Source organism: Arcicella aurantiaca (assembly GCF_003148625.1).
Classification (GTDB): Bacteria; Bacteroidota; Bacteroidia; order Cytophagales; family Spirosomataceae; genus Arcicella; species Arcicella aurantiaca.
The window spans coordinates 1-57,671 of sequence record NZ_QGGO01000033.1 but is presented as its reverse complement, the minus strand read 5'-3'; the positions used below and the strand labels follow the sequence as shown (position 1 = coordinate 57,671).

Genomic DNA, 57,671 nt, shown 5'->3' with positions numbered 1-57,671 from the left:
AGCGTAATTTTTTGAACATGGTGTTTTTTTGTTTTTTTGATGGTTGTCGAACAGTTTTAAATTAATTTTGTGGCATTAAATTAGTGTTTTTTAATTATTTATGTGTCTGTGGATTACAAAATTCTGACATGAATTATCCACAAAATTTCTTTTTGAACCAAAAAATTACAACATGATACTTTACAGCACCAATCATCAAAGTCCCGATGTGCAATTGGAAGAGGCAGTTTTCAGAGGATTACCACCTGACAATGGTTTATATATGCCTCATGTAATTCCGACCTTACCAACTTCATTTTTTGATAACATTGAAAAAATGTCGATAACTGATATTGCTTTTGAGGTTTCAAAAGCATTATTGGGTGACGAAATTTCGGAAGAGGATTTGAAAATGATTGTAAATCGTGCGATTGATTTTGATGCTCCCGTTGTAGAAATTGAAAAAGACACTTACGTTTTAGAGTTATTTCACGGACCTTCAATGGCATTTAAGGATTTCGGAGCGAGATTCATGGCTTCGTTAATGTCCTATTTTTTACAGAAATCTCAAAAAGATATTCATATTTTGGTGGCTACTTCTGGCGATACAGGTGGTGCGGTTGCCCAAGGATTTTATAAAACTCCAGGAATTAAGGTTACAATTTTATACCCAACAGGTAAAGTTTCGGACATTCAAGAGAAACAATTAACCACTTTGGGAGAAAATGTAACGGCTTTAGAAGTTGACGGAACATTTGATGATTGTCAGGCTTTGGTAAAAGCAGCGTTTTTGGATTCAGAATTATCTTCAAAATTCAATTTAGCCTCTGCCAATTCGATTAATATTAGTCGTTTGATTCCTCAATCTTTCTATTATTTCAATGCTTTTGCAGAATTGAAAAGAGCTGGAAATACCAAACCTGTTGTTTTCTGTGTGCCAAGTGGCAATTTTGGAAACCTTTCAGCTGGACTAATTGCTCAAAGAATGGGATTACCAGTGAAAATGTTTGTGGCAGCAACAAACGTAAATAATGTCGTTCCAGAATATTTGAAAACAGGTATTTATCAGCCAAAACCATCGCAAGAAACCATTTCAAATGCCATGGATGTGGGAAATCCTTCAAACTTTATCCGTATGCGTTTGTTGGCGGGTGATGCACACCAAGAGGTAGTAACACACATTACAGGAGATTTTAGTGATGATACAGATACTCGTAAGGCAATGAAAGACGTTTTTGACCGTACAGGATATGTGATGTGTCCTCACACTGCGGTTGCTTATTTAGGTTTGAAATCTTATACTGATACGTTAAACGAAGAAGTTGCAGGCGTTTTATTATCAACGGCACATTATGCTAAATTTTTAGATGTGGTTGAAGATACTTTAGGAACTTCGGTTGAAGTCCCTGAGCGTTTATCAGCTTTATTGTCGAAAGAAAAGGTATCTATTTTGATGACGAAGGACTTTGCGGATTTTAAAGCTTATTTGTTGAAATAGTAAGTGTTTAAAATCTTAAAAAAAAGCCGAGAGATTAAATCTTTCGGCTTTTTTTTATACGTTTTTCTCAAGAATGTTTATTCATACATTCCTTCAATTAAATTTTTATACTTGCTGTGAATAACTTTTCGTTTCAATTTTAGCGTTGGTGTTAATTCTCCGTTATCAATTGTGAATAAACATGGCAGTAATTCTACTTTCTTTACCTGTTCATATTGAGCAATGTTTTTCATTAATCCTTTTACCTCTTCGTCAAATTTTTCTTTGACTTTCGGATTTTTAATCATTTGAGCATCGTCCGAATATTCGATTCCACTTCTTGAACACCAATCTTTCAAGGCATTAAATTCTGGTACTAATAATGCTGATGGGAATTTTTGCCCTTCTCCTACCACAATTGCCTGTTCAATAAGCACTGATTCTTTCAATTTATTTTCTACCAATTGAGGTGCCACGTATTTTCCACCTGACGTTTTAAAGATTTCTTTTTTACGGTCGGTGATTTTCAAATATTTTCCTTCAGAAAGTTCTCCTATATCTCCTGTATGAAACCAACCATCTGCATCAATTGCCTCCGCAGTGGCTTGTGGCTTTTTATAGTAACCTTTCATAATTGAAGGTCCTTTTACACAAATTTCACCGTCTTCAGCAATTTTAAGCTCAACATTGGGCAGAATTGTTCCTACACAACCAATTCTAAAATCTGTCAGAATACTTGCTGAAATAACTGGCGATGTTTCTGTAAGTCCATACCCTTCAGCGATTGGAATACCCGCCGCCCAAAAAATGCGTGAAAGTCGTGGTTGAAGAGCTGCTGAACCCGAAGCAACCAATTTAATATTTCCGCCCAAAGCTTCCTGCCATTTGCTAAAAATGAGTTTTCTGGCAATTTTCAATTGAGTATCATACCACCAACCCATTGGTTTCATTGGGTCGTATTTCAGACCTAAATTTAATGCCCAAAAGAATAATTGCTTTTTGATTCCCGACAATTCGTACCCTTTGGCTACAATTTTATCATAAACTTTCTCTAAAAGTCTTGGAACGGTAGCAAAAACATGAGGTTTTACTTCTTTCAAATTATCCGCAATGGTTTCCATACTTTCAGCATAGTAAATAGAAACGCCATTGTACATGTACACATAAATATCTGTACGCTCGTAGATGTGACATAAAGGTAGAAAACTTAAAGCTTTATCCTCAGGAAGTAAATCCAAAGCCTTTGCTTCAACCAATCCATCAATATTTGAAACAATATTGTCATGGGTCAACATTACACCTTTAGGTTGTCCTGTTGTTCCAGAAGTATAAATTAACGTTAATAAATCTTCTGGCTTTACTGCATCCTTATATGGTTGGAGTTGAGCATTATCCTCACCATTAGCTAAGTCCGTAACTTCTGACCAATTATTTGCTCCTTTAATTTTATCAAATGTGTAAATTCCTTGGATACCTTCCAATGATTCTGTTGCCTGTTTTACCTTATTCAATAAATTTGAATCCGCAACAAATATGAATTTTACCTCCGCATCACTGAAAATGTAACGATAGTCTTCAATGGTAATAGTTGGATACATCGGAACAGACACTGCTCCCAATTGTTGTACACCTAATTCTATAAAATTCCATTCGGGTCTGTTTGGTGAAATAATGGCAATTTTATCATCTTTCTGAACTCCTAATTTTAATAACCCAATGCTTACTTTATCAACAATCTCAATTACTTCGGTAGCACTATACTTTTTCCATTCGCCGTTTACTTTATTGGCAAATGCGTCATTTTTATTTACTGGCAAAACACAATGTTCCAGCAAATCAAAAACTCTTGTGATGTTTGGGTTACTTTTCATAAAATGATTTATACAATGTTGACAATTTCTTCTTTAAATACAAATTTTAGTTTTTTTAGTTCTAAAATATATTTGGCAAATATATACTTTTACTTGAAATGAAATAGTATGCAAGCATAATTATTTATCACTTTTTTTATTTTTCATCTTTATTATAATCTCTTTACAGTCTGACTATCAAACACTTACAACCATTAAGATTTTTAACATTAAGAATTATTCTTTTTGAAATTTCAACAAAAAAGCCCAGTCTTTCGACTGAGCCTTTCATTAATCTTCCTCCTCATCCTCACTTATTATTTTTATTATTTCCTTTTTTCCATCTGAAAAAATATAGGAGAGCTGTATTTCTGCCCTATCGTCATCATCTCTTAAAATGAATTCTCCGTTTTTAGTGGTTTTGTCATTGATAAATTGTCCTTCGTATCGTTCTCCATTTGGGAAATAATATGTTCCGCTACCTTGTCGCTTTCCAAGTACATATTCTCCCACATACATTTTCTGACCGTTTGCGTAATAATGTGTTCCGAAGCCGTCTCGTTTTCCATTTCTCCAACCTCCTTTATAACTTCCTTGCGTTGGGTGAACATAGTAACCGTCTCCATTTGAACAATCTCCAGCAATACATCCTGTTTTAGTTATGGTTGATATATTCTCGATTTCAATATTATTCTCGATAATTTCAGGTTTACGTTGATAAACTTTCGTTTCTGGTTGAATAACTACTTTACTTTCTGTTCGTGGCGGAGCGTTTGTTGGTAATTTTTGTGGAATTGTGGATAACTTCGGATGAAGACTTTCTGCTTCTTTCCAGCCTTTTTCAATGGCATCTAATCTCTGAGAGCGTGGAGGGTGAGTTGTTGTAACAAACTCTCCTTGAAAATGTTTCATTGCTTCTTGTGACTGTGCAAGGTTCGCTCCCATTTCGTGTAACCAAAATCCTGAGAAATAATCTGCTTCCAATTCTTTATCTGGACGACTTCCTGTTCCATCAATCGTATGAAAGTTGGCGTGATGTCCAATTTCGTGTGCTAAAATCGAAACTGCTGCCCAGTCGGTACGAGTTGTCTCTTCTACTCTATTCAAAAAAGCGTTATCATAAATAATATATGGTTGTCCTTCAATGACCGTAGCAAAACAGTTATCGGTATTTGAGCATTGCATAACTCTGAACTTGCTTTGTACCTGCCCCATTTTCTTGGCGAACTGTCCAATCACTTGTTCGGCATGGCTATCAGAAACAAATCCTTGCATTTGTGGACAAATCTCTTGTGGCGAGATATTTCTTCCAAAATAATTACAGGCAAAAATCTTCTTAGCGTTTTTTTGTTGACTATATGAGTGGTTTATCAACGAAAAAATAATCAGGAATGATAATAATGGGCTTTTCATGTGGATAAATTTACTTGAATGTGGATAATTCCTAAAATTCAATCAATGTTTTACAAGTAAATTTTTATCATGCAGTTTTAGGATTGGGTTATCAACAAAAAACCGCAAGTTTGAAAACCTGCGGTTTGAATTTATTACGAAAATGTTAATTAGTTTATTGTATCCCCTCTTAAATTTCTAAATCTTTTTCTTGCTTCAGCTCCATAAATACTTCCTGGATATTTTGTCAACAATTCCTGATACAATTTCATTGCTTTTGCATGCTGATTGAGTTTTTCTTGGTAAGTCTTTGCCAAATGGTAAGTTGCGTCATCGCCTTTCAACTCAATCGGGAATTTTTGGATAATTGTTTCCAAATCTTTTACCCCTTTTTCCACATCACCTTGTTTTAAGTACGTCATGGCTCTTAGATAAATAATTTCATCTTCGAGTGGGTCGCCTTTAAAAGTTTTCTCCATTGCGTTCAAATTTGAGATTGCTTCTTCATTTCGATGTTGAAATAGTAAGAGTTCAGCATTTGAATAAGCTTTCATGGCTTGTTCTGTACTATCTGTTCCTGTATTTTCTTGAATCAACAAACTTAACTCCATAGCATCGTTGGCAATTTCTCTGGTTGTGGCTTGTTTCAAAATATCCAACACTTCTTTCGACAATTCAAAGTCTCCTCGAAAATACGCTAATTTGGCATTTCTCAATTTGGCATCATAACCAAGTGGGCTATCCTTCTCTGATTTTTCAACTTGTGAGTAAATCAGTGTTGCTTCCCAAGGCTCAGATTTTAGCAAGTAAATATCTCCTAAATCTAATTTGCATCGATCGATAAACTGTTGGTCGCCATTTGCCATTTTTATTGCCGACTCCAACACCGTTATTGCCGTATCTTTTTCATTTAGGTAAAACGCATAAAGTAAACCTTTACTTCTTACCGCTTCAAGTGTTTTTTGGTTTGTTCCCAACTCTTGTAACATTTTAGAATATTCGGTAATCAAGAGGCGAATGTCGTCCAAATTGATGGGATATACACTCTTGATAACCTCTTCTTTCGCATTTATCAACATTCGTCGCCAAAGTGAATAATTTTGATGACGTGGATATTCTTTTATCAAATATTCAAAAATCTTTCCTGAGTTAACGTAATCTTTATTTTGATGAGCTAAAAAGCCTAAATCTGTTACTTGAATTCCTTCTTTTCTGTATCTTCTATCCAAGGCTCTTGCTTGAACAAATGCTTTATAAATTTCTTTCTTTTGTATTAAGTGCCAAATCAATACCTCATTATAATAGACTTCGTCGGGGTACTTTTGAACTTTAGTATAAAGCACTTTTTCTAATTGTTCTATTTCCTTCTCATCTTTAAGTTCATCTTGAAGAATGGACTGAACCATTTCTTTATTTTCAGATACTAACCCAAACTTGAGGTACTCTTCAATCATTTGCGGAATTTTGCCTTCAATACGATACAACTTTGCCAATTGGACTGCGAACTTATCTTCTGATTTAAAAAATTCTCTTGTTTTTTCAATCGTCTGAATTGCCAATTCAAATTGTTGATTTTGGGAAAATTCAGTCACCAACTCCATTAAAGCATTATCATCAGATTTTACTTTTTCAATTGCTAAGTTGTACTGTTTTTGGGCTTCTTCTTTTTTTTCAGTCAACTCCAATAACCTCGCATAGTCTGTAATATATTTTGCATTTCCATCAGAAGACTTGATTTCCTTCTTTGCAAATTTTTCAGCTTCTTCCCATTCTTTCAATTTTATCAATGTTTGTAAATATGGCTTGTGAATAACTTTTGCGGTTTCTTTATTCTTTGCCAATTTTTGAAAAATAGTTTTTGCCTTTTCATATTCACCTGCCTTCAAATATTCCATACCCAATTCGGCATCTTGAGCAAAAGCTCCAAAAGACAAAATCAGCAAAAGAGCGAATCCAAAATTTTTCAAAAAAGTTTTCAACAACATTATATTATAATAAATCATTTTTTTTTATTTAAAATTTAAAAAGAAGAAAACTACTATATCTATTATACTGTGAATATGTGGATTAAGTTTGTGAAACTTATTTTTCACGGAATATATACTAAAACTTATTTTTTATCCACAGTTAAAATTGAGTTATCAACACATAACTATTTGATTTTAAATACTTTTAATATTGAATCACATATTTGTGTATAAGTATTATGATTTTATCAACGTTGTCCACAGCTACTTCATTGTGTGGTGAAATTGTATTTTGAGTCGTGATAAATCGAATACTTTTCCACGTTCCATTTCGAGCTATTTTAAAATCCACAATGCCTTCAAAAATATCCACACTTTTTTTGTTCAAAAACCATACCTTATCCACTTTCCCGCCTCTTGGTTTTCTTCATTTTTCCATGCTTATCCACAAAAGAAATTTCGGGATTCTATTTTTTATTTGAAATCATATACCTATTATATTATTCAATGGTGAAATCGTAGCCTGTCAGCTCAAAATTTTGCTTCAGTTTTATTTTGTCCTTCGTGATTTGTGTTTCTTCGGGAAGAATATTTTTTTCTACATCTCCACTATCCCAACGAGCGTTTCGATTTTCATCCACAATTAATCTCACATAATAAATACCCGCTTTTACAAAGGTGAATTCGTACTTTGAAATGTTGTCCAGTTTTTGAACCACCTCATATTTTTCATCAAGTAATTGAACGATAAAATTTTTCTTTTTCGGGTTTTTGATTTCCCCAGCAATTGTACCATAATTTTCCACATCTCGTATCGGGTGAATTGAAAGTGCATTATTAGTTGTATCATTTTCCACTGAAATAAATGTTCCTTTTTGCATTTTTACCCTCACCAATTCTTTTGGCTTTTTGGCATCAACCAAAATTTTCATTTCGGTTCTTTCCTTATTCCAACTAATATTTTTTTCGGTAATTGGCACTTTTACAATGGTATCATTTTCAAAAACTAATTTATTGAGGTCGAAACTTTTTATCGGTTTTGTAAATGTAAATGCGTAGCCTACTTCTTTCAAATCTATATCTTCATTATTGGAAGGTTTTATTTTCATTGAAAATTCATCTTTAACGCCATCATCTTTTTTACTTTTCACCTTAAATTTTACTTTTTGGTCATGCGTAAAAACTCTCTCTAATGAATCTGTCACCGAGATTTTTACCTTAATTGTATCCGTAGAATTATTGATTGTATTGAAAATTCTAATATTTCTATTATCCACTTGTTGATAAACCAAGCTATCTTTTTGATTATTGAAGTCTATTTTCACATTTTTTATTCCTCTATTATATTCAATTAGATAATAATTAGCTGTATTTCGGCTTTTTAGAACTTTAGTAAGCGTTTTATCCATTTTAGCCATTTTTATTTCCAAGTTATCCACATTGTTTTTCAAGTCGATTGTATCTTTTACAAATCCCATCAATTCTTTCGCTTCATCATAAAGTAGATTGCTATTATTATCTGTTATGGCATAAATACGATATTTTCCTGCTGCGATATTTTCAATATTAAATTTTCCCGAACTATCCGTTTTCATAAAATAGTAGGGTTTTATTTTTTTAGGATTTAAGGTATCTGTATAAACATAAAGACCAACGCTTACATCCATCATCGGTTTTTTATCAAGCGGGTTAATTACTTTTCCACTCACTTTCAAAGAATCGATTATATTTCCTGTACTAAAAACCAATCTAATATTTTTCGCAGGATTTCTCTCATTCATATCTTTAAAAGTATTTCTGAAATTAAAACTGTAAGTTGTATTTGCTTTGAAAGGTTTATCGAAAGTTAGTCTTGCTCCTTTTGGTAAGATTTTAGTTTCATAAGTTCCTTCCAAGTTTGGGGTAATTGATAATTGTTGTTGGATATTATCGACACTCACATATTCGTCAAATTGTAATTCGATTTGTTTCCCATTAAAATTCTTTGATTGATTTTGTGGAAAAACTTTTACTAAAACTGGTGCGAGCGTATCTTTTTTCCCTCCTGTTGGTGCTACAATTTGGGCACAACTCAAAAGCATTTCTGAAATTACTAATCCTAAAAAACTTATTAATACTATGTGTTTTAATCTCATGTTGATATGTTGAAAACTTTGTGGAAAATCAATGTTACTTTCCGTGAAACAATTTTGGAATTACTCTTTTATTCAAATTTGATAAAAAATCTCGGTTTATAGAAATCTTCGGGTATATACAAAAATAAACCCTCAATAGTTAATAACCATTGAGGGTTGTGGAAAAGTATGTTATTAAAGTTAATCTTTCTTAAAAATATAGATTAGGCTTGAGTAATTTCCGTGATTACCTCCTGCATTGAGATTAGACTTTAATCCATCAATAAAAGCCTTGATATAATTTATACTTCCAGATTGATATTTTGTACTAAGCATTGAAACATAAAAGGAATCGAACTTCATCGGTAAAGTTTCTTTCAACGAGAATCCTTTTTGTTCAAATAACTGCTTTATACTTTTCTGTGAGAAATGATATAAATGTCTTGGTACATCATAAGCTGCCCAATGCTCTTGATAAATTTCTGCATCTTTGGATTCATGATTTGGGACAGCAATAATTAAATATCCTTTGTCGCTTAATCTTTCTTTTAACCAATCAACCGTTTCATTTAATAGGTGTACGTGTTCGAGTACGTGCCACATGGTTATTATATCAAAAGTTTCATTTTGGAATGAACTTAATATTTCTGTTTTTATGGTTGCTTTATTTATTTCTTCCGCAATTTGTCTTGCTCCGTTATCAGGTTCAATGCCATTTACTTTCCAACCGTCTTCTCTACATACATTCAAAAACATTCCAGTCCCGCATCCTACATCTAATAATTTACCTTTTTGAGGAATTAGCGAATTAATTAAATTTAGTTTACCCTTTAAAGTGTATTTTCTAACTGAATGATACAATTTAGAAATTAACCCTTTTGAAGTATTTGTATGTGAGATATAAGATTCAGCTTTGTAGTAGTCTCCTATTTTAGCTATTTCTGGTCTTGGATTTGTAAACTTGAAGCCACAACTTTTACATTCTTGTATCGAAAATTTTTCTTGACTTACCGTAAAATCTTGAACTTTTAAAAATTCTACAAACGTGTTATTTTGACAAACAGGGCAATTCTTTAATTCTTCCATTTTTGTAAATTATAAGCTTCTTTTAATTTTTAACAAAGATACAAAAAAAGACCTGCAAGGTTTTATTTCTTGCAGGTCTTCCAATTTACTTCAATTTTATCTTCCCATGTACAACATTAAAACTGAAACATCTGAAACCGACACACCACTGATTCTTGACGCCTGTCCTATCGTTTGTGGTCTTATCTTGGTTAATTTTTGACGACCTTCAATCGAGATTGTTTTTAATTGCATATAATCAAAATCTTCAGGAATATTGAGATGTTCTAACCTTTGAAGTTTATTTACCATCAATTGTTCCTTTTCAATATAGCTTTCATATTTCACATTAATTTCTGCTTGTTCTAAAACTTCTTCTTTATATTCTGCGAAAAGATTTTCCACATCATCTGTCAGAGTTCTCAAATCTTTGATTTCGATATTGGGTCTTCTTAACAGACTCCACAACGATACCTTTTCTCTTAATTCTGCCGTTCCCAAAGCTTGAAGTTTTTCATTTACTTCTTTTGGCGAAACTTTCACAACTTTCAACTTTTCTATCAGTTCAGCAGATTTTTCGATTTTAGTTCTAACATTATTTAATCTTTCTTCTGATGCCAGACCAATCTTATATCCTTTCTCCGTTAGTCTAATATCTGCGTTATCTTGTCTTAATAATGTTCTATACTCAGCTCTTGAGGTAAACATACGGTATGGTTCATCAGTACCTTTATTAATTAAGTCATCTATCAACACTCCTATGTATGCTTCCGAACGATTTAAAACAAACTCTTCTAATCCTTGTGCTTTTTGGTGAGCATTTATCCCAGCCATTAATCCTTGACACGCTGCTTCTTCATAACCTGTTGTTCCATTGATTTGTCCAGCGAAAAATAAGTTTTCAACCAATTTAGTTTCTAATGTAGATTTCAATTGCGTTGGCGGAAAGAAATCGTATTCTATTGCATAACCCGGTCTGAACATTCTTACATTTTCAAAACCTGGAATTTTCTTTAATGCTTCATATTGTACATCTTCTGGTAATGATGTTGAAAAACCGTTGATATACATTTCCACAGTATTCCATCCTTCTGGTTCAACGAATATTTGGTGACGGTCTTTATCAGCAAAACGATTTATTTTATCTTCTACTGATGGACAGTATCTCGGACCAAGTCCTTTTATTCTACCCGCAAACATCGGAGATTTATCAAATCCTGTTTTTAAAACATCATGTACTTCTTGATTTGTGTAAGTTATCCAACAGCTTCTTTGGCTTTTTAAATTCTCAGTTTCTAAATAAGAAAACTTACTTGGATTTTCATCTCCTTTCTGCTCTTCCATTTTTGAGTAATCTAAGCTTCTTCCATCAACTCTTGGAGGTGTTCCTGTTTTCATTCTACCTGCTTCAAAACCGATGCTTACTAATTGTTCAGTAATCCCTGTTGAACGTGCCTCCGAAGTTCTACCTCCCCCAAAGTTTTTTTCACCAATATGAATTAAGCCATTTAAAAATGTTCCGTTTGTCAATACTACGGATTTAGCTTTAAACTCAATATTCATCTGTGTCTTCACTCCTACTACTTTATTGTCTTCAATGAGTAGTCCTGATACCATTTCTTGCCAAAAATCCACATTTTGATTTTGCTCCAATGCCATTCTCCATTCTTCTGCAAATCTCATTCTATCCGATTGACATCTTGGAGACCACATCGCAGGTCCTTTTGAGCGATTTAACATTCTAAATTGAATCATGGTTTTATCTGAAATAATTCCAGACATTCCACCAAGTGCATCAACCTCTCTTACAATCTGTCCTTTTGCCACTCCACCCATTGCAGGATTACAAGACATTTGTGCGATGGTATTCATATTCATTGTAACCAACAATACTTTTGAACCCATTTGTGCTGCTGAATGTGCTGCTTCACAACCAGCGTGTCCTGCTCCTACTACTATTACATCATATTCTTTGTACATATTTTTAGTGATATTTTATGCTATTGTAAAATTTTAGAAATTCTAAATCATAATTGTATTTTGCATGAATCTCCTCATTGTTCGTTTTTTCTTTTAATGCTTTTAATATTGGATTACTCGGTAACACATTTAATCTCTTTTCAAGTTCTATTTTTGCAAAGTATAAAGAGTGTGCTTTAATTTCATTATCTTTTCTAAATAATGGCATTAAATTTAAGTAGTGCCAACAAAGTTTTAAGTCGTCTTCGTTTGCCATATCAAATTCTCCAACAGGAATAATATGGTCTATTTCCCAAACGGAACAATAATTATCCCATGTCATTCCTTCTAAAAACTGATGTTCTATATATTCTCTGAAATCAGTTCTACTTAAAACAATGTATCTTAATATCTCATTATCATAGTTATCAAGTCTCATTTTCTTTCCTCTCACAAATCTTCTTAAATTCAGGGATAGACGTTTTTTTATATTGTAATTCGAGTTATTTCTTCTATTTATTTGCGATGTCATTTCTTATCAATCGTTTCACGTGAAACTAATTTTCTATTTTGTCGAATGTGTCGTTTCACGTGAAACGTTTGTGTGAAATTTGATTATAATAAAACAATATACTCACTCTCTAAACGTCTCATTTCAGCCTTGTCTTCTGGAGAATGGTCATCGTATCCGCATAAATGAAGAAGACCATGAACGATAACTCGCTTTAACTCATCTTCAAAAACAGTATTGAGCGTTTGAGAGTTCTCTTTTACTCTATCAATACTAATGAAAATATCACCCTCGATGGTAGTCTCATCTTCAGAGTTGTCGAAAGTTATAATATCAGTGTAAGTGTCGTGGTCGAGATACTCTACATTAATCTTATGGAGATACTCGTCAGAGCAAAAGATATAGTTTAGGTTTTTGACCTTAAAGCCCTCTTTTTCAGCTACTTTTTTCAGCCAAGCTTTGAATAGATTCTTGCCTTGAAATTTAAAAGTAATATCTTCGTTAAAAAAAATAATCATTTGGTATTGTTATTGGTAAATAATCTAAAACAATACAAAGATACGACACAAAAGATTACTAAGTGAAAATCAAGAGTTTAGTAGATTAAAAATAACCAAAAGAGAAATGAAAATTATAAGACCGCCCAAGTATTTATTCTATTTAGGGGTATCATTTTTAATATTAGAATGTTTACCTATAATTGCTCAGCAACGAGATGGTTTGAGGCAAAAGGGAGATAGATATGAAAATACGGGTATTCCCAACAATTGTGATGACAAAATTTATGGTCTTACTTACAGCGGAAATATAATTGAAGTAGAAAGTATTGAAAAAAGCGAAAGGAAAATAAAACAGTTAATAAATGTTTTTCCTTTTAAAAGCAATGCTTTAGCAAAAGGTGTCAATAATAAAATTTATGCCGTGAAGGCGGATGAACAAGGAAAAACCCCATTGTATGAGTATAATCCTAAATCTAATCAAGGGAATATAACTAAATGGAGTTTACCTTCGCATAGTGATGGAGGTTGGATTTCGGGTGCTGTGGATTCGAAAGGAAAATTATATTTTATTACAACAACTATGGAAAACTTAGTTAGAATAGATATTAGAAAAGGCGAACCAGACATAATGTGGTCAGATAATATAAGTGTGAATGGATGGAGAAAAGAAAACTGTTCGGCGGGATGCAACTTTTTTATTAATCAAAAAGATGAATTAGTCGTAAAAGAAAACAAAGGAAATCATTTGTGGTATATTCCATTAGGAGAAAGATTTACGGTATCTAAAACTGAAACGATAAATTCACTTACTGAAATTAACCCTTCAAATGATATTTTAGAATACACAAATACAAATGGAGCGTTAATGACTTTGATATTAAGAAGAGACGGTATCTCCTACTATTCAAGTAAAAAAGAAGATACTTTTAGCGTAATGAAAATTGATACGGTCAAATTGGGTATATTGACAGATTTGGCAGGTTGTAATAATTTTATCAAAAAAGAAGAAAAGGTAGTGGAAGATGATAAAGATGAATTGATTACGGCGAGTACAAATATTAATGAGAGTATTAGACTTAAAAATATTCTCTTTCAATTGGGAGAATCAGAATTAATGCCTGAGTCATTTGATGAATTGAATAAGTTAGTAAGACAGTTAAGGAAATATCCACAAGTAGAAATTCTATTGGAAGGGCATACAGACATTACAGGTGATGCTGTTGAGAATATAAAGCTTTCTTTGGAACGAGTTAATTCATGCAAGAAATACCTCGTAAATAAGGGCATAGACGGACGAAGAATACAAACGAAGGGATTGGGAAGCTCAAAGCCGTTGAAACGCTCAGGAAGCGAAAAAGAACGTGAAATAAATCGACGTGTTGAGTTTAAAATTATAAAAGGAATTGGATAGTAAGGATATCAAATAAAAAGCCTCAGAATCAAATTCTGAGGCTTTTTATTTGTCTAATTAATCTGTTTGAAGTAGTTATCAACTTGACGTTTGTAATAAGGGTTTAAATTTGGCGGAACGGTTCTTAAAAGTTCCGTCTGCTTTTGTTTATCCTTTACATATTGTTGGAATTGTGGTGGGGCTTTTCTTTCAAAATTCTGACGAGCAGTTTCTGCTTTACGTTTTTGGTCTTCTTCTTGTTCTTTCATTGCCTTTTCCGATTCTAAAAGTCGAGTTAAAAGCTCTTGTTGACGTTTAATAAGATTTTGGTCGAGACGTTTATTGACTAAATCTGTTTCGGTTTCTTCCATTTTCTTCATCATATCTTTTATTTCATCGCCGAGTTTTCTTCCTTTTTCAGTTCCTTTGCTACTATCTAAGAATTGTTGAAGCATTTTTCTGAGTTGAGATTGTTCACGAGCCATCTTTGCCAACTGCTCAGAAACGCCCCCCTGCCCTTTTGAGCCCTTTTGCATAGATTGTTGCATTTGTTGATTCAACTCTTTTTGCGTTTCTCCCATGCTTTTTTGTTTCCCTTTGCTTTTTCCTTTTCCACTTCCAGAACCTTGCATCATCATTTGCTGGTTTTGTTGCATTTGTTTCAAAACATCTGATAATAAAAGAGCTAAATTATTCATTGAAGTCATGGCAAATTGTTGTTTGGCAGTAGTCATTGATAATTTACGTTCTTTTATTAATCTTACGGCATCACCCATGTAGCCTTTCATATTATTCATTTCACGGGTTACAAATGTTTCAATCTGAAGAACACGTTTAGAAAGTGTGTAAAGACTATCTTCAATTACTTTGGCATCATCTTGAAGTTTTAGCTGGTCTTGAGACAATTTAACAAATCGAGGGTCTGATGGATTAATACCTCTGAAATCCTTCATAAGTTTCTCTTGGTCAAACGATAACGTTACTAAATTGTCAAGAATATCTCTCAAATCATCCATATTCTCCTCATTTTGCTTCATTTCTTGCTGTTGTTTGGCTTGAGCTAACTTTTGGGCAAGATTTCGCATTTTTTTGGCAGCACGTTTCTGTTTTTCAGCAGCACTTTTATTGTCGCCTTTATCCATTTGCTTTTCTGAATCCTTTTGGTCATCAGAAATATCCTCTTGCTGTTCTTTATCCATATCCATCTTGTCCGAATTCTTCATTTCCTCATTCATTTTTTCAGCTTCCTTCAAATCTTTCTTGATGTCCTCAAATTCTTTACTTAGCTTTTCTTGTTCTTTTTTGGCAGCATCAGTTTCTTTTTGTTTTTCTGGTGAATTATCAGCTTTCTTTTCGAGTTCTTCGTTCTTTTCGGCTAATTTTTCCTCTTTTTCTGCCTGATTTTCAAGGTCTTTCACAGCTTTGTCCATTTTTTGGTCAAGTTGTAATTTCTTGAAAAGGTCTTTCATTCGCTCTAATTCTTTCTCTGCATTCCGTTCTTTATTTTTCAAACGTTCCATTTGCTCCAACATCTTATTGTCTTCTGGATTTTGTTCGAGCATCTTTTTCAATTCTTCGTACATTTTCTGAGTTTCTGGGTCCATCAACTCATTCATCATTTTTTGCAAAGCTTCCATTTTCTGTTGATTTTCAGGCTTTTGCTCATTAAAGCGTTGCTGTTTTTCGTTCAGATTTTGGTTTTGTTCTTGCAAGTTTTTGATTTCATTCATTAACTCTTCTTTCTTCTTGATAAGTTCTTCCGCTAATTTTTTATCTTGAAAATCAAGTTCTTTCTTATTTTTCAAACGATTTTCTAAAGCAGCGATTTCCTTTCTAAGCTTTTGAGCTTTATCAAGTGTTTTTTCTAATTGAGCTTCAGTCTTATCAATTGAGTTATCAATTTCTTTATCAATCGACCTTTTGTCTGGCACTGCATAATTCATTACTTGCGAACGAGTTGATTTTGCACCATTTACGCCGTCATTATCCCAAACTTGGATAAAATACTCAAGTTTATCGGCAGGACTCAATTTTAAACTATCCAAATTCCATTGTTTATAAAAACTCTGAATCGTTTGATTTGCGTTAATTGGTAAATTAAGGCTGGCATAATTTTGAGTTGAAGGTTTTCCATCACGAAGCACTTTGTAGAAAATAGCTAATTTACTAATGCCATAATCATCAGCAATATTTCCACCCAAAACCATAAAGTTGTAAAGAGTAGAATCTTTATATTGTTCCAAACTCAATTGTGGATATTTATCTGGGACAACATTTAAGAAGAAACTTACGCCTTCAGCATTTGAAGCATATTGATTTTTCAAATACACTTTATATGTTCCCGAAACTTTAACACGTTTCGATAAATCAAAACCGCCGCCTAAAAGCTTTTTCTCAGCATAATAACGTTTTCCGTCACCTTCAAAAACCATCAAAATAGAATCTGTATCAGTAACATTGAAATCCCACTCGATGTGAGTACCTTCTGGAACAGTCAAATTACCAACGTTTTTCATAGATTCGTTGGGTTTGTTTAAATAAGAAGGATAGGTTAAGTTAACATCAAAGAATGCTAAACTTGGACGATTAACAATTTCAACATCGTATTCGCCTGATTTAAAGCCTGCTGCCTCAAACTTGAAGTCAAAACTTTGTTGAACTTTTGAAAAAGTATAAGTATAATGACGTTTATCGGAAGACTCCATTTTGAGTTTTCTATCGTTATGAATTAGATAAACAGATTCTGGAATTGTATTACCTTGAAGTGAAAGATTGACCGTAAAGTCTTCATTCTTAAAGGCTTGCATTTTTTTGTTTTCTAAAACAAACGAAAAAGGAGCTTCTTCTTGATACTCATTTTTGAAATTTACAATGCGTTCTGTACTTTTTGAGAAGAATGCTGGATATAACATCAAAATCAAAGCAATTGCTCCCGCAGGAAGAGCTGCAAATTTGAGATACTTACGGTTTTCATTGATTTTGATAGCATCGGCAAATTTCAAATATCCCAATTGTTCCGACTTCTGTTTGATGGAAGCCAAAAGCAATTCATTTTGATTTTTGTCGAGCGTCTTAGTAAGCTGGAGCGTATTCACCAATTTGTCTCCCACTTCAGGAAAAAACTTGCCAATTTGGTCAGCAGCCAATTCATTTGATAAAGGTTTTTGTTCACCATACAAAAACATTAATGGTTTAACAACCCAAAAAATGATGGAAGTCAGGAACGCACCTAAGAACGAAAAGAAGAGAATCGTTCGGAAAGTAGTGCCAAAATGCCCAAAGTATTCGAGGGTATTAAAAACCAAAAAAGCGGACAGGATAACCGCCGCTGAAAAAATAGAACCTTTAATGAGCCTATTGAGATAATACTTCCGTTTGTATTCCTCAATACGCATCAAGAGCGTAGCAATGGGTGAGTTTGTCATAGTTATCTAAAATTTAAACTTCCAATTTAGACAGGATTAAATTGAAAAAATGTCTTCCATTATTATTTCTAAATCAGGGAAAATGTTGACTTTAATAGTTGGTGTTTCTGCATTTGGTTCAAAACTTCCAATCAAATCGTATATACCGTTATCATTCAAAAGGTGTACCATAATGAATCTTTCTTTCGGAAAAACTATCCAATATTCTCGAACTCCTGAACTTTCGTATAAATCTAACTTTTCATTGAGGTCTTTTTTAGCGGTAGAAGGTGAAATAATCTCGACAACCATATCTGGAGCTCCAATACAACCTCTATCATCTAACTTTTTGGGGTCGCAAATAACGCAAATATCTGGTTGAACAACGGTATAAATGGCATCTTCTCCTTCTTCGCCATTCATCGGTAGTCTTACATCAAAAGGAGCAGAATATACTTTGCATGATTTTCTTCTGAGGTAATGGTCAATATCTGAGGTAATTCTGACAGATATTTGCTGATGATAACGTAGCGGAGCAGGAGACATTTTATAGATTTTCCCCTTAATTATTTCCACAAAATCTTGAAACTTCCACGTTAAATAATCAGCGTAAGAATATTTCTTGTTTAAGTCTAATTGATTAATATTTGTTATCATATTATTAGTTGATTTCCAATAAAACAGGACAATGGTCAGAGTGTTTGGCTTCTGAAAGTATTGCCGAACGAACCAAACGTTCACGCATAGGTTCTGTTGCACAATGATAGTCGATACGCCAACCTAAGTTTTTTGTTCTCGCTCCTGCTCGATAACTCCACCATGTATAATGATGAGGTTCTTGATTGAAGTGACGAAAAGTATCAATAAATCCGTTTTCCAAAAAACTACCAACCCAAGCTCTTTCTTCTGGAAGGAAACCCGAACTATTAGCATTTGATTTTGGATTGTGAATATCAATCGGGTGGTGACAAATATTATAATCGCCCGAAATAATAAGATTCGGAACAGTCTTCTTTAGTTCATGAATATACTCATAAAAATCAGTAAGCCATTGCATCTTGAAACCCTGACGTTCATCCCCGCTCGACCCCGAAGGCATATATACTGACATTAACGAAAAATCTTCAAAATCTGTACGTAACACTCTACCCTCTCGGTCGTAAATTTCAATACCACAACCATGAACTATATTTTTAGGTGTGATTTTTGTAAGAATTGCTACGCCCGAATATCCTTTCTTTTCAGCATGATGCCAATAGACTTGGTAGCCCATTTCTTCAAAAATTGCCTTATCAATTTGATGTTCCTCCGCCTTTACTTCTTGAAGACAAATCATATCAGCATTGGTAGCTTTCAACCAATCTGCAAAACCTTTGGTCAATGCCGAACGAATCCCGTTGACATTATAAGTTAAAATTTTCATGAATGAGAACAGGATTTACCTGTTAGATTATTTGACAGTTTAGAAAACTGTTCTACCAATTAAACAAACACTTCTTTTTCAAAATACTCAATAACATGAGTCTTAATTAGTTTCTCTTGTTCGATAACATTAACAAATGGTAATTGTTGAACCAATTTCCAATGTGGCCAACCATCTTGGTCAACTCCTTCGAGTTCATAAATACCCGAATAACTTAATGCTTTACAAATAGCAATGTGCATCAAGTCTTGTTTTTGTTCTTTGGTGAAAAATTGATGCCCTTTTCCCAATTCTTGCACACCCATAAGAAACAAAACTGCATTCAAATCAGCAGGGCGTTTTCCGAGAGCTTGTTCTAATTTATCTAATAATAATTCCCATTCTTGGGCTAAATTTTCCATGTAAGTTTTAATTATAAATGACAGATTGAAAGAATCATGAAAATGAATTTTATTCCAAAATCACTCAATCTGTCATTCGCTCAATTACTCATTTATTAACTCTTCCCAATACTCGGTAGCACGACGTAAATGTGGGATTACAATTGTTCCACCAATCAAAGTTGCTACTGAAAAAATCTCTTGAATTTCTTCTGATTTTACACCTAATTCATGACATTTTCCTAAATGATATTTTACACAGTCATCGCATCGCAAAACCATCGAACAAGCCAAACCCATCATCTCTTTTGTCTTCTCAGATAACGCTCCTTCTGCGTATGTATTGGTGTCAAGATTGAAAATTCTTTTGATAACTTTATTATCCGAAGCCATGATTTTTTCATTCATTTTGCCACGATAATCATTAAATTCAGTAACTAAACTCATAGATTTATTTGTTGATTTTGTGTGAATACAAGTTGATAATTTTTAGTATTTTTACAGATAAACATTCAAAATAATTTACCAGTTTTACAAAGTTAATCATTATCGCCGAAACAAAATTTTTCGAGGAGTTTTGTCAAAATGATTTCAGAAAAATAAACCATATAAACAGATGCTACACGCTTTTATTGACCTCATCTTTCCACGTATTTGTGTGGGTTGTGAACTACCTTTAGAACTTAACGAAAATCAAATTTGTACAGATTGTCGCTTTGAATTACCCAAGACAAACTCGCATATTTTACCAGACCAACAACTGATTAATAAGTTTGCAGGAAGAGTTAATTTAAAATATTCATTGTCGTATTTGAAATTCATTAAAGGTGGAAAAGTACAAAATATGATGCACGCCTTGAAATATAAAGGCAATCAAGAAATTGGAGAGATGTTAGGGCGATGGTATGGAGCAGATTTGAAAGAAAATGGCTTTTCTGGTGAATTTGACCTTGTTTTGCCTGTTCCATTACACAAGAACCGATTGCTCATTCGAGGATATAACCAATCGGATTCATTTGCAAAAGGCTTAGCAGAGAGTCTTGGGATAGAATGGAGAAGTGATATTTTGAAAAGAGGCGTAGAAACAGAAACTCAAATCAAAAAGTCAAGAATAGAGCGTTTCCAAAATATGCAAGATGTATTTTTTGTGGAGAAATTAGAAGGTCTTAATATAAGAAAAATAGTTGTGGTTGATGATACACTTACCACAGGAGCAACACTTGAATCTTGTGTGATGGCACTGAATGAAGTTGGTGTAAAAGATATTTCAATCATGGCAATTGCCACTGCCTTATAAACAAAAAAAGAGCCGTAAGATTTTAATTTCTTACGGCTCTTTTTAAAAGAAGAATACTATTTATTAGTACCAGCTCTAATCATTGCACAACGGAAACCGATAGTTGATGTTGCTGAATCTTGGTCGATAAAACGACGAGTTCCTGGAGCTAACCAATAAGCTACGTCTGCCCATGAACCACCTTTATAAACTCTTGAATGATTATCTACTAAAGAGTTGTCATTTTTCTTATCATAATTCTTAGCGTTATCCAAATAATCGCTTCTACGAATTGGGTTCAAGTCGTTGAAATCTTCGTAAGATAACGGACGATATAAGTCATAAACCCATTCGTTTACGTTACCCGCCATTTGGTATAAACCGAAGTCGTTGGCAGGATAAGAATAGATTTCATTTGTGATAATTGCACCGTCATTTGACTTCCCTGCAATACCCGCATAGTCACCACGTCCACGCTTAAAGTTAGCTAACATAGTTCCTTTTTTCTTACCACGAGCCGAACGCATATTTGGACCATCCCAAGGATAAATTCTTTGATTGGTTTGGTTTTCATCTTCATACTGAGTTCCAATCATCGCTTTAGCTGCATATTCCCATTCAGCTTCTGTTGGAAGACGGTAAGCAGGAAGAACTTTTCCTGATTCAATCTGTAAACGTTGTCCAGAAGTAAACGCAGGAGCCGCTTTAGACTCGGCTTTTCCTTTTGTTTTGGTAGTTTTTCCACCTTTTTTGCTTCCTTTTTGGCTTTTCATGGCAATGTCATTGTTTACTGCCGCAGTACGCCAGTTACAATAATCAGAAGCTTGAGTCCAAGATACACCCACTACTGGATACATACGGAAACCTGGGTAACGTAAATATTGCTCAACGTAAGAATCGTTAAAAGCTAATTCATTTTTCCAAACTAAAGTATCAGGAAGAGCTGATTCATAGAATTCTTGAGAAGAATCTTTTTGAATAGCATTCAAATATTCAAGATAGTGAACGTTACCGATTTCGGTTTCATCCATATAAAAAGACTGTACGGAAACTGTTCTTTCTAAGTTATCTCTTGTATTAACCACATCTTCTTCCAAAGCACCCATTGTAAAGCGACCGCCTTCAACGAATACTAAGTTTGGACCTGTTGGTTGACCTTTGAAAGACTTATCAATTTGAAAACCTCCTTTTTTATTGTAAGCAATACCAGTAGCTGTACTGTTTTTGCTCATTTTTACGCTACTCGGCTTTTTAGATTTACATGAACTTACTAAGGCAAGTCCTGCTAAAATTACAGCCACTGATTTGAGGGACAACTTCATCTGTTGATTAATTTGATTGTCTGATATAAACTAAATGATTTTAAATTCTGCTTCAAAACGATTTAAAAATCGTGAAAAAGGACTACAAAGTTAAGATAATCAGCGTAATATCTGGCGGGAATGGCTGAGAAGTTTGGCTTAAATGCCATTTCTACTTAGATTCTCTACCGATAATTTCTCTCAAGATACCTTTTAATTCTTCAATTGACGTAATTTTTTCAAAAATAAGTATCAATTTCCCTTTTGCTTCCTTGAGTGAACTTTTGCGAGAATTCACCTTTACGTAATCAAGAATCTTGCCAAAAGTCGCTGATTTATAATACTTTTCGTTCTCTGATGAAACGAAGTAGCATTTCAGATTATTGTTTTTAAGCAATATTTTTTCCATTCCAAGCATTTCTGCTATCCATCGTACACGCACAATTTCGATAATATCTATCATTTCTGGAGGCAAAGGACCAAATCTGTCTTTAACCATTCTTTCAAATTTAACCAATTCTTCTTCGTTTTTCATATCGTCTAACTGTGTGTAGAGCGATAACCTTTCTGAAATACTACTTACATATTTTTCGGGAATGAGAACAGTTAAATCGGTTTCAATTTGGCAATCTACTTTTATCGTTTCAACCACTTCTGAAAGTTGTTTTTCAAACAATTCTCTGAATTCATTTTCTTTCAATTCTTGAACGGCTTCATCTAAAATCTTATGGTATAATTCATAACCCAAATCGGTAATGAAACCACTTTGTTCAGCTCCCAACAGATTTCCTGCACCACGAATATCCAAATCTCGCATGGCAACTTTAAAGCCATCACCCAAATCCGAAAACTCTTCTAAAGCACTCAAACGCTTGCGTGCATCACTTGTGAGCAACGAAAGTGCAGGAGTTAACAAATAGCAAAAAGCTTTTTTATTGGAACGCCCTACTCTACCACGCATTTGGTGTAAATCAGAAAGTCCAAAGTGATTGGCATGATTGATGAAAATGGTATTGGCATTTGGAATATCAAGTCCTGCTTCGATGATATTGGTGGAAACCAAAACGTCATAATGTCCTTCAATGAAATTCATCATTGCTTTTTCGAGTCTATCACCATCCATTTGTCCGTGAGCAATACCAACTTTAGCATCAGGAACCATGCGGAGGATGATATTCGCAATAGATTCTAATTCATTGACCCGATTATGAACAAAATAAACTTGACCTCCACGCTTTAATTCATAGCTTACCGCATCACGAATGAGCGTATCACTAAAAACTTGTAGTTCGGTTGTAACTGGCTGACGGTTTGGCGGAGGCGTAGCAATGATTGACAAATCTCTCGCTCCCATCAACGAAAAGTGTAACGTTCTTGGAATTGGCGTAGCCGTCAAAGTCAAAGCATCAATATTTACCCGCATTTCTTTCAAACGGTCTTTTACTTTTACGCCAAATTTTTGCTCTTCGTCAATAATCATCAAGCCCAAATTCTTAAATTGAACGTCTTTATTGACAATTCTGTGCGTTCCGATGAGAATATCAGTTTCACCTGCGGCAACTCTTTTAAGCGTTTCTTTAATCTGCTTGTCTGATTTGAAACGGTTAATATATTCAACCCGACAAGGGAAATTCTCTAAACGGTCACGGAAAGTACGGTAATGTTGCATCGCCAAAACCGTTGTAGGAACTAAAATTGCCACTTGTTTAGAATCCGCAACGGCTTTGAAGGCCGCTCTGATGGCAACTTCAGTTTTACCAAAACCCACATCACCACAAACCAATCTGTCCATTGGGTGCGGTTTTTCCATGTCAGCTTTTACGTCTGCCGTTGATTTTGCTTGGTCGGGCGTGTCTTCGTACAAGAAAGAAGATTCTAATTCTACTTGCATAAAACTATCTTTCGAGAAAGCAAAACCCGGAGCCATTCTACGTTTGGCGTAAAGAGAAATCAATTCTTTGGCAATGTCTTTAACCTGCTTTTTGACTTTAGATTTCTTATTATCCCATTCTTGCGAACCCAATTTAGACATTGTTGGAGGTCCTCCTTCCTTGCCCGAATACTTAGCAATTTTATGTAAAGAATGAATCGAAACCATTAACACGTCATTGTCTCGATAAACCAAACGAATGGCTTCTTGTTCAGATTCTCCCACCAATACACGGTCAAGTCCTGCAAAACGACCAATTCCGTAATCGACATGAGTAACGAAATCGCCAATTTGTAAACTTCGTAATTCCTTCAAAGTCAAGGCTTTCGATTTTGAATATTTGCTTTTTTCTCTGAAACGATGAAAACGGTCGAAAATCTGATGGTCGGTATAACAAACCAATTTCATGTGTTCATCTACAAAACCTTCACGCAAAGAAATATTCAAGGCTTGAAAACGAACATTTCTATCAATTTCGTCAAAAATTGTCGCAAGTCGTTCTAACTGTTTAGGAGAATCAGCGGTGATGACATTGGTGTAATGAAGCCCTTGATTTTCACGAAGATTATCTGCTAAACGTTTGAAATCCTTATTGAAAGTGGGTTGAAGTTTAGCCTGCAAAAGGATTTTTTCAGATTTGAAATGAAAACGCCTGCCAAATTCTACAATCCCAAACTCTTTAATCAATTTCAAGAAACCTTTGCGAGTCTCGAATAGTTGCGTAGGGTCAGAAATTACTTGAATTCCGCCACTTTTAGCGATTATCTCTTGGAAGTTGCCCTCTACCTTCTCAAAACATTTTTCGATGATTTCTAAGGTCAATTCAACGTCCTTAAACCAAAGTCGAGCATCTTTTGGAAGAAAGCTCAAAAACGGCTCACGAGTTTCTTGAATCAGTCGATTTTGAACATCGGGAATGATGTTAATTCTTGAAACAGATTCTACCGAAAGTTGAGATTCTGGGTCGAAAGTTCTGATACTTTCAACTTCATCTCCAAACAAATCAATGCGATAAGGCAAATCGTTGGCGTAACTAAACACGTCCACAATTCCACCCCGAATTGAATACTGACCAGCCTCGTAAACAAAGTCGGTTTTTTCAAAATCGTAACTCGCCAAGACTTCCCCCAAGAAATTAGTATCTAACTTTTCATTGACATTTATCGTAAAAGTATTCTTCGATAAAGACCTACGATTAATCACTTTTTCAGAAAGAGCTTCGGGGTAAGTAACCAATAACAAACCCGAAGGAGCATTGTTGAGTTTGTTCAAAACCTCCGCCCGCATGAGGACGTTGGCGTTATCGACCTCCTCATACTGATACGCCCTTTTGTAAGACATCGGGAAAGAAAGAACGAACTCCTCTCCTACCAAATTCTGTAAATCATTGATGAAATAAGCCGCTTCTTCACGGTCAGAAAGGACAAAAATGTGGGTTTGTTGAGGATTGATAAGATGAACTGCCGAAGCAATAACAGCGTCTAAACTGCCCAGAATGCCTTTTATTTGTACATTCGGGTATTCATTCGGCGATTTTATCTGTTCTGCAATCGTTTTTATGAAACCGTCTTCACGGTAGAGAGTCAAGAAATCTTTAACGAGCATTTGTAAAAGGTTTTAGGGATTGGCTGTTAGGTTATAGTAATGCAAATTCCCAAACTTAACAAACAACAATAGCCACGAATCGCTTGATTCCTAAAAATCAAAAGCCATTCGTGGCGAGAAAAATATCTGTAAAATTAACTGATTTTTTGGGGAAAAGGTTTGTGGATTTATAAAAGTTTCTAACTACTTGAAAGCAGACAAATCATTCGTCCCAATCTGCGATATCTACTTTCATTCTTAGATTAATAAACTGTTCAAAGCTTTCGTAAAAGCGTATAGAGGGAAATGTTCCACTTTCTTTGTTGCCTTTCCATGTAAGATGGACGACTACAAACTTTGATTTTATTTTTGGATTTCTTGAAACAAATAATACATCATCATTGCTTTGGAATTTACAAAGTGCGGAAGTTGTAAATCCAATTAAAATATGGTCTTGCTTCTTCGATTTAAAGAAATTAAAAAATGATGATTGATTTGATGTTGAACCTATTTCTTTCCTTAATTCATCTTCAAAAGCAATTTTTTGTTCTATTGAAATTGTTGTCCAAGGTTCTTGCAAAAAAGGTTTTGGTGGAAGTACTTTAAAAAAATCCTCAATTACGTGACTATCTACTCCACTCACATCAATTCTTAGAGGTTCATTTGGAAAATTAGGGGAATCATCAAAAGTAACTCCACCTTGTGCAAATATAAAGTAGCCGTTTTCAAGTTGAATATTGATTCTCAAAGAATTCCAAATATCAAAATGAGGTTTATTAGTCTTCCAGAATTTCCGAACAAATTTTTGGATATGCTCAAAATAGTAATCTGTTGGTAAAAAGACTCCTTGTAAACATCCCATACTTTCATCTATTATTTGTAAATTAGTCGTACCAATAAGATTTGTATCGGAATATACATCAGCTTTCATAGAAATATTTTTTGTTTCAGTGGCTGGTGTCACACCAGACATCATGCGTAAGGAATTCAAGTGTTTGATTATTAGTTAGTTGAAGAGAAAATGTATCATTGATGGCTTTGTATTCAAAACCTAAGCCACAGCAAAACCTGTATATTGTCGTGCATGGGCAGGGTGAAAGCCCAATACAATATCAGTTGCAGGAATGCCTTTTTTGATTAACTCCTCGGCAACTAATGTGTCGGTATTATTAACTAAAATCCAGACTCTACCATTGGGTTTTATGTCAAAATGAAAAACGACTTGATAGATAAAACGTTTCTCAAACCAGCCTGTTTCAACTAATTGAAAATGGTTGTTTTTAAAATCAGTAATTACTTGCAATTCAATAGTTCCCAAATCTTTGGAAATAGATTCAGCTACTAAAAAATCGGTTAAAATTTTCTGATATTTCTTTATCTTTCTATCCATTGTGTAATGTTTTTATGCTCTGAATCAAAAATAATGAGATTAATATTGAAGTGAATACAAAGGTTTTCAATGTCAATATCTTTGAAAAAACTTTGATAAATTTCCTCTGTTACTGCTAAGAATAGCTTTCTTTCTGGGTCTTTGTTTTCTAAAAAGTAGCGATAAATACCATATTGACCAAAAGCTGCATGAAAATCATAAGTTACCGAAGAGCCTAAAAAACTTTTAATTTCTACTGCAATATGTTCAACTCCTCGTTCAGCGATGAGGATTTTTTCTGCTCCCAAGTCTATTTCGTAAGGCTTACTCTTAGTGCTTCGATTTAATAAATACGGGTCATGTGTTATGAGCCAATCATCTTTCTCTAATGCTTCTTTAACGATTTGGTGATAAATATCTTTTGCCATAAAGTAAAATTACAGAAAAATTGGAATTTTACTTTATGATATGTAAATCGTTGAGACAGCTATCCCCCACAACATTTCTTAAACTTCTTCCCACTTCCGCAGGGACAAGGAGCATTTCTGTTGATAGAAATTGCTTCACTTTTGGGCGGAGGGATAATCCTTCCACTCACATAAAACCACGTTCCGTTCTCTTTTTTGAAAACTGATTGCTCATGGTGAATTTGGAGGATATTCTTTTTATCTCGATAATAGGCTTTAAATTCTACTTCGCCCAAATCATCATTTTCTAATCCGTTTTTGCAAGCAAGAACTTCTAATTTTTGCCATGAACTTTCTTTTGCCCACGCTTCAATGTCGGTTTTAGCATAATTGGCTCTTTGTGAGATATGAGTGCTATCAACCAAATATTGAGACGCAACCGTAACATAAGCCGAATACCGTGAACGCATCAAGGCTTGGGCGGTTGGGGCAGACGTTTTGCCTTCAATAATGAGCTGGCAACATTCTTCAAAAGCATTGTTTGACCCGCAAGGGCATTGGTTTTGCATAGGTTTACTGAATTTCTTTTATCAGTTTGGTTATACGTTCTTTAGCTTCCATTAAAATCATGTAAATATGAAAAATATCGTCTCGACTTGATTCATAAGCCTTACTGACGGAGAATTCCTTATTTTCTAAGGTAACAAATCTCCAGTTTTTACCAATAACATAGCAACCTAAAATTGGGAATTGATGATTGTTGAGTTCTTGAGCAGTGAGCATTGCGGCTAATAATTGCCCACGTGGGTCATTATTTTGCTTGATTTCAGGTTTATACTCATGAATGAAAAAGAAGGGAATTCTGGGTTTTTGGATACCCATTGCCACGATTAACTCTACACGTCCACGCATATCAATTCCTTCGATTTTTGCATTAATAGTTCGCTCTGCAAATGTTCTATAATTATGCCCTTTTAATTTAATTAGATTGAGTAAGCGACTAATTACAAATAACTTTAGTTCTTCTTCATTGTAAAATTCTGAAGAATCTTGTAATTCCTCTTTAATCTCATCTAATTCAATTTTGACAGTATCAGATATAGGTATTTTTACATCAATCCAACTTTTGAGAATAGCAGATTTAGGGTTTTCTACCAAGTTAAATGATACAATTAAGTCCTCCGTTTCCCATTTTTCAAATGTCTTCATAATTTGTCTTTATTTTGATTATAAAATTAATAAAAAAAGCCTTCATTTAGCGTGAAGACTTTTTCAATAAGGATAATAAGAGTATTAATTCTTCAAAATTTCAAACTCAACACGTCGGTTAATAGCTTGATTCTCTGGCGTATCGTTATTCACTTTCGGACGAGTTTTACCATAACCTTTTGCCGAAATTCGTTCAGTTGGTACACCTTGTGTGAGTAAGTAGTTACGTACAACATCGGCACGTTCTTGTGAGAGTTTGTTGTTTATTTCGTCTGAACCTACATTATCGGTGTGTCCACTAATTTCCGAAACGATTTTCTTATTGGCTTTGAAAAACTCTGCAATACGGTTTAGCTCTGGATATGATTCTGGTTTGAGTGCTGCTTTACCGAATTCAAAGAAAATATTGTTCATCTCCACTTTTACACCTACTTCAACAGGTTTAACGGTCATATCTTTTCCTTCAATTTCAAGATATTTACCATTTAATTTTGTTAAATCTATATTTTGAGATGTTCCAACGTAGCCTTCAATTTTGGTCGTAATTCCGTAGTTTTTACCATAAGGCAAAACGATTTTGTAAATACCCGTAATTGGGTCGGGTGTGGCAACGCCTAACTCTTTTCCATTGGTCAAATCTTCATAAATAATTTTGGTATTAACAGGGACTTTTCCTGTTTTGGCATCAATTACTTTTCCAGAAACTAAAACCACAGGGTCAGATTTTGTTGTTTCGGTTTTCGTTGGTTTCGTATCGCTTGGCTTTTTGTCCCCTCCTGCCATTGGCGAAGTTGTACTTGCGGGAACTTCAACGGCTTTTGGCTGGTCTAATTTCAAGCGGAAAATGTCTTTTTTCCCAAGCGAATTATTGCTTGAAATGAAATAGGCATAGTCGCCCGCCGCCGAAATGGTGTAATAGGCATCATATTGGTCGGTATTGATGGGTTCGCCTAAATTGGTAGGTTCTGTCCAATTAATCCAAGTTTCGTCCTTTCTTTTACAAACCCAAATATCGTTACTACCTTTTCCACCTTCACGGTTACTTGAAAAATAGAGTGTTTTGCCATCGGCAGCTAAGAATGGCGTTGTTTCTGTAAAATCCGTATTTACATCGTCCCCCAAATTCATGGGTTCAGACCAAGTGCCGTCTTTTTCTAAAAATGAGGCATAAATATCGTCTTCATCGGAGTTTTTCTTTTCTGAAAAAGCCATCAAAAGCACTTTGCCATCATTTGAAAGATAACCGTACTCATTTTTCCCACGACTCATTTTTTCGTATTTAGGAATGTCTAATTTCTTAGGAATTTCCCAACCCGAAGCCGTTTTTTTAGAAATCGAAAATCCACGAGTTTCATATTGTCCGTTTACGTAAGCACCTTTTACCAAAATCGTTTGACCATCGGGCGAAACGCTGTAAATGGTGTTGTATTGGTCACGATTGAGGGCTTCAGACATACGTCTTGAGGTCGTCCACGCACCCATAAGGCTTTCGGAATACCAAATATCTTGCGAACCAGCAATTTGCTCTGTTCCTGCCATTCCGAACTTGTTTTGGGGGTGATTTTTTCGCCCAAAATAAAGCGTTTTCCCATCGGGAGACATCACAGGGTTTAATTCAGAATATTCAGTATTGACGGCAGAACCGATACTTTCGGGCTTGTTTTGAGCAAAAAGTGCGGTACTTTGAGCAAAAAGAAGAGCTGTGCAAACGAAAGGAAAAGTGGATTTCATGTTAAAATTTTGATTGACGGCTTTTGTAACGAATATAATTTCATAGAGTTAATAGATTGCAATATTACTTATTAGGAGTAAAATTTAGTAATTCTGCTCAACTTCCCGAAAGTTTTAGAACTTTCGGGAAGTTCTTATTCCAGTAAGTTATATCATTCTCTATAATTAAAATACCCTTCTGAAAATCATAGTGTTACTTATTTTTGAATAACGTATTTTGGTGTAAAAAATTACGATTATAAGTAGGGGTTGGAATTTAGGTGTTAGGCATTAGTGTTGGAACTCACTATTAATCAAGCTATTCCAACATAAACTAATACTTTTAAATCCTATGATTCCTGTTTAAACGCTGTCAGGTTCAAACCCTGACAGCGTTAGACGAATAAATTATTCTCTAACTAAGCTCTTCCAATCCACTTGCCAACTAATTCACCTTCAGAAGAGTCGTTTTTTAGTTTTTCCAACAAAGAATCAATGTTATCATCAACGATTAGCATTTGTAGATTAGCTTCCTTCAAAAATCCTTCCGAAACCATCTTTTCGAGCATTTTTAATAAATCATCGTAAAAACCATTGGTATTTAACACGCCAATCGGCATTTTATGAAGTCCTAATTGTCGCCAAGTCAAGATTTCAAAAAGTTCGTCCAATGTTCCCCAACCACCTGGTAAAGCAATAACGGCATCTGATTTCTCCGCCATGATTTGCTTACGAGTGTGCATCGTTTCTGTAACGATACATTCCGTTAGGCCTTTGTGTTGAACTTCCCAAGGCTCCATAAAAGAAGGAATTACTCCGATTGCTTCGCCACCATTTGCCAAAATTGCATCGGCAACTGTTCCCATTAAACCAACGCTACCTCCGCCGTAAATTAGGCTAAGTCCTTGTTTAGCAAGTGTTTCGCCAACTTGTGTGGCTGTTTTTTTATAAATTTCGTTGTGACCTGCTGATGAACCGCAGTAGATTAAAATGTTTTTCACTATCTCGGAATTGTTTTTTTAGTTTCGTAAAAATAAGAAGATAATTACGGTAGAACAGGTTTTAACCTGTTTTTTGATGAATAGAGAGGTTGAATAAGGTCTCTATTTCAATAAATCCTCCAAAGCCATTCTCACATCTGTAAATTTATACTGAAAATCTGTTTCTAACTTAATTCTTTGGTTTAAAGCATAATTTCCTCCCAATACAATACTTGCCATTTCGCCAAAAACTAACTTCATAGCAAATGCAGGAACATTTGGCATCCAAAACGGGCGTTTTAAAACTTCAGCTGAAAGTTTCGTTAATTCATAATTGGTCACAGGGTTTGGAGCAACGGCATTGTAAAAGCCTTTCATGCTATCATCAGTGATAGACTTTACGTACAATTCGCACAAATCATCTAAATAAATCCAAGATTGCCATTGTTTTCCCGTTCCCAAAGCAGCTCCAACACCCCAGCGAACAGGTTGGATAATTCTTGGTAAAGCTCCTCCCTTTTCGCTCAAAACAATGCCTGTTCGTAATTTCACCGTTCTGATTCCTAAATCTTGAATTTCATCCGCCGCCGCTTCCCACTGAATACAACAATCTGCTACAAAATCATTTCCTGCGGTGTGTTGTTCGGAAATGTGTTCATCGCCCGTGTCTGCTCCATAAAAACCAATACCCGAAGCTGATATAAAAGATTTAATTTTATGTGGAATTGTTTTCAGTTTATTCGTAATCAATTGAATAGACTTCGTTCGACTTTTGATGATTTCTCGTTTTCGGGCTTTGCTCCAATTTTCATCAGCAATGCCTGCTCCTGCGAGATGCACAAGGTAATCAGCTTCTTTAATTGCCTTTTCGTCAATGATGCTTTTTTCAATATCCCAATGAAAAGTTTTGATTTTGCCATTTGTAGAACTCGGTTTACGGCTCAAATGAGAAACGGTAAAACCTTTGGCAATGAGTATTTCTGTGAGTCGAGTTCCGACTAAGCCAGAACCACCTGTGATGAGTACATTCATATTGTTATTGCGAAATAAGTTTAATCTAACAACTAATAACTCCCCTTCAAGTTTAATTCTTTTACACCGTTTCTCAATTTTTCCATAAACTCTTTGCCCGGGTCGCTTTTTTCGGTTCGGTAATTGGCGTCAGTTTCTTTCCAAAGGGCTGTGTTTTGGAAGGAAATATATTCATGATGTCCGATTAAATATTCAATAGATTTATACTTCTTTTTGAGATATTTTACTAACCAAATATTGGCTTTAAGCTGTGCTTCGGTAAGGGGAAATTTATCGCCATCGCCAACATTTTCAATACCCAAAGCACACCAATTTAAGCCAATTACGTGTCGAGCCATGAGATTTTCGGGCATCAATCGGTAAATTTTTCCATCTCTATCTACCAAAAAATGAATTGAAACATTCAGTGGACTTGCTCCTTTTAACTCTTTTCGAGCATTGGGCAATAAAACAGGGTTAAAAGTATTGAATGAACCTTCGAATGTCGGAATGGCTGTCCAATGCGATACGATAATTTTGGGCGAAATTGTTGGTTCTGTGGGAATTAGCCCATGTCTTTCTTGCAAATACTGCAATGAAAGAGCTTTTCGGGTGGAATCATAAATGATTGGTCGTTCGGTGATTTTCTGTGCAAAACCTTCAAAAGCCATTAAAAATAGAAAGGCAAAAAGGATTGTTGGTTTCATGATGAAGAGGTTTTAGCTGAAATCAGCCTATTGAATGCTAAGACAATTTACTAAAAAATACCTATCTTCGATTATTTGTTTCACAGGAAAATAGACAATATGAATTCGATGGTAAAAAAGTTTCTCTCAATGATAGATGTTTTCGGTTTTTTTGAAAGAGACCCGTTTGGAAACTCTATGTTTTTAAAGAGAATAATCGTGATGATTTTGGGAGCGGTAACGTACAGTCGCTTGCGAGGCGTGAACAAAACCCAAATAAGTGGAACAGAACATTTGGAAGGTTTGCCACGTACAGGCGTATTATTTCTTTCCAATCATCAGACCTATTTCATGGATGTTATTGCTCTTTATCACATATTTTTTAGTGTGAAATGGGGGTTCAGAAACTCGGTTAATTTTCCAATTTATTTATTAGCTCCACGTTCAAGGGTGTTTTATGTAGCGGCTTCGGAGACGATGAAAGATGGTGGTTTGATACCAAGAATATTTTCACAGGCAGGGGCAATCTTGGTAAATCGTTCGTGGCGAGCAGAGGGCAAAGATGTGAAACGTGCGGTTGATACTTCGGCAGATGACAAAGTTGGAAAAGGGCTTTCTTATGGTTGGGTAGTGAGTTTTCCGCAAGGAACAACAACCCCCTACGCACCTTTACGGAAAGGAACAGCCCATTTGATAAAAGCACACAATCCAATTGTAGTTCCCGTAGTCATTAATGGGTTCAGAAGAGCATTTGATAAAAAAGGCTTACGATTCAAGAAAGCGAATACTACTTTGACGGTGAACTTTAAAGAACCAATTCGCTTTGACCCCGAAATGCCTGTGGAGGAAATAATTGATATGTTAAGAGATAGAATTGAGCAAAATATTCCTGTTGATAAATTGACGTGGAAACGTGAAGTGTGATGATTAGCACGCAGATGACGCAGATGCCTTCGGCAACGCAGATTTAAGAGACTTTTTTATTTTTCCAACTTGGATTAATATTATCTTAAAACAAATAAAACGTAATACCTTTTAAAAAATCTGCGAAAACCTGCGTTGGCGAAGCCATCAGCGTCATCAGCGTGCCAAGCTAAAACCTATATTAATATGTTACACAAAACCCGTGGTATAGTTATTAATTACATTCGTTATCGGGAGACTTCGGTAATCGTAAAAATCTATACCGAAGAATTTGGCATTCAGACTTATATTGAAAATGGGGTGAGAAGTGCGAAATCAAAGAATAAAATTGCTCTATTTCAGCCACTTACGCTTTTAGATTTAGTTATTTATCACAAAGAAGGAAAAGGTATTCAGCGGATTTCGGAGATAAAATGTAATGCTCCATTTCAGACAATTCCATTTGATATTTATAAATCGTCAATTGCTTTATTTATTACCGAAATTTTGTCTAAATCGCTTCACGAAGAAACGACAAACCCTCATTTATTTCATTTCTTGCATAACTCCATTCTTTGGCTTGACGGCACAGAGGAGCATTTTGAGAATTTCCATTTACAGTTTCTCTTACGATTGGGAACATACTTAGGTTTTTCTCCCGAAAATGCCCATGAAATCTCCCATGAATTGAATCTTCATAATTTGCCAGTATTGACTAAAGTGCTTGAATATCAGTTGGATGTGCTAATGAATACACAATACGACAAAGCTCCAAAGATTGACCGATTTTCCAGAAATCAATTATTAGACTCCATCATATTGTTTTATCGTTTGCACGTAGATACGCTGACAGAAGTGAAGTCGTTGGGGGTTTTGCATGAGGTGATGCGCTAAATCTTCCGCTTCAACTCAAAATGTTTACCCAAATACAAACGTCTAACTTGTTCATCATCAGCGAGTTCTTGGGGTGTGCCAGCTTTTAGGATTTTGCCTTCAAAGAGTAAATAGGCACGGTCGGTAATGGAAAGGGTTTCGTCAACATTGTGGTCGGTAATCAGAATCCCGATGTTACGGTATTTGAGTTTTGCTACAATGCCTTGAATTTCCTCAACCGCAATGGGGTCAACGCCTGCAAAGGGTTCATCTAATAAAATAAACTTTGGGTCAACTGCCAAAGCACGAGCAATTTCAGTTCTTCTACGCTCCCCTCCTGATAAAACCTGTCCCAAATTTTTACGGACGTGCGTCAATGAAAACTCCTCCAAAAGTGATTCTGTTTTTTCCTTTTGCTCTTTTTTCGAGAGTTTGGTCATTTCCAAAACCGCCAAAATATTTTCCTCTACCGATAAAGTACGAAAAACTGAAGCTTCTTGAGCCAAGTATCCGATTCCAAGTCTTGCACGCTTGTACATAGGCAAGTCTGTAACGTCGGTGTCGTCTAAATACACTTTGCCAGAATTGGGTTTTACTAAGCCTGTTGCCATGTAGAAAGAGGTAGTTTTCCCTGCACCGTTCGGCCCTAAAAGTCCCACGATTTCCCCTTGTGCTACTTGGTAGCTAACGTTGTCATTGACAGTACGTTGCCCGTATTTTTTGACTAAGTTTTCTGTTTTTAGTATCATTTTTTCTAATATTCAATTTGACAAAATAAGCGTATATTTGTTTTAAAATACGTTTTATAGCAGAGAATACAGCTAAATTTGTCTATCATAAAATAAAAACTAATGTCTTATAAAAATTTTCGATTTTCAGACCTTAAAGAGATTTTTGGTATTCATCAGACGACCAAACGCTTATTTGTTACGCCTACTACACCCGTTGAACCGTCTGATTTATTGGTATCTCTCCTCGAATTATCAAAAGGAATGCCTTTGACAACAGAAAAAGCCGTTTCAGAAGCTATTATTTTACCGATTCTCAGAGAAATTCGTAACCTAAATAAAGATTTTGTCGAATTATTTTCGGGTGAAAATCTTGATGCTGAAAAAGCCAAAGGGTTAAATGGTGAATGTGATTTCATTTTTGCCAAAGCCCCCGGTTCTGTTGAATTAACAGCTCCATTAATTGATGTTTGTGAGGCTAAAAAAGGCGATATTGACAATGCTAAAACCTTAGCTCAAAATGCTGCTCAGATGATAGGTGCAAGGCATTTTAATCAAAAATATAATTTGCCTTATACCAATATTTACGGAGCTTGTACCAATGGTTATGAATGGATTTTTCTTTATCTCGAAAATGACATTATTTACATTGATATTGACCGTTATTATCTCAATAATTTACCACAATTGCTTGGCGTTTTACAGAGGATTATTACTACATTTCGAGATTAAAATCACCCAACCCCAAATTTTATATCCTTCAACATCAACTGAAAACTCCTTTTTCCTTGCCATTCGTTGATTTCAATGGTATAACAAATGGAGAAAGGTTTTCCTTTGGATAATTCTTCGTAAAAATCCTCTACCATGCCAAAACCTACACAAGTGAACGCAGGTGAGCATCCACTCTGGGAATCTTCTTGAAAAACATTGATTTTCAAATGCTTTTCCTTCATTTTTATAGGTACACCGTGTAAAATTACATTTTCAGAAACAAAAACTGGTGTCATATTTTGAGGGCCAAAAGGGGACATTTGGCACATGATTCTGTGAAACTTATCGGTAATTTGACTCAGAGGTAAATTCATATCCACCGAAATCATGGGCGAAAGCTGTTCTGGTAAAATTTTACGAGAAACCACTTCTTCAAATTTACGTCTAAAATTCTCTATCTCGCTGATTTCTAAGGTTAAACCTGCTGCAAAGGTGTGTCCGCCAAATTGAATGAGGTGTTCTTCGCATTCTTCGATGGCTTCGTAAACGTCAAACCCCGGTACAGAACGAGCAGAACCCGCAGCGTGTCCTTGCGATTCGGTGAGAATAATGGTCGGGCGGTGATATTTTTCTATACAACGACTCGCCACAATGCCTATTACTCCTTTATTCCAATCATTTTTGAAAAGTACAGTGCTTTTGGCATTTTGTAGTATTTCGTCGTCTTGAATCATTTCCAAAACTTCTTCGGTAATACTTGAGTCAAGTCCTTTGCGGTCGGTGTTATGTTTGCTGATAATTTTTGCAAAATCAATCGCAGCGTCTTCATTATCAGACAATAACAAATTAACGGCATCATAAGCGTGTTTGATTCTGCCTGCTGCATTAATACGTGGCCCAAGTCCGAAAACGACTTTGGTAATGTCCATTTTCCCTTCCAAACCTGCCGATGACATCAAGGCTTTCAGTCCCGTTCTTGGATTGGTATTCAATTGTTGCAAACCAAAATATGCCATCGTGCGGTTTTCGCCTACAATGGGAACAATATCGCAAGAAATGGACGTAACTACCAAATCGAGATAAGGCAAAAGAAGTTCTTCGGAAATTCCTTGATTGGTACAAAATGCCTGTAACAACTTAAAACCCACGCCACAACCCGTCAATTCATCAAACGGATAAGTGCAATCTGAACGTTTGGGGTCAAGTACGGCAATGGCATCTGGAAGGTCGTTTTCGTCTGGGCGGTGGTGGTCGCAAATAATGAAATCTACGCCATGAGCTTTTGCCCAAGCCACTTTATCTTTCGATTTTATGCCACAGTCTAAACTTACAATCAAGCTAAAACCATTATCAGCGGCATATTCAATTCCCTTTTGAGAAACGCCATAACCTTCCGCATAACGGTCGGGAATATAAAATTCTAAAGGGCAATCTTCTCTATTTTGGAAAACGACGGTTTTTAAAAAACCATAAAACGTTGCTACTGAAGTCGTTCCATCAACATCATAATCGCCATAAACCAATATTTTTTCACCTTTAAAAATGGCTTCTTCCAAACGAGCAACGGCTTTATCCATGTCTTTCATCAAGAATGGGTTGTGCAATTGAGAAAGAGCAGGGCGAAAATAATCTTTGGCTTCGTCGAAACTCGTAATTTCTCTTTGAGCCAAAAGCGTAGCAATTTCGGTCGAAATATTTAGTTTTTCGACTAATAAATCAATCTGTTCTTGGGGTGGAACGGGTTTATAAATCCAACGTTTTTCTGTCATACAACAAAGTTAAAACCTTGATGCGTAGGATTGATATAAATTAAGAAGATTTAAGAGAAATGTCAAAAACTCATTCTAAGTCCTAAGCCCAAACCGTCTTGACTTGGTTTTATATCAAAGGCTGTTTTGGGTTTAGTAATGAGTTGGTTATAGCGTTTAGTTGCTTTGTGTAGGTGTGCATAACTATAAACTCGTAATAATGCTGATGCAAGCATAGTTACTCCGCCAATTATCATTAATTGATGTCCATCTTTAATGTATGAACCCGAATCTTGCACTAATCCGAAGGTGTAAAGAGGTCTGATAGTTTTCAAAACTCCTGTAAAAAACATAATAGACCCAATACCATAACCTGCAAAAAAGAATGGTCTTGTTTTTCTATGTATTTGATAGTCAGATAGAACTGTGCTATCTCCCAACTTATCATAATATTGTTTGAAAGGTTTATTTGAATAATACTTTTGATTTCCGATGATATAATTGTTACAACCCGCACCCATTTGCCAAGCTCCAGTATATATTCCAATAAGTAAAAGTGAAGTATTTTTTTCAATTTTAATCGTCGGAAAGGAATCCAAACGGCTGGAAATTCTCAAAGAATCTTGTGCTTTGATTTTTGAAATTGTGACGAAAATGAGAAGCGAGAACAATAGGGCTTTTTTCATGAAGGTAGTTTTGATTTAAGTGTAAAGTATAGAAAATGAATAGATTTTATCGTTTATCCCCTTAACAATCTCTCTTCAATAACCCTCTTAGAAGATTTTAATATCTTGAAAATATCAAATAATTCTTCTTTCACGGTACTGTCTAAAGCCTTACTGATGGCGTATTCATCATTCTTTAAGGTCATAAAATACCATTCTTTACCCCAAACCACAATACCATACATGGTGTCTTCTGGTTGTTTATTGAGAAACCTTGCAGCAATCATTTCTGCCAATAATTGACCGTCTGGGTCAGATGAAGATTGTTTAGTTCGTTTATATTCGTGAAAAAATAGGTAAGGCGTTTGAGGTTTATAAAGTCCTTTTGCGACAAACCAATCTATTTTTCCTGTGAGAATGAGATTGCCAAAATTGGCTTCTAATTTTTCATCAGCAAAGGCACTATAATTTTTTCCATCAAATTCCGCAAGATTCAAAATTGTGGATATGAAGCTCAATTTTAATGTTTCTTCGTTCCAGTCATTAATTCTTAGACTGGCTTTTTTACGAGCAATTTCTAATATTTTTTCTTCAAAATCATTAACCGTTTCAGCATTTTTAGAGTTTATCCAATCTATAAGAACGGGTAGGTTTTCAACTCTGGAAATACCAAAAGTAGTTTCGACAAAAGTCTTGTCGCAACGCTCAAAATTATATTTCGGAATATTTGAAGATACGGTAGCCATGTATAAATCTGTTTTTACAAATTTACAAAAACAATCTACACAAACCCCAACCCCTCAAACTTTTTCCCCAAAACCGCCACCGAATCTGTCTGTAACCATTTATCTAAAACAGTCGCATAAATATTTCTAAAATCAACTTTGTATTTTAAGTCTCCTTCGTCAAGGTTTTGTAAATCAGGGGATTGCATGAGATTTGAGTCGGTTTTTAGCTTCCCTCCCATTACAAAAACATTATTTGCCGTGCCGTGGTCGGTGCCGTTTGAGCCGTTCTGTTTTACCCTTCTGCCAAATTCCGAAAACGTCATTACCATCACATCATCTGTGCGTCCGTTGGCTTTTAAGTCGTCCATAAAAACACGCATAGCCTCGGCGTATTGTTTCAATAAACGTTCTTGTTGATTTACTTGATTTACGTGCGTATCAAAACTCCCATGCGATACATAATATACCTGTGTCTGCACGCCTGAGTTGATTAATTCCGAAATGGTTTTCATTCTTTTGCCTAACTCTGTTTGTGGATAAGTAGCTTTTGATTGATAAACTTTCGATTTTTCGTAAATATAATCTGCCGAAGAAATGGTTTCAGAAAGTGTTTTGTAGAGATAATTTACGTTATCAAATTCTTCGTGGTTGACTTTGGCGAGTTTTTCAAGAAATGGATTTTTCGTTTGTCGGTATAATTGAGCAGGATTTTGCACTGCCATGCCTTTTACTTTCGAGCCTTTTAGTGCCAAACTCAACGAATCATCAACCTCAATGGCAGCGTGTGGTTCGCATTTTCCTGAACATTGTGCATCTAAATATCTCCCCAACCAACCGCTTTTTAAATATTCGCTTGATGAACTACCTGTTTGCCAAATATCCATCGAACGAAAATGTGAACGGTCGGGATTTGGATAACCTACGTTGTTGATAATCTGCATCGAACCATTATCATAAAATCCTCTGATTGCTTCCAAAGCAGGATTTAAGCCAATCTCATCGTTCAATTTCAAGACTTTATCCGATTTAATTCCAATACTTGGGCGTTCACGATAATAAATGTCATTTCTGAAAGGAACAACTGTATTTAATCCGTCATTTCCTCCCGAAAGTTGAACAATTACTAATATTTTCCCTTGATTTTGGCTTTGAAGTTGTGCCAAAGCCTGTTGCTCAAATCCTTTTAAGAAATTGGGAATCAGCATTGTCCCTACTGTTGCAAAGGCTGATTTTTGGATAAATTCACGTCTGGAAGCCATATAATGATGTATTTTATTTCAAAATGCTTCTTTGACTGTTTGCTTTGGGAAAGGTTTAATTTTTGCCACGAAGAAGAGAATTGTAACGCAGGCAGGGTTAGCACCCTGCCTGCGTTTAACCGAAACTAAAACAAATTCCAACGAACACCTAAAAATCCTCTAATACCCTGTATCGGAGCATAACTGGCATCGGTATTAAAATAGTAACCTTTCGGAAAGACTCCCCAAGCCGAATCTTTTATTTGCTCTGGATGTAATTCATTGGATTGATAAACGATTTTTTGTTCTGGAAAGAAGTTAAATAAATTTTTTGCTCCTGCATAAATCTGTAAACCGTTATTGAATCGTCTTGAAATTTGAAGATTGGATATATTGAAAACAGGAGAATTAGCTTCCCGAATATCGTTGGTAATCAAAGGAATATCCATTGAGCCATAGATATTTCCTGTGAAATCAAACGTGATTTGCGTTTTGGGATGCGTATAAGAAATTGCATAGTTTGTTGTAAAAATGGGCGTTTTTTTCTGCCGAATCTTTATATCATTTTCTATTCTATAAATATCCGTGTAAGTCCCTCCTATTGTAAATTTTATCCCATTCGTGAAATTAGCGTCTATATTTATACTTGCCCCTTTCAATTCTCCGTAACCTTTCAAATTATCAAAAATTACTTTTGTAGGGTCGGTGTCATAGTCAGCAACAACTTTGTTTTTGAAATAAGTATAAAACACACTGGCATCAATGGAAACAAAACCCATTTGATGTGTAATAGTTTTTTGATAGTTCAAATTGGTATTCCATGATTTTTCTGGATTAAGTGCCGAACGAATTTCAACTTTTCTTGAACCCGAATAAACCGTTTCATCTTCTGAAAATAAATTAACGACTCGATAACCCGTACCAAAACTCAAACGAATAATATCCGCTTTTTCAGAATTATATTTCCAATTGACTCTCGGCGAAGCAATTCCTCCGTGAATATCATTGTAGTCGTAACGCACGCCAAGTAAAAGCGTATTGCGTTTGCTGAGTTTTATTTCGTCTTGTGCAAATATTCCAGGCAAAAAAGTCTTACTTGGTTTATTGATGGTCGAATCGTTTTCGTCTTGCGTTAAAGTATTATTGTCGTCATAAAAAGTATAGCGTAAAGCCACGCCAAAAAGAGCATCATGGTTTTTGCCCAATTTTTTATCCCAAATCAATTGTCCGAAAGCGATTTCTTGTTGAGCAATGTACGGTTTATTGCCATAAACAGAATTTTGGTCGTGATTATTATAAGAAAATTGTAGGTTAACTTGTTGATTATTAATGGGTAATTGATAATTTCCGATTACTTCCCAACGCTTTGTATAAATACTTTCACCATAAATTTTGTCATTTCCTCTGTCTGATTTTTGCCAATTGAGTTCTCCGCCAAAACGGTCTTCATTTACGTATCTACCCGCAAGTGTAAAAATCCGATTTTGCTTTCGTTGAAACGACCATTTATTAAAAACCGAAATTCTATTTTGTAGCGTTACATCGGTAAATCCGTCATGATTTTTATCAATTCTATTCTGAAAATTGAAATAATTGGCACTAATCATGGTATTTGCCGTTCCGATTTTTGCTTTTACAGCACCATCAAAAGTATGTTCGCCATAAGAGGTAGCGTTATAATCTAAGGAAACGAGCGGTGCTTTTATCGGATTTTTTGTGATAACATTAATCAATCCACCGACGGCTTCCGAACCATAAAGCGTTGAAGCTGGACCTTTTACAACTTCAATTCGTTCGACCATAGAATTAGGAATTCCCGAAAGTCCATACACCGTAGAAAGTGCCGAAACAATAGGCATACCGTCAATCGTAATCATGGTATAAGCTCCTTCCATGCCGTTTATGTGTATGTCGCCCGTATTACAAACACTACAATTCAACTGTGGACGAACGCCATTTACCATCGTGAGGGCTTCAAAAAGATTAGGCGTCGGATTTTTCTTGAAAAAGGTTGGCGTATAAATTTCAATAGGTGTTGAGGATAAATTAACCATTGTTTCTTTCATCGTTCCCGAAACAACAACTTCATTAAGTGCCGTTTGGTCTGGTTCAATTTCAAAGCTGACGGTCGATATTTTATCTTTCTGAATTTGAACGGTTCTCTGGGTAGTTTTATAACCCACGCCCGAAATCCGAATAATTTGCCTACCAACAGGAATATTTTTTAGCAAGAAATTACCTTCAATATCCGCTTGTGTACCTATTCCTTTTTGGTTTGAGAGAGTGATATTGACAAACTCTGCCGCTTTTCCATTGCTAATTATCTTTCCTTTTAAACCCTGAGCATCAATATATAAGGTATTAACAATTAATAAATTACATAAAAATAGGATTTTGAGGTAATGATGTGTTTTCATTTATCTATATTTTTAATTTTGTTAGTCATAAATAAAATTTAGATTTGTCTAAAAATTATGTAAATGTATAGTAAATAATCAAATCAAAAAAATAATTAGAAAGATTTTGGGAATACCTTTGTTATAATCTTTAAACAGATTCTTTATCAACGTCTTTACAAACTCTCATTGAAAATGAAATATTTGTTGCTGTCAATTGTTGTATTATTCTTTTTTCAGAATACTTTTTCTCAAAATAAAAACTGGTCAATTCACTTTCAACAGACCATTATTCCACAACATAAACTGAAAATAAATGCTCCATACAGTGGCGAAAATAGTCTTTCGGATACGGCAGAAACGCAGACATCATTGACTACCACTATATTTTTGGGCAGACGATTGTGGAAAGGTGCGGCCATTTTTTATAATCCAGAATTGGCAGGTGGTAGCGGACTTTCACAAGCCAGAGGAATAGCAGGTTTTACCAATGGAGAATGTTTCAGAATCGGAAATCCTTCTCCTGCAATTTATACGGCTCGTTTGTTTTTACGTCAAGATTTTTCCCTTTCAGGCGAAACACACGCAGATGTAAATGCTAAATCGAAAGATGTTCGTGGAGAAAATCACGCTTATCCCGTTGAACGAGAAGACGATGAAGCCAATAGTATTGGAGGTGAAAGACCCGTTAATCGCTTTACAATAAGTGTAGGGAAGTTTTCAATTGCGGATTATTTTGATAATAATGCTTATGCCCACGACCCAAGAAGTCAATTTATGAATTGGGCATTGATGTCAACAGGTGGTTGGGATTATCCCGCTAATACACGTGGATATACATGGAATGCGGTCTTGGAATACGTTCGAGAACATTGGGCGATTCGTGCAGGAACATCTTTAGTTCCTACAACTGCCAATGGACCAGACCTTAATTGGCAATGGAATGGCAATAACTCGAATACTCTTGAATTAGAAAAATACACAACATTTTTTGGAAAAGAAGGAAAGCTACGAGCCTTAGCATTTTATACAACAACCTATATGGGAAGTTATGCAGAAGCTATTAAACAAGTAAATCCAGATGTAATGCTAACTCGCCAAAACGGTAGAACAAAATATGGTTTCGGAATCAATTACGAACAAGAATTATCAACCGAATCAGGGCTATTTTTTAGAGCATCTTGGAACGACGGAAATAATGAAACATGGGCTTTTACCGAAATAGACCATTCTGTTAGTGGAGGATTTGTAAAAGATAACTTATTCGGAAGAAAACAAGATAGACTAAACGTTGGCTTTGCCTTTAATGGAATTTCTGATTTGCACCGTCAGTATTTGGCAAAAGGAGGATACGGTTTTATTATCGGAGATGGGAAATTGCCAAATTATGGGTTAGAGACAATTTTTGAAATAAATTATAACGCAAAAATTACCGATTGGTTATCAATTACGCCAGATTATCAATTAGTTATCAATCCAGCCTACAATCAAGACCGAAGTCCTGTTCACGCTTTCGCCTTGCGTATGCACACGGAGTTTTAAATAATTGTGATTGGTGAATTGTGATTCATAGAAGTCAGCTTGAGATTGTGATTTAGTGAATAATTTGGACTTACATAAATCTCAATTACTTATACTCTTTCTGCAACAACCTTCTTTTGCACATGAAATATTATCTAATTGAGATTGTGATTTAGTGAATAATTTGGACTTACATAAATCACAATTCACTAAATCACTAATTCACAATTAATTAAACTCCTTCTGCAACAACTTCTTTAACTTCTGGAACCATGCGAGTTAAAAGATTTTCAATTCCTTGTTTCAATGTGATAGTTGAAGATGGGCAACCAGAACATGAACCTTGTAAAAGAACCTTAACCGTTCCTTCATTGAAAGAATGAAAATTGATTGCTCCCCCGTCAGACTCTACCGCTGGACGTACATATTGGTCTAAAACCGCTTTTATTTTTATAACCGTTTCTGAATCTTGCTCCCCTCCTGCTGCTTCATAAGCGGCAATTGTTGCTTTCGCAAAAACCTCTTTTTTATCTTCAAAAAACTGTTTCAAAAATTGTTTCATTCCGAACAACTCATCTTCCCATTTTGTCTCATCGTTTTTGGTAACAGTGATAAAATTTGAAGAAATAAAAACTCTTTGTACAAAATCAAAACCGAAAAGTTCGACTGCTAATGGAGAGTTTTTCCCCTCTACGATAGCGTCAGCAGGCGTTGCATAGTCAAAAGAAGAACCATCTGGCACTAATTCAAAGTTCAAAACAAACTTCATTGAATTAGGATTGGGCGTTGATTCTGTATAAATAAGTATTTGGGGCTTCAACATAATTTCTTGGATAATAATTACTTGTTTGAGTCGATATAACAGTAAAATTACAAAATAAGTTTGGTCTTGATAGAATATAACAAGGATTCTATCATTTGGAATCTGAATAATTTAATAGCAGAACGACACGTGAAACGGTATTTCTAAAGCCCTAAAAGCTAATATACACATATACTATTGATAGTTTGTATAAAAAGCGTAACTGTATTGAAAGTCAGATTGTTATGGACTTATCCACGTATTATCAACATCAAACTTGTTTTTTTTATTGCCAATCGTCTGATTTATAGCGAACTTAGGGGCAGTAAACAGTTATCAGTAAACAGTTATCAGTAAAAATTTTTCTACTAACTGTTCATTGATAACTATTCACTGATAACTGATTCAAAAATGTTAGATATAATTCAACTTCTTCCTGATTCTATTGCCAACCAAATTGCGGCTGGAGAGGTAGTTCAGCGTCCTGCCTCGGTGGTGAAGGAGTTGTTAGAAAACTCCATAGATGCAGGAGCAAGCACCATTCAATTGATTATTCGGGAGGCTGGGAAAACGCTTATTCAAGTAATTGACGACGGTTTAGGAATGTCCGAAACCGATGCTCGAATGTGTTTTGAACGTCACGCTACTTCAAAAATTCGTACTTCTGACGACCTTTTCAAAATCCGTACAATGGGTTTTAGAGGTGAAGCAATGGCATCTATTGCAGCCGTTGCCCAAGTCGAAATGCGAACTCGAAGAAAAACGGAAGAGTTAGGAGTTCTTGTCAAAATAGAAGCATCTGAAATAAAAGCTCAAGAAGCCGTTGCAACAGAGCAAGGCACGAGTATTCAAGTGAAAAACCTTTTTTACAATGTGCCTGCCAGACGTAATTTTTTGAAATCTAACCCCGTTGAAATGCGTCATATTTTAGATGAATTTCAACGAGTATCTTTAGCAAATCCAGAAATAACGTTTACCTTACACCATAACGATTCGGAAATCTATAATCTTCCTGCTGGAAAATTGAGCCGTCGGATTGTAGATTTATTTGGTAAAAATTATCGAGAACAATTAGCTTCTTGCGAAGAGGAAACTTCCTTCGTAAGTGTGCGTGGATTTGTTGGGAAACCAGAATTTTCTAAGAAAACTCGTGGAGAACAGTTTTTCTTTGCCAATAATCGTTACATCAAAAATGGTTATTTGAACCATGCCGTAATGTCGGCTTTTGAAGGACTAATTGCCGAAGGTACACATCCTTTTTATGTACTTTTTATTGAAATTGACCCTATCCACATAGACATCAACGTTCATCCGACAAAAACGGAAATTAAATTTGACGACGAACGTACCGTTTACGCCATTGTGCAAGCTGCCGTTCGGAAGGCGATGAGTCAGCATAACCTCACTCCTTCTCTGGATTTTGAAACCGATGTGAATTTTACCAACAATATTTTCAATTTCGGAAATTCTCCTTTCCAAACGAAACAACAAAGTGCTGAAACTTTTAATGGAGGTCCAGCCGTGACAACCGCTATTCGTCATGATAATTCTTCTCCACGTGAGCGAACCAATTTAACTAATTGGAATAAACTCTACGAAGGACTCAACAGAACGGCAGACGATTTTGAAAGAAAAGAAGTAAGTCAAGCCAATTTTGATTTTGGGAAAGATTTTGAACCAACACCTTTTACCTTAAAAAGTAAAGCTAACGATATTTCGGATATGCGTTTGCAAAGAGGTTTTCGAGATTCGGAGGCGACGACTTTCCAAATTCATAATCGTTATATTGTCTCGCAAGTAAAATCAGGAATGTTGCTGATTGACCAACGGGCGGCTTATGAACGTATTTTGTACGAAAAATTTACGCAACATCTACAAAAAAATGATGGAGCTTCGCAACAACTGCTCTTCCCGACGACCGTAACACTAACGCCCGTAGATTTTCATTTGGTACTTGAAATTCAAGAGGAAATTCGGAATTTGGGTTTTGTATTGAGTGTTACAGGACACGATACTTTTGTGGTCAACGGTATTCCTGCCGATTCGCCTGATGAAAATGAGCAAGCCATGATTGAAGGGCTTTTAGAGCAATTTAAACATAATGAAGCCAATTTACATTTAGATAAATCTGAAAATGTGGCTCGTTCAATGGCGAAGCGTTCGGCTGGACGTTTTGGCGTTCATGCCCTTACCGTTTTAGAAATGAATGCTTTGGTAGAACAACTTTTCGCCTCGTCAAATCCAAGCTACACACCAAGTGGCGAATTGACGATGAAGATTTTATCTTTGGAAGAAATGGCGGGGTTGTTTTTGAAGTAGAAATAACTGTACCACTATAAAAAATGAGGGCTTCGTTTAACACGAAGCCCTCATTTTTTATCACTACCTTATCAAACTCCTTTCCATTTAATAGCACACCCCACTGATTTTGTTACATTCACAACAACGGGCTTCCCAACTAATAGGCTATTAACGGCATCTTCAACGTAGCGTTTTGTTACACCGTTGGCATCTTGTGTATTGTCGTCAATTCCACCAATATATTGCATGATGAATTTGTCTCCTTCACGTTTTACGACAAAAACAGAAGGCGTGCGAGCTGCACCAAAAGCACGAGCTACGTTTTGCGTTTCATCTTGTAAATACTCAAATGTATAACCTTTAGACTTGGCTACGGCTTGCATATTCTCAAAAGAATCTTCTTCGTAAGCCGCTGGGTCATTGGGGTTTATAGCTAAAACAGGGTAGCCTTGTGAAGCATATTTTTTGTCTAAAGCCATAATACGACTTTCATAAGCCTTTGAGAATGGACAGTGGTTGCACGTAAAAACGATGATATAGCCTTTCGCAGAACGGTTTTCAGCCATTGAAGTTACACCTCCAGAGGTACTTTTTAGCTTAAAATCAGCCACAACATCGCCAATAGCGTAACCTTTATCTATTAGCGTATTTGTATCGTTATTAAAGGCAAAAAGTATTGCAAGCCCCATAACTACTACCGCAACGGAACTTAAAATGTATATCTTTTTCATGATTTTTTTCATTTTCAATATTTCTAATGTGTTATTATTCAGACGTTTAAATTTTATAAAGTAACGGGTCTTAATGGTGATTGTGTGAGTTGTGAATTAGTGATTATTAAAAATGTGGGCAAAGCCTTAATTACTAAATCGTAATTTACTCATTTACAAATATAAAGCTAATTAGCACCTGTTGCTGGAGTCATTTTCTTTAATTCATCAACAAAATGCTCCATATTCACTTGTCCTTCAAAGAAAACCCGTTTTCCCATAGTTAAATTTATTAATAAAGTAGCAGGAATTGTACCAGACCAATCTTTGTCCACCTCATCAATCCACGCATTATAGTCGGGTTCATCTAACAATACAACTTCAGATTCGATGTTATTTTTACTCACAAAAGACGTAACTTTTCGGAACTATATACTTATTGACGCAAATCTATAAAAAGTCCCATTCCTGTATTTAAAGGCACTTTTTAGTTTATAATTATCAAATATTTGATTTAATTTTGAATAATTTATAACCTCATCTTTTTTTGACATTAAATCTGTTTCTTTTTTGGTAATCCAAATTGTTGTAAAATAATTGCAATTCCGTAACTAAATTGCGTAGAATTACTCTATTTTATTACAGAATAATGCATTAAGTTGCCTAAAAATTCTGTAATAACATATTCATTTTAAAAATTCTTAGTTTAACCATATTTAATCTTTACCATATTAACTGCTTTTTTACACAAAATTATGGCTGAATCACGGAAATACAGTGTACTTACTTTGAAAAAACTATTTGCATTGAGTGGAAATAAGTGCTGTTTTTTAGAACAAGATTGTTCAGTTCTCTTATTTGATGGTGAAACTTTCAATGGTGAAATTGCTCACATTGAAGGGTTAAACAATAAATCAGCCAGATACAATTCCCAGAATATAAATCCAAATGAGTTTGACAATTTAATTGTTATGTGTCCATCACACCATTCCAAAATTGACAAAAACGAAGGGAAATATACAACATCAATTTTAAAACAATGGAAAGCAGAGCATGAGGCTAAATTTTTAGAAAATCCTACGTTGATTGATGAAGACAGAATCAATAGTATTATTGAAAATCAAATAATTATTGATAACTCAATAACAACAATCAATAGTAATAACACTATTAACAATAACTATTATGGAAATCAATCAATTAATCAAATACTTGAAGATGACGAAATTATTAGGGAAATTTTTGATTATATTGACACATCTATTACTTATCCTTCCGAACACATACGTTCTTTAACGAAGGAAAATATCAATTTTAGACTTAAAGTCAAAATAGACTTAAATTTTCCAGAAGAACATAGAAATAGGGTCAATTCTATGATAGTAAATTCTACAAAACGAAAAAATCTTGTTGATGACTATCTTCGAGAATTAAGTGAGCTTAATGATGACAAGCCAGATATTTTGAGAGAAAAAATCCAATCATGTTTCTGTGAAATATTGGGTGTAACTGACCACAATATTAAAATTAAAGACTTTTCGGCGTTTGAAAAACTTGCTAAAAGAATACTACCAGTGAGATATATAGAAGACTCAAAGTATCAAATTAATGCAAAAGCAATTATTATCCATTATTTTGAAATTTGTAATCTTGGAGAAGAGCCTGTTGATTTGATACAACTAAATTTATTCTAATGGTTATTCCATCAAAAGAAGAAAACTTACATAAAAGCCTGATTTTTTTAGGTTATGACATTGTTAAACTGCTCAAAAAGAAGGAATATAATATTGAAGATTTATTTCTAAAAATGAAAGATATTAAGCAAATAAATCTTTATCAATTTTATAATACTCTGACCTTTTTGGCAATGTTTGATATTATTGTCTATGAAAATTATACAGTACGACTTGTAAAATAAAAATGTATTTAAAAAAGCTATATAGTGAGCCATTAGGTTTATTCAACTCTGGAATAACTCAAAATAACAATGTTGTTGAGTTTAAGAATGGAGTAAATTTTGTATTTGGCAAAAAAATAACTTCAAATGAACCCAAAGAATCATTAAACGGTATAGGAAAATCCACTTTTTTAAATTTGATTGATTTTTGTTTGTTAGCAGATTTTAATACACGTACTCCAAGACTTTATGCTAAGAAAGAGTTTTTGAAACAATACACAGCAGTTTTAGAGTTTGAATTAAATGGTGTAGATTATGTTATAAAGCGAAGTTTTGCAAAACACCAAGAGGTTGAGTTCGGAACAAATATTTTTGATTTACAGACTTTTCAGACGAAAAACCTAAAACTAATCCTTACAGAGAAAATATTTTCAAATCCTGATTATGAAGGTATTATTAAGGATTCATGGTATAGGAAATTAATGGTGTTTTTCCTTAAAATTCACAAAAGAAATGGACAACTTTTTGAAGAGCCTACTGAATATATTGTGTATGGAGCAAACAAGCAAGTAGAACTTAACCAATATAACTTCTTTTTTTTGGGCTTAAATAATTCATTGATTTGCGAAAACTTTGAGTTGATTTCTAATATCAAAGAACAACAAGCACTTATCAGAAAGCAGAAGAGAAATATTCTTGAAAATTATGGGATATTGAAAATTGATGAAACTGCAAATAGAATTGAGTTCTTAAAAAACGAAAAAGCAAGGATTCAAAATATCGTTGATAACTTTAAGTTAGCTGAACAACATCAAAAAAGAGAAGACGAGTTAAATGAATTAACTAATCAAATTAAAGAATTAGCTGCTCAAAACTTTTGGGATAATAGAAAGGTGGAATCTTATAAAGAAAGTTTGAACCTTCCAGATGGAAATATTCAACAAAGTACAGTTAAAAGCATTGAGAAAATGTATAGTGAGTTGAATAGGGAGTTGGGAAATGTTATTAAAAAAACGTTAAATGAGGCTTTGTATTTTCGTAAAATGCTATCAGAATCAAGAAAAGATTTTTTAAACAATGAGATTAAAGAACTTGAATTAAATATTGCTAATAGAAGCGATGAGATTATTAATCTTGATTTAAAACGCAGTTCTATATTTCAATTATTAAATGTAAATCATGGGGCAATTAAAGATTTGCAAGAGGCTTTTACGGTTCTTGGTGATACCAATGCAGAGTTAAATAAAATTACTGAGTATTATGAAGAATACAAAAGGTTAGAAGAACAAGAAAATATTTGGAAACGTCAAGGTGCAGAATTAAGTAGAAGTATTAAAGAATTAATTGAAGATTCGGAAGAACTCATTTCACAATTTAAAAAAGTATTTAACCACGTCCACAATCAAATTTATCCAGAAAGTAAAAGTTCGGCGTTTTCAATTGAAGCTAATAGTAGAACAGAATCAAAAGTTAGTATTAAAGTTTCCATGCCTTCCGATGATTCAAAAGGGAAAAATAGTGGTCGAACTTTAATCTATGACTTATCAATATTATTAAATTCAATAAATAAAGGTATAGCACTGCCAAGATTTTTAATACATGATGGGATTTTTGATAGTATGGATAAATCACATTTTGTATATACTTATAAATTCATTTCAAGATTGATTAATGAAGGAAAAAAAATACAATACATTGTTACGTTAAACGATGATGGAGACTTAACAGAAAAATTTGGAAACAAGGAAGGTGAGTTATCTATCGACAACATAGAAAAACAAGCAATCGTAAAACTATCTTCAAAAATCAAGTTCTTAAATATTTAGTCAGATAATAAACCGCTCGCAGTTTTAAAATAACTTAGAGCGGTTTTTTTACAATTTGGTTTAGAAAATAATTCTTTTAAATTGAATTTTTACGGAATTATTTTCTTTTAAATTCATGCTTTAAAGAAATATATTATATATTTACTCCTGTTAATAAAATACTTTCCAGTTTAAAACAAAATAATGAATCTTATAAAAATTGCTGACTCATTTCCAACAGAGACGGAAGCTACTAATTATTTTGAGTATGTGCGTTGGGGCAATAAGCCTATTTGTTGTCATTGTGGTTCTAAAAATGCTTCAAAAAGATACGTTGATTTTAGATATTTTTGTAATGAATGTAGAAGGAAATTCTCCGTTACCTCTGACACTTATTTGCATCATACACGGCTATCATTAAGGGTTTGGCTAATGTGCTTTGCAATCATAAGTGATGCAAAAAAAGGAATCTCCGCTTTGCAACTTCATCGCCATTTAGGAATCACACCCAAAACAGCTTGGAAGATGTACCACCAAGTCCGTGAAATCATGTCTGACGGCTTTATTTCCCTAAATGGCATCGTGGAAATGGACGAGACCTATGTCGGGGGAAAACCCCGTAAATTTCAAAGTGCCAAATACACGGGTGCAATGGACTATAACGAGTATTTGGAAGATAAATTAGAAGATTTAACAGATAGATTTACCTTTGACAATAACGCTATTAAGAAAAACGGTTTGACAGAAGATGCCCCCAGAGGTCGTGGTACAAGTAAAGTGCCTGTCGTGGGTATGGTGCAAAGAAATGGGGACGTGATTGCCGAAGTAATGAAGAAAACTAATTGGAAGAATTTTAAGGCAATGGTTCAGCATTATGTAGATATGGATGAAAGTGTGCTTATCACAGACGAATTTAAGGCATATAGCAAGTTTGACACTATCATAGAGCATATTAAGATTGACCATAGCAAGATGTATTCCTACAAAGGACTAAACACAAATAGTATTGAATCCTTTTGGGCAATCGTAAAAAGGGGAATTATAGGGCAATATCACAGCGTAAGTGAGAAATATCTCCCAAATTATGTAGATGAGTTCTGTTTTAAGTACAATAATCGTAAATTTGATGATATGTTTGAGACTCTTGTATTTAACTCTATGCTTCCGTCAGATACAATAATCAAAGGAATGACTACAAATTCAAAAAAGATTAGAGACGGCAAAAAGCGAGCGAGAGATGTTGTCTCATCTCAAAAAATGCCCTCAAAAGCCGCATAGAGGGCATTTTTGGGCTTTTTGAAAGTTGCGTCAATAAGTATATAGTTCCGTAACTTTTTCCTTTAAATCCTTCGGAAAGTCTATGCTAACCATCAAGAAACGCACTTTCTTGGTTGAATATTCTTGACTTAGTTTTTCAAGACTTGGTAACTCCTCGACACATGGACGGCACCATGTAGCCCAAAAATGCACAACTAAAGTGGTATCAGTGGCATGGTTTATAAGTTGTTGCAAATCCTCAAACTTAACAATTTCTACTTTTTTGTGTTGTCCAATTGCTTGAAAAACAGACAAATACAGTCCCAAAGACAGTATTTTGAGCATTCTGTTCCAATACATACTTTTTTGTTTTTGGATTGTTTATTTTAGATTACTTTTACATTTTTTGAAATAACGTGTTAATGATTGCTATAACGTTCTATCATCCAGCGTGTTATAAAAAAAGAAATGAATAAAAATAATCGTAAAATTTGAAATAAAAGTAGTCGATAACTTTTAGATTTCAAAACAAAAGCTGTACCTTTGCAACCCAAATTAAAATTTCATTAAAACAATTTACAAATGTACGCAATCGTAGAAATCGCTGGTCAGCAATTTAAAGTTGAGAAAGACCGTTACCTCTACACCCACCGTTTGGCGGGAGAGGAAGGCGCTGCACTGGTTTTCGATAAGGTTCTTCTTGTCGATAATGACGGAGACATCAAAGTAGGTCTTCCGACAGTAGCAGGTGCAACAGTTTCAGGTAAAATTTTAGCTCACGTTCGTGGTGAGAAGGTTCTTGTTTTCAAGAAAAAACGTCGTAAAGGCTATCAAAAGCAAAACGGCCACCGTCAAGATTTGACGAAAGTATTAATCGAAGGAATCACATTTTAAGATAGGGATTAGGGGTTAGGGATTAGGGATTAGGGAATCTTTAATAAATTCTCAAAACTTAAAACTCATACACTTTAAGCTCATAAACTCATTCAAGAGAAATGGCACACAAAAAAGGTGCGGGTAGTTCGAAGAACGGCCGTGAGTCACACAGTAAACGCCTTGGCGTTAAAATTTTCGGAGGTCAGCCAGCAATTGCAGGAAATATCATTGTTCGTCAAAGAGGAACAGCTCATAATCCTGGCGTAAACGTAGGTCTTGGAAAAGACCATACTTTATTTGCTTTAGCTGATGGTTTAGTAACTTTCAAAAAAGGATTTAAAGGACGTTCTATCGTTGACGTATTACCTTTCAGTACTGTTGTAGTTGATGCTCCAGTTGCTAAAGCGGTAGAAGTTGCAGCTCCAGTTGAAGTTGTTGCTGAAGAAGCTCCCAAAAAAGCTAAAAAAGCGAAGAAAGAAGAAGAATAGTCTTCACGTTTTCTTTTCTCAAAAAAGACTCGTTCAATAATTGGACGAGTCTTTTTGTTTTTTGGGCAAGTTCTTTCTTGTAAATTCGTTCTAAAGAAAAAACCTATTAGTGTATGCAAAAAATCTATACAGTCCTCATTATTCTACTTTTTGCTTTTTTGTCCACAAAAGCTCAAGATAATCAACGTTATATGGCTTTGTCGTTAGTCAATGTTGATTATCGCAATTCTCAGATAGACCAAATACAAAAGGCTTCAGAAATCGGAATGAATGCTGTAATTATCACAGTTCGTTGGGATGTTATCAATCAATTTAAGGTAAATACTCCTAATCCTTGGGAACAGTACGATTTGCAAATTCAGTATGCTCGAAGCAGAGGTATGAAAATTTGCTTGCGGGTATGTATGTACACATGGTGTAACGTAAAAGTTATTGGAGCTGCTGACGATAATACCGTAGCTCCGTGCGATGGACTCTCAAATGCTGATAGAATGGTGGGCTATGACGTTACAGGTAAAAATAAGCGAGTTCAACAACAAGCAACGGGTTATAACGGTTGTGATTTGATTGACGACTGTGGACACGTACTTTCTTATAGTTTTGCTTCTAAACCTTTTCAGGAGCGAAGCCAAAATTTTGCTCGCTTAGTTGCCAATCGGTATAAATATTTGTTAGATACCAACGATTTACTTTATATGAGTATGGTAACAACTGCTGAACAAGAGTTTGGTTTTCCATATAAAACGACCAAAGGAAACGATGGCGGTTTCAATGCAATTTTTGATTATTCGCCTACGGCAATTGCAGGATTTAGAGAGTTTTTGAAAAATAAATATGGCAATGATTTTAAGAAATTTCAATTAACATGGGGAGCAAGGGGGAGAGATTTCAGCAGTTTTGATACCGTTGAACCAACCGCACCCGCAGGTTCTTTTGCATGGGGTGTATTTATTGGCAACGGAAAACACACGCAGGATTGGTATATGTACCGTCATAGTTTGTTGAAAAATTATTCTATGAGTTTTGTAAAAGCTGTAAAAGGTGTTGATAACAGAATAAAAGTCATTAATGATTATGGCTCAATTACCGAAACCAGAATGGGAACTTACGGTTTTAAAGATATTGGGGAAGGTTCAGACGGTATAAAAGTAAATAATGCCCCTTTTTCTGACCATCGACATATTACAGATATTTGTCGGAGTAATTTTCCTGATAAATGGGTGATGAATGAAGCTGAAGGACCTTTTGCCACCCAACAACAATTTGAAGAATGTTATACGCATGGAGCAAAATTAATGAGTGCCTTCAACTATAATTTAGAAGAACCCGCTCAGAAAAAAATGCTTACAGAAATGGTTAATAAATACATTAAAGGCACAAATGGAACGATGAAGCCCGTTGAAACCTGTGGCGTTGCCCTTTATAGTGTGGAGGATATGCTCACAAACGATGGCTGTAATAATTCGGACAGAACGAATATTACCAATACCTGTCGGTCATATAAAAACTGGCGAAGTGTATTTGATGCCAATGGAAACAAACCCGTGAGAATTTTATTGAATGAAGAATTTGCTACCGATATTCGCTACACTCAGCCAAGCTCTGATTATTCAACTTGTGGGACAATTCCCAATTTTAAAGATACTTATAACAATACCTGTACAAAATTAACGACTTTGCCCAATGCTCCAGAAACGTATCGAGGAGGAGTAGAAAGTGTTGATTGTCAAGAAATAACAGGTTGGGCTTTAGACAGTAAAAATCTTGAAAATATCTTAACCGTTGATGTTTATATTGATAGCGTAAAAATTGGAACAACGCAGGCAAACTTAGGGAATCGTTCAGATTTAGTGACAACCTTTAATAATCAACAAGCCTACTTTCGTTCATTCAGATACGTTTTGCCCGATACTGCTTGGTTCAAAAGTAGTACTCGGCATAAGATTACGGTAAGATTTGGCGGAACAAATAAGACCTTAGAACCGCAGACAGAAACCGAAAAAACATTACGTTGTTCTGGAAGTGGCTCTGGCGTTTGTGGCGTTCGGTTTAGGTTGGGTATTAATCCCGATTCTTTGGCAAACGTATTTCCGACAGGAGCAGAGTTTGAAGTAAAAGTTAGTTCTAATTTGAAATGGAAAGTTGCAAAATCTGTTGCTTGGGTGACAGTAAGTGCGGATACGGGTTCTTTTGATAATACTTTTCGATTAAAGATTTTAGCTTCTTCAGAAAAAGATACTCGGACGGCAAAAGTTACCATTTCGGGAGAAGGAATAATAAAAACGATTTTCATAACCCAAAAAGGAGTAGGAGAGAAGTGCAATGATTGTAGCGATAAACCTATCATTACCGACCCCATTGATATTGAAAAAGGTCCTGTCGCTTCATTGGCTTATCGTGGATTTGTTGAAAAAGCCAATTGTTGTTCTGTAAAAGGTTGGGCTTATAATACTGAAAATTATGATAATATTCTGACTTTAGATTTATACTTAGATAAACAGAAAATCGGTACAACACAAGCCAACAGAGGTTATCGTTTTGACTTGGTAAATACTTTAGGAAGTGAAAAGCTATTTTACAAAACCTTTTGCTTTGATATTCCTGCAAGTGCTTGGGCATTGTTTAAAGATGGGAAATCAAGGCGTTTAACCGTTAGATATGCAGGTACAATTACTGCATTGCCCGAAGCTGAAACCTTCGTATTGACTTGTCAGGAAAAAACAATTTGTCAAGAATCTGAATTATGTATCAATCAAAATGATTACGACAAAGAAATAACTGCCTATCCAAATCCTACAAATGGTAAATTTGTGGCAGAAATTTATTCAACCGCAAGCCAATGGGGAACAATAAAATTTGTTACTTCAATGGGTATAATATTGAGAACAGAAACGGTTTTTCTCAATCAAGGCATAAATAAACTAAATTTAGATGCTTCCGATTTGAACAATGGGGTAACGATTTTGTCGATACAAATGGAAAATGGACGAAAGTTATTGGGGAAAATAGTGAAAATGAACTAAGTATTGTTGATGATTTGTTAATAGATTAATCTAAGTACGTGTCAAAAGTTGTAAGTAATGTTTAATTATCTGACTATCAAAGGTTAATGCTTTTATTAGGTGGTCTAATCCATACCTAAAAATG

Annotated in this window: 49 protein-coding genes and 1 pseudogene (1 of these 50 running past the window's edge); 15 read left to right on the top strand and 35 right to left on the bottom strand. The window is 34.9% G+C overall.

Annotated elements, in window-relative coordinates; translation table 11 throughout:
* Positions 1-19, bottom strand: partial view of a ComEA family DNA-binding protein gene (locus LV89_RS21340; protein WP_109744960.1) — the 5' portion only. The gene continues 959 nt to the left of window position 1, outside the view; the window shows 19 of its 978 coding nt (coding positions 1-19); its start codon is at positions 17-19; its stop codon lies beyond the left edge, outside the window.
* Positions 20-172: 153 nt separating this feature from the next.
* Here LV89_RS21340 and thrC point away from each other — a divergent pair, with 153 nt between their 5' ends.
* Complete coding sequence (gene thrC / locus LV89_RS21335; RefSeq protein ID WP_109744959.1) at positions 173-1,477, top strand: threonine synthase; 1,305 nt, start codon at positions 173-175, stop codon at positions 1,475-1,477.
* A gap of 77 nt (positions 1,478-1,554) precedes the next feature.
* Here thrC and LV89_RS21330 read toward each other — a convergent pair whose 3' ends face one another.
* The 8 genes from LV89_RS21330 to ybeY all read right to left on the bottom strand — a co-directional run bounded on the left by LV89_RS21330 (position 1,555) and on the right by ybeY (position 12,832).
* Complete coding sequence (locus LV89_RS21330; RefSeq protein ID WP_109744958.1) at positions 1,555-3,327, bottom strand: AMP-dependent synthetase/ligase; 1,773 nt, start codon at positions 3,325-3,327, stop codon at positions 1,555-1,557.
* Positions 3,328-3,597: 270 nt separating this feature from the next.
* The gene (locus tag LV89_RS21325) at positions 3,598-4,719 is read right to left on the bottom strand and encodes a hypothetical protein (protein WP_109744957.1); all 1,122 of its coding nucleotides are present in this window, start codon (positions 4,717-4,719) and stop codon (positions 3,598-3,600) included.
* A gap of 149 nt (positions 4,720-4,868) precedes the next feature.
* Positions 4,869-6,701, bottom strand: coding sequence for a tetratricopeptide repeat protein (locus LV89_RS21320; RefSeq protein ID WP_229201571.1), 1,833 nt, complete (start codon positions 6,699-6,701; stop codon positions 4,869-4,871).
* 464 nt (positions 6,702-7,165) lie between these two features.
* The gene (locus LV89_RS21315; protein ID WP_109744955.1) at positions 7,166-8,800 is read right to left on the bottom strand and encodes an Ig-like domain-containing domain; all 1,635 of its coding nucleotides are present in this window, start codon (positions 8,798-8,800) and stop codon (positions 7,166-7,168) included.
* A 180-nt stretch (positions 8,801-8,980) separates the two neighbouring features.
* Complete coding sequence (locus tag LV89_RS21310) at positions 8,981-9,865, bottom strand: class I SAM-dependent methyltransferase (RefSeq protein ID WP_109744954.1); 885 nt, start codon at positions 9,863-9,865, stop codon at positions 8,981-8,983.
* 96 nt (positions 9,866-9,961) lie between these two features.
* Positions 9,962-11,824, bottom strand: a complete 1,863-nt coding sequence (gene mnmG / locus LV89_RS21305; RefSeq protein ID WP_109744953.1) for a tRNA uridine-5-carboxymethylaminomethyl(34) synthesis enzyme MnmG — start codon at positions 11,822-11,824, stop codon at positions 9,962-9,964.
* A gap of 4 nt (positions 11,825-11,828) precedes the next feature.
* Positions 11,829-12,242: a hypothetical protein gene (locus tag LV89_RS21300; RefSeq protein WP_109744952.1), complete on the bottom strand. Its 414-nt coding sequence runs from the start codon at positions 12,240-12,242 to the stop codon at positions 11,829-11,831.
* Between the two features lie 176 nt (positions 12,243-12,418).
* Entirely contained in the window at positions 12,419-12,832 is a 414-nt protein-coding gene (gene ybeY, locus LV89_RS21295) for an rRNA maturation RNase YbeY (protein WP_109744951.1), read from the bottom strand.
* Positions 12,833-12,938: 106 nt separating this feature from the next.
* Between ybeY and LV89_RS21290 the strand changes: the two genes are divergently transcribed.
* Positions 12,939-14,225, top strand: a complete 1,287-nt coding sequence (locus LV89_RS21290; protein WP_109744950.1) for an OmpA family protein — start codon at positions 12,939-12,941, stop codon at positions 14,223-14,225.
* 53 nt (positions 14,226-14,278) lie between these two features.
* On the opposite strand, the gene LV89_RS21285 is transcribed toward LV89_RS21290, so the two are convergent.
* The 5 genes from LV89_RS21285 to LV89_RS21265 all read right to left on the bottom strand — a co-directional run bounded on the left by LV89_RS21285 (position 14,279) and on the right by LV89_RS21265 (position 19,858).
* Entirely contained in the window at positions 14,279-17,629 is a 3,351-nt protein-coding gene (locus LV89_RS21285; RefSeq protein ID WP_229201570.1) for a DUF4175 family protein, read from the bottom strand.
* A gap of 36 nt (positions 17,630-17,665) precedes the next feature.
* Positions 17,666-18,265: a Uma2 family endonuclease gene (locus LV89_RS21280; protein WP_109744949.1), complete on the bottom strand. Its 600-nt coding sequence runs from the start codon at positions 18,263-18,265 to the stop codon at positions 17,666-17,668.
* A gap of 4 nt (positions 18,266-18,269) precedes the next feature.
* Complete coding sequence (locus tag LV89_RS21275) at positions 18,270-19,031, bottom strand: exodeoxyribonuclease III (RefSeq protein ID WP_109744948.1); 762 nt, start codon at positions 19,029-19,031, stop codon at positions 18,270-18,272.
* A 59-nt stretch (positions 19,032-19,090) separates the two neighbouring features.
* A complete protein-coding gene (locus LV89_RS21270; RefSeq protein WP_229201569.1) occupies positions 19,091-19,432 on the bottom strand; it encodes a hypothetical protein in 342 nt (113 codons plus the stop codon).
* A gap of 84 nt (positions 19,433-19,516) precedes the next feature.
* Positions 19,517-19,858 carry a carboxymuconolactone decarboxylase family protein gene (locus LV89_RS21265; protein WP_109744946.1) on the bottom strand — a complete coding sequence of 114 codons (342 nt, stop codon included), beginning with the start codon at positions 19,856-19,858 and terminating at the stop codon, positions 19,517-19,519.
* 169 nt (positions 19,859-20,027) lie between these two features.
* Here LV89_RS21265 and LV89_RS21260 point away from each other — a divergent pair, with 169 nt between their 5' ends.
* Entirely contained in the window at positions 20,028-20,708 is a 681-nt protein-coding gene (locus LV89_RS21260; RefSeq protein ID WP_109744945.1) for a ComF family protein, read from the top strand.
* 56 nt (positions 20,709-20,764) lie between these two features.
* Here the strand turns inward: LV89_RS21260 and gldJ are convergent, their stop codons facing one another.
* The 11 genes from gldJ to LV89_RS21205 all read right to left on the bottom strand — a co-directional run bounded on the left by gldJ (position 20,765) and on the right by LV89_RS21205 (position 32,895).
* Complete coding sequence (gene gldJ, locus LV89_RS21255; protein WP_109744944.1) at positions 20,765-22,009, bottom strand: gliding motility lipoprotein GldJ; 1,245 nt, start codon at positions 22,007-22,009, stop codon at positions 20,765-20,767.
* Between the two features lie 151 nt (positions 22,010-22,160).
* A complete protein-coding gene (gene mfd / locus LV89_RS21250) occupies positions 22,161-25,523 on the bottom strand; it encodes a transcription-repair coupling factor (RefSeq protein WP_109744943.1) in 3,363 nt (1,120 codons plus the stop codon).
* Positions 25,524-25,725: 202 nt separating this feature from the next.
* On the bottom strand, positions 25,726-26,493 hold the full coding sequence (locus tag LV89_RS21245) for a hypothetical protein (protein ID WP_146199222.1): 768 nt from the start codon (positions 26,491-26,493) through the stop codon (positions 25,726-25,728).
* A 60-nt stretch (positions 26,494-26,553) separates the two neighbouring features.
* Positions 26,554-26,892, bottom strand: a complete 339-nt coding sequence (locus LV89_RS21240; RefSeq protein WP_109744963.1) for a XisI protein — start codon at positions 26,890-26,892, stop codon at positions 26,554-26,556.
* Complete coding sequence (locus LV89_RS21235; protein ID WP_109744941.1) at positions 26,877-27,299, bottom strand: element excision factor XisH family protein; 423 nt, start codon at positions 27,297-27,299, stop codon at positions 26,877-26,879. The genes LV89_RS21240 and LV89_RS21235 overlap by 16 nt, the downstream gene beginning before the upstream one ends.
* Positions 27,300-27,358: 59 nt before the next feature.
* Positions 27,359-27,847, bottom strand: a complete 489-nt coding sequence (locus LV89_RS21230; protein WP_109744940.1) for a YchJ family protein — start codon at positions 27,845-27,847, stop codon at positions 27,359-27,361.
* A 4-nt stretch (positions 27,848-27,851) separates the two neighbouring features.
* The gene (locus LV89_RS21225) at positions 27,852-28,487 is read right to left on the bottom strand and encodes a hypothetical protein (RefSeq protein ID WP_109744939.1); all 636 of its coding nucleotides are present in this window, start codon (positions 28,485-28,487) and stop codon (positions 27,852-27,854) included.
* Positions 28,488-28,571: 84 nt separating this feature from the next.
* Complete coding sequence (locus LV89_RS21220; protein ID WP_109744938.1) at positions 28,572-30,218, bottom strand: OmpA family protein; 1,647 nt, start codon at positions 30,216-30,218, stop codon at positions 28,572-28,574.
* A gap of 398 nt (positions 30,219-30,616) precedes the next feature.
* Positions 30,617-31,198: an LOG family protein gene (locus tag LV89_RS21215; RefSeq protein WP_109744937.1), complete on the bottom strand. Its 582-nt coding sequence runs from the start codon at positions 31,196-31,198 to the stop codon at positions 30,617-30,619.
* Between the two features lie 102 nt (positions 31,199-31,300).
* Positions 31,301-32,209 carry a TIGR01777 family oxidoreductase gene (locus LV89_RS21210; RefSeq protein ID WP_109744936.1) on the bottom strand — a complete coding sequence of 303 codons (909 nt, stop codon included), beginning with the start codon at positions 32,207-32,209 and terminating at the stop codon, positions 31,301-31,303.
* A gap of 32 nt (positions 32,210-32,241) precedes the next feature.
* The gene (locus LV89_RS21205) at positions 32,242-32,895 is read right to left on the bottom strand and encodes a peptidoglycan recognition protein family protein (RefSeq protein WP_109744935.1); all 654 of its coding nucleotides are present in this window, start codon (positions 32,893-32,895) and stop codon (positions 32,242-32,244) included.
* 129 nt (positions 32,896-33,024) lie between these two features.
* Here LV89_RS21205 and LV89_RS21200 point away from each other — a divergent pair, with 129 nt between their 5' ends.
* Both LV89_RS21200 and recO read left to right on the top strand, forming a co-directional pair.
* Positions 33,025-33,798 carry a lysophospholipid acyltransferase family protein gene (locus LV89_RS21200; protein WP_310588794.1) on the top strand — a complete coding sequence of 258 codons (774 nt, stop codon included), beginning with the start codon at positions 33,025-33,027 and terminating at the stop codon, positions 33,796-33,798.
* A 186-nt stretch (positions 33,799-33,984) separates the two neighbouring features.
* Complete coding sequence (gene recO / locus LV89_RS21195) at positions 33,985-34,671, top strand: DNA repair protein RecO (protein WP_109744933.1); 687 nt, start codon at positions 33,985-33,987, stop codon at positions 34,669-34,671.
* On the opposite strand, the gene lptB is transcribed toward recO, so the two are convergent.
* On the bottom strand, positions 34,668-35,399 hold the full coding sequence (gene lptB / locus LV89_RS21190; protein ID WP_109744932.1) for an LPS export ABC transporter ATP-binding protein: 732 nt from the start codon (positions 35,397-35,399) through the stop codon (positions 34,668-34,670). The genes recO and lptB overlap by 4 nt on opposite strands.
* Positions 35,400-35,501: 102 nt before the next feature.
* On the opposite strand from lptB, the gene LV89_RS21185 reads away from it, so the two are divergent.
* Positions 35,502-36,110, top strand: a complete 609-nt coding sequence (locus LV89_RS21185; RefSeq protein ID WP_109744931.1) for a hypothetical protein — start codon at positions 35,502-35,504, stop codon at positions 36,108-36,110.
* Positions 36,111-36,112: 2 nt separating this feature from the next.
* Here LV89_RS21185 and recJ read toward each other — a convergent pair whose 3' ends face one another.
* The 5 genes from recJ to LV89_RS21160 form a co-directional block, all read right to left on the bottom strand.
* Positions 36,113-37,861 carry a single-stranded-DNA-specific exonuclease RecJ gene (gene recJ / locus LV89_RS21180; RefSeq protein ID WP_109744930.1) on the bottom strand — a complete coding sequence of 583 codons (1,749 nt, stop codon included), beginning with the start codon at positions 37,859-37,861 and terminating at the stop codon, positions 36,113-36,115.
* A 62-nt stretch (positions 37,862-37,923) separates the two neighbouring features.
* Complete coding sequence (locus tag LV89_RS21175; RefSeq protein ID WP_109744929.1) at positions 37,924-38,526, bottom strand: hypothetical protein; 603 nt, start codon at positions 38,524-38,526, stop codon at positions 37,924-37,926.
* A 53-nt stretch (positions 38,527-38,579) separates the two neighbouring features.
* Entirely contained in the window at positions 38,580-39,251 is a 672-nt protein-coding gene (locus LV89_RS21170; RefSeq protein ID WP_109744928.1) for a hypothetical protein, read from the bottom strand.
* Between the two features lie 35 nt (positions 39,252-39,286).
* Positions 39,287-40,492, bottom strand: coding sequence for a DUF1501 domain-containing protein (locus LV89_RS21165; protein ID WP_109744927.1), 1,206 nt, complete (start codon positions 40,490-40,492; stop codon positions 39,287-39,289).
* 125 nt (positions 40,493-40,617) lie between these two features.
* Positions 40,618-42,888 carry a TonB-dependent receptor gene (locus tag LV89_RS21160; RefSeq protein ID WP_109744926.1) on the bottom strand — a complete coding sequence of 757 codons (2,271 nt, stop codon included), beginning with the start codon at positions 42,886-42,888 and terminating at the stop codon, positions 40,618-40,620.
* A gap of 174 nt (positions 42,889-43,062) precedes the next feature.
* Between LV89_RS21160 and LV89_RS21155 the strand changes: the two genes are divergently transcribed.
* Entirely contained in the window at positions 43,063-44,409 is a 1,347-nt protein-coding gene (locus tag LV89_RS21155) for a carbohydrate porin (protein ID WP_109744925.1), read from the top strand.
* A gap of 211 nt (positions 44,410-44,620) precedes the next feature.
* On the opposite strand, the gene LV89_RS21150 is transcribed toward LV89_RS21155, so the two are convergent.
* On the bottom strand, positions 44,621-45,211 hold the full coding sequence (locus LV89_RS21150) for a NifU family protein (protein ID WP_109744924.1): 591 nt from the start codon (positions 45,209-45,211) through the stop codon (positions 44,621-44,623).
* 390 nt (positions 45,212-45,601) lie between these two features.
* Here LV89_RS21150 and mutL point away from each other — a divergent pair, with 390 nt between their 5' ends.
* Positions 45,602-47,509 (top strand): DNA mismatch repair endonuclease MutL, encoded by a 1,908-nt coding sequence (gene mutL, locus LV89_RS21145; RefSeq protein WP_109744923.1) that lies wholly within the window; start codon positions 45,602-45,604, stop codon positions 47,507-47,509.
* 71 nt (positions 47,510-47,580) lie between these two features.
* Here mutL and LV89_RS21140 read toward each other — a convergent pair whose 3' ends face one another.
* Both LV89_RS21140 and LV89_RS21135 read right to left on the bottom strand, forming a co-directional pair.
* Entirely contained in the window at positions 47,581-48,222 is a 642-nt protein-coding gene (locus LV89_RS21140) for a thioredoxin family protein (RefSeq protein ID WP_109744962.1), read from the bottom strand.
* 167 nt (positions 48,223-48,389) lie between these two features.
* On the bottom strand, positions 48,390-48,608 hold the full coding sequence (locus tag LV89_RS21135; protein WP_146199221.1) for a hypothetical protein: 219 nt from the start codon (positions 48,606-48,608) through the stop codon (positions 48,390-48,392).
* Positions 48,609-48,956: 348 nt separating this feature from the next.
* Here LV89_RS21135 and LV89_RS21130 point away from each other — a divergent pair, with 348 nt between their 5' ends.
* The 4 genes from LV89_RS21130 to LV89_RS21115 all read left to right on the top strand — a co-directional run bounded on the left by LV89_RS21130 (position 48,957) and on the right by LV89_RS21115 (position 53,181).
* Complete coding sequence (locus LV89_RS21130) at positions 48,957-49,895, top strand: hypothetical protein (protein WP_109744921.1); 939 nt, start codon at positions 48,957-48,959, stop codon at positions 49,893-49,895.
* Positions 49,895-50,119 carry an ABC-three component system middle component 6 gene (locus LV89_RS21125; protein ID WP_109744920.1) on the top strand — a complete coding sequence of 75 codons (225 nt, stop codon included), beginning with the start codon at positions 49,895-49,897 and terminating at the stop codon, positions 50,117-50,119. The genes LV89_RS21130 and LV89_RS21125 overlap by 1 nt, the downstream gene beginning before the upstream one ends.
* A gap of 2 nt (positions 50,120-50,121) precedes the next feature.
* On the top strand, positions 50,122-51,924 hold the full coding sequence (locus LV89_RS21120; RefSeq protein ID WP_109744919.1) for a DUF2326 domain-containing protein: 1,803 nt from the start codon (positions 50,122-50,124) through the stop codon (positions 51,922-51,924).
* A gap of 183 nt (positions 51,925-52,107) precedes the next feature.
* Positions 52,108-53,181 (top strand): IS1595 family transposase, encoded by a 1,074-nt coding sequence (locus tag LV89_RS21115; protein WP_109744918.1) that lies wholly within the window; start codon positions 52,108-52,110, stop codon positions 53,179-53,181.
* Positions 53,182-53,211: 30 nt separating this feature from the next.
* On the opposite strand, the gene LV89_RS21110 is transcribed toward LV89_RS21115, so the two are convergent.
* Positions 53,212-53,520 carry a TlpA disulfide reductase family protein gene (locus LV89_RS21110; RefSeq protein WP_109744917.1) on the bottom strand — a complete coding sequence of 103 codons (309 nt, stop codon included), beginning with the start codon at positions 53,518-53,520 and terminating at the stop codon, positions 53,212-53,214.
* A 222-nt stretch (positions 53,521-53,742) separates the two neighbouring features.
* On the opposite strand from LV89_RS21110, the gene rplU reads away from it, so the two are divergent.
* The 3 genes and pseudogenes from rplU to LV89_RS21095 all read left to right on the top strand — a co-directional run bounded on the left by rplU (position 53,743) and on the right by LV89_RS21095 (position 57,547).
* Positions 53,743-54,054 carry a 50S ribosomal protein L21 gene (gene rplU / locus LV89_RS21105; RefSeq protein ID WP_109744916.1) on the top strand — a complete coding sequence of 104 codons (312 nt, stop codon included), beginning with the start codon at positions 53,743-53,745 and terminating at the stop codon, positions 54,052-54,054.
* A gap of 101 nt (positions 54,055-54,155) precedes the next feature.
* Positions 54,156-54,404: pseudogene (gene rpmA, locus LV89_RS21100) on the top strand (50S ribosomal protein L27); the annotation flags it as partial.
* Between the two features lie 233 nt (positions 54,405-54,637).
* Positions 54,638-57,547, top strand: coding sequence for a BACON domain-containing protein (locus LV89_RS21095; protein WP_109744914.1), 2,910 nt, complete (start codon positions 54,638-54,640; stop codon positions 57,545-57,547).
* Positions 57,548-57,671: the final 124 nt, after the last annotated feature.

Coding starts and splice junctions, on each gene's coding strand:
- LV89_RS21290 (WP_109744950.1), top strand. CDS start 12,939: ATGAAAATTATAAGACCGCCCAAGTATTTATTCTATTTAGGGGTATCA.
- LV89_RS21175 (WP_109744929.1), bottom strand. CDS start 38,526: ATGAAAAAAGCCCTATTGTTCTCGCTTCTCATTTTCGTCACAATTTCA.
- gldJ (WP_109744944.1), bottom strand. CDS start 22,009: ATGAAGTTGTCCCTCAAATCAGTGGCTGTAATTTTAGCAGGACTTGCC.
- lptB (WP_109744932.1), bottom strand. CDS start 35,399: ATGATACTAAAAACAGAAAACTTAGTCAAAAAATACGGGCAACGTACT.
- LV89_RS21210 (WP_109744936.1), bottom strand. CDS start 32,209: ATGAATGTACTCATCACAGGTGGTTCTGGCTTAGTCGGAACTCGACTC.
- LV89_RS21230 (WP_109744940.1), bottom strand. CDS start 27,847: ATGCAAAACCAATGCCCTTGCGGGTCAAACAATGCTTTTGAAGAATGT.
- LV89_RS21225 (WP_109744939.1), bottom strand. CDS start 28,487: ATGAAGACATTTGAAAAATGGGAAACGGAGGACTTAATTGTATCATTT.
- LV89_RS21260 (WP_109744945.1), top strand. CDS start 20,028: ATGCTACACGCTTTTATTGACCTCATCTTTCCACGTATTTGTGTGGGT.
- LV89_RS21265 (WP_109744946.1), bottom strand. CDS start 19,858: ATGAGTTTAGTTACTGAATTTAATGATTATCGTGGCAAAATGAATGAA.
- rplU (WP_109744916.1), top strand. CDS start 53,743: ATGTACGCAATCGTAGAAATCGCTGGTCAGCAATTTAAAGTTGAGAAA.
- LV89_RS21200 (WP_310588794.1), top strand. CDS start 33,025: ATGATAGATGTTTTCGGTTTTTTTGAAAGAGACCCGTTTGGAAACTCT.
- LV89_RS21125 (WP_109744920.1), top strand. CDS start 49,895: ATGGTTATTCCATCAAAAGAAGAAAACTTACATAAAAGCCTGATTTTT.
- LV89_RS21280 (WP_109744949.1), bottom strand. CDS start 18,265: ATGATAACAAATATTAATCAATTAGACTTAAACAAGAAATATTCTTAC.
- LV89_RS21095 (WP_109744914.1), top strand. CDS start 54,638: ATGCAAAAAATCTATACAGTCCTCATTATTCTACTTTTTGCTTTTTTG.
- ybeY (WP_109744951.1), bottom strand. CDS start 12,832: ATGATTATTTTTTTTAACGAAGATATTACTTTTAAATTTCAAGGCAAG.
- LV89_RS21150 (WP_109744924.1), bottom strand. CDS start 45,211: ATGTTGAAGCCCCAAATACTTATTTATACAGAATCAACGCCCAATCCT.
- mutL (WP_109744923.1), top strand. CDS start 45,602: ATGTTAGATATAATTCAACTTCTTCCTGATTCTATTGCCAACCAAATT.
- LV89_RS21120 (WP_109744919.1), top strand. CDS start 50,122: ATGTATTTAAAAAAGCTATATAGTGAGCCATTAGGTTTATTCAACTCT.
- LV89_RS21115 (WP_109744918.1), top strand. CDS start 52,108: ATGAATCTTATAAAAATTGCTGACTCATTTCCAACAGAGACGGAAGCT.
- recO (WP_109744933.1), top strand. CDS start 33,985: ATGTTACACAAAACCCGTGGTATAGTTATTAATTACATTCGTTATCGG.
- LV89_RS21205 (WP_109744935.1), bottom strand. CDS start 32,895: ATGAAACCAACAATCCTTTTTGCCTTTCTATTTTTAATGGCTTTTGAA.
- LV89_RS21155 (WP_109744925.1), top strand. CDS start 43,063: ATGAAATATTTGTTGCTGTCAATTGTTGTATTATTCTTTTTTCAGAAT.
- LV89_RS21220 (WP_109744938.1), bottom strand. CDS start 30,218: ATGAAATCCACTTTTCCTTTCGTTTGCACAGCTCTTCTTTTTGCTCAA.
- LV89_RS21320 (WP_229201571.1), bottom strand. CDS start 6,701: ATGATTTATTATAATATAATGTTGTTGAAAACTTTTTTGAAAAATTTT.
- LV89_RS21235 (WP_109744941.1), bottom strand. CDS start 27,299: ATGGCAAAAGATATTTATCACCAAATCGTTAAAGAAGCATTAGAGAAA.
- LV89_RS21170 (WP_109744928.1), bottom strand. CDS start 39,251: ATGGCTACCGTATCTTCAAATATTCCGAAATATAATTTTGAGCGTTGC.
- LV89_RS21300 (WP_109744952.1), bottom strand. CDS start 12,242: ATGAGACTTGATAACTATGATAATGAGATATTAAGATACATTGTTTTA.
- thrC (WP_109744959.1), top strand. CDS start 173: ATGATACTTTACAGCACCAATCATCAAAGTCCCGATGTGCAATTGGAA.
- LV89_RS21330 (WP_109744958.1), bottom strand. CDS start 3,327: ATGAAAAGTAACCCAAACATCACAAGAGTTTTTGATTTGCTGGAACAT.
- mnmG (WP_109744953.1), bottom strand. CDS start 11,824: ATGTACAAAGAATATGATGTAATAGTAGTAGGAGCAGGACACGCTGGT.
- LV89_RS21310 (WP_109744954.1), bottom strand. CDS start 9,865: ATGGAAGAATTAAAGAATTGCCCTGTTTGTCAAAATAACACGTTTGTA.
- mfd (WP_109744943.1), bottom strand. CDS start 25,523: ATGCTCGTTAAAGATTTCTTGACTCTCTACCGTGAAGACGGTTTCATA.
- LV89_RS21325 (WP_109744957.1), bottom strand. CDS start 4,719: ATGAAAAGCCCATTATTATCATTCCTGATTATTTTTTCGTTGATAAAC.
- LV89_RS21165 (WP_109744927.1), bottom strand. CDS start 40,492: ATGGCTTCCAGACGTGAATTTATCCAAAAATCAGCCTTTGCAACAGTA.
- LV89_RS21240 (WP_109744963.1), bottom strand. CDS start 26,892: ATGGATAGAAAGATAAAGAAATATCAGAAAATTTTAACCGATTTTTTA.
- LV89_RS21130 (WP_109744921.1), top strand. CDS start 48,957: ATGGCTGAATCACGGAAATACAGTGTACTTACTTTGAAAAAACTATTT.
- LV89_RS21285 (WP_229201570.1), bottom strand. CDS start 17,629: ATGACAAACTCACCCATTGCTACGCTCTTGATGCGTATTGAGGAATAC.
- LV89_RS21185 (WP_109744931.1), top strand. CDS start 35,502: ATGTCTTATAAAAATTTTCGATTTTCAGACCTTAAAGAGATTTTTGGT.
- LV89_RS21315 (WP_109744955.1), bottom strand. CDS start 8,800: ATGAGATTAAAACACATAGTATTAATAAGTTTTTTAGGATTAGTAATT.
- recJ (WP_109744930.1), bottom strand. CDS start 37,861: ATGACAGAAAAACGTTGGATTTATAAACCCGTTCCACCCCAAGAACAG.
- LV89_RS21140 (WP_109744962.1), bottom strand. CDS start 48,222: ATGAAAAAGATATACATTTTAAGTTCCGTTGCGGTAGTAGTTATGGGG.
- LV89_RS21275 (WP_109744948.1), bottom strand. CDS start 19,031: ATGAAAATTTTAACTTATAATGTCAACGGGATTCGTTCGGCATTGACC.
- LV89_RS21110 (WP_109744917.1), bottom strand. CDS start 53,520: ATGTATTGGAACAGAATGCTCAAAATACTGTCTTTGGGACTGTATTTG.
- LV89_RS21160 (WP_109744926.1), bottom strand. CDS start 42,888: ATGAAAACACATCATTACCTCAAAATCCTATTTTTATGTAATTTATTA.
- LV89_RS21270 (WP_229201569.1), bottom strand. CDS start 19,432: ATGGAAAATTTAGCCCAAGAATGGGAATTATTATTAGATAAATTAGAA.